Source organism: Pseudomonas sp. SWRI154 (assembly GCF_014268645.1).
GTDB lineage: Bacteria > Pseudomonadota > Gammaproteobacteria > Pseudomonadales > Pseudomonadaceae > Aquipseudomonas > Aquipseudomonas marvdashtae.
In genome coordinates this window covers 115,344-173,014 of record NZ_JABWQW010000005.1, presented here as the reverse complement: position 1 = coordinate 173,014, position 57,671 = coordinate 115,344, and the positions used below count along the sequence as shown (strand labels likewise).

Sequence of the window (57,671 nt, the reverse complement as noted above, 5' to 3'; positions counted from 1 at the left end):
ACAGGTTGCGGATGCCCACCAGGTTGCGGTCCACCTCGCGAGCCACCAGCGCTTGCTGCTCCGTGGCGCTGGCGATCATCAAGTTGCGTTCGTTGATCTGCCCGATCGACAGGGCAATTTCATCCAGCGCATCTCCGGAGCGCTGGGCGACTAATAGGGTGATCCGCACCCGTTCGCTGTTGCCTTGCATCGCGGTGACGGCCTGTTCGCTGTCCTGGCGGATGTTGCCGATCATGTCTTCGATTTCCCGCGTCGAATCCTGTGTGCGATGGGCCAAGGCCCGCACCTCGTCGGCCACCACCGCGAACCCACGTCCGGCGTCGCCGGCCCGGGCGGCTTCGATGGCCGCATTCAATGCCAGCAGGTTGGTTTGGTCGGCAATGCTGCGGATCACCTCCAGCACCGAACTGATGTCCTGCACGCGTCCGGCCAGTTGCTGGATTCGGCCCGAGGTGTCTGTGACCCCGTCAGCCAGTGCGTGAATCGATGCGACGGTTTCCTGCACCTGATCACGGCCACGCTGGGCAGTTTGCTCGGACAACCGCGAGGCTTCGCTGGCACTCACGGCGTTGCGCGCCACTTCATCCACCGCCGCCGTCATCTGGTTCACCGCCGCCGCTGCCTGTTCGATTTCCTGCCCTTGCAACTGCAGGGTGCTGTTGGTCTGGCTGCTGACGGCGCTCAGTTCTTCGGAAGAACTGGCGACCCGATCCACCGAAGCCGCAATCTGCCGGACCATGGTGTTGAGGCTCTGCTGCATCTCGTGCATGTTGCCCATGACACTGTCGTTCGCACCGACGCCAATCGGCACACGGATGGTCAGGTCCCCCCGGGCGATGTGACTCAGCACCCGCGCCGCGTCGTTGGGCTCGCCGCCCAGCGGACGGGTCACGCTGCGGGTCACCAGCAACGCGACGGTGCTCACCACCGCCAGGCAAGCGAGTACCAACGCGAGCATGTTGCGTCGCGCGTCGCTGTAGCGTGTCTGGGCCAGTTGTTCGCGCTCGACAAAAATCCTGCCCTGCAAGGCCATCATCGTTTCGAGGCTCTTGTACACCTCAAGCTCCGCCGGAATCACGCCTTGCTTGAGCTGCGTCATCGCCTCATCCGTCGCGCCCTGGCGGATCAACGCCTGGACCTGGACAAACGCCGCCACGTAGGCTTCTCGACGCTTCTTCAGCTCAGCGTAGGCGGCCTTGCCTTCCGGCTGGTCGAACAGCGGTTCGAGCGTTGCGAAGGCCTGGGTGATGCGTTGCCGGGTGGTGTCGATGGATTGCTGGACCTGCGTATTGTTCTTGTCGATCAACAGGTCGCGGGTGTTTCTGGCGTTGTCGCGCACGCCCGTGGCGATGACCATGATCGGATCGATCCTGGGCCAATCCTGCTGGACGATCTGCACCGCCTGGTCACGCAGCATTGCCAAATCGTTCAGGGCATACAGCGCCAAGGCAATCAATGCCAAAGGCGCGATGGCAAAGCCCATCACGATACGTTGGGCAGTGGTGAATCTGGTCATGTCAAATGCTCCCTGTTCAACTACCTGCCGACTGGCAGCGCATTTGAAAACCATAAAAAAGTGTGGCCCGGTGATGCCGGGCCGCTGTCGATGGTAGGTCCCCGCGGTCGGTCAACTGCGCAACACGAACGAAGGGAACAACTCGCGCATCGCGGCCCACAGCTCTGGCTGCAAGGCCTGTGCCGAAACGCTGGAAAGATGGGGGTCGAGCATCCGGGCGGTGCGCACCAGTTGCACGGCAAAACGCTTGACGCCCCGCTCGCTCAGGCGTCGGGCCAGGGTCAACAGTCGGTCGGGGTCGAACAGGTGCCAATGGACGGTGGTACGGCATTCGTAGTCCACGCCGCTGTCCAGTAGATGGTCGAGGCTGCGCCAGTTCGCTGCGCCACTGCCTTCGACGCGGGTCACCTCCAGGGCATCTTCGGGCAAAGCCTTGACGTCGAAGCCGACCCAATCGGCCTGTCCGACCACTTTGGCGAAGGCCGCCGGCTTGATACCGGCGCTGTGCAGGCCGATGCGAAAACCCATCTGCCGCACTTCCTCCATGGCTGGTGCCAGGCCGTCCTGCAAGGTCGGTTCGCCGCCGCTGAACACCACGGCGTCGAGCAGATCCTGGCGGCGTTGCAGGAACGCCAGTACCCGGCACCAATCCACTTCCTCGCTGCCGCGCGGCGGGATCAGTTGCGGGTTATGGCAGTAACGGCAACGCCAGGCACAGCCTTGGCAAAACAGCACACAGGCCAGTTGGCCTGGATAATCAAGGGTGGTCAGGGGCACCATGCCCCCGACCCGTAGCACTCGACTCATGGACGCCCGGCCGCGCGTTCGGTGAAGTGCACCCGCTCGCGGTGCTCGGACTGCTTGCCAGGGTTGAAAGCCGCCACCGGACGGTGATAGCCCATCACTCGGGTCCAGACTTCGCAACGTTGACGCTGTGCGGGGGGAAGGCTTTGCGATGCATTCATGGGTGAAGCTCCTTGCGGTCGATGGATCGGATCAGTGAACGTTGCCTGCCGTTTGCTGTTGCAGCAGCAAGGCCTCGTCGCATTTCGGGCAGAACTCGTGTTCGCCAGCCAGGTAGCCGTGCACCGGGCAGATCGAGAATGTCGGCGTAATGGTCAGGTACGGCAGGCGGAAGCGCCCCAGGGCCTTGCGCACCAGTTGCTTGCAGGCCTGTGTCGAGGAAATCTGTTCAGCCATGTACAGGTGCAGCACCGTGCCGCCGGTGTACTTGCATTGCAGTTCGTCCTGCAGCTCCAGGGCTTCGAACGGATCGTCAGTGAAGCCCACCGGCAGTTGCGACGAGTTGGTGTAGTACGGCGCGATCGGACTGCCGGCCTGGAGGATGTCGGGGTAACGCTTGAGGTCTTCCTTGGCGAAGCGGTACGTGGTGCCTTCGGCGGGTGTGGCTTCGAGGTTGTAGAGGTGGCCGGTTTCCTCCTGGAAACGCAGCAATGTCGCCCGCACGTGGTCCAGCAGCTTCAGGGCGAATGACCGGCCCTGCTCGGTATGCAAGCCCTCCTTGTCAGCCGTGAAATTGCGCAGCATCTCGTGCAGGCCGTTCACGCCGATGGTGGAAAAGTGATTGCGCAAGGTGCCAAGGTAACGCTTGGTGTAAGGGTACAAACCGGCGTCCATGTGATGCTGGATCACCTTGCGCTTGACCTCCAGGCTTTCCATCGCCAGTTCCATCAAGGCGTCGAGGCGTTGCAGCAACGCGCTGGTATCGCCCTTGTACAAGTAGCCCAGGCGCGCGCAGTTGATCGTCACCACGCCCAGGGAGCCGGTTTGCTCCGCCGAGCCGAACAGGCCACCACCACGCTTGAGCAGTTCGCGCACGTCCAGTTGCAGGCGGCAGCACATCGAGCGCACCTGGTTGGGTTGCATGTCCGAATTGAGGAAGTTCTGGAAATACGGCAAGCCATAGCGGGCGGTCATTTCGAACAGGCGGTCGGCGTTCTCGCTGTCCCACGGGAAGTCATGGGTGATGTTGTAGGTCGGGATCGGGAAGGTGAACACCCGGCCTTTCGCGTCGCCGGCCTGCATCACTTCGATGTAGGCACGGTTGATCAGCTCCATCTCCACTTGCAGGTCACCGTAGGCGAACGGCATTTCTTCGCCGCCAATCACCGGAATCTGTTCACGCAAATCCTCGGGGCAGACCCAGTCGAAGGTCAGGTTGGTGAACGGCGTTTGCGTGCCCCAGCGCGACGGTACGTTGAGGTTGTAGATGAACTCCTGCAACGACTGGCGGACCTCGTCGTAGCTGAGATTGTCCTTGCGTACGTAGGGTGCCAGGTAGGTGTCGAACGAGCTGAACGCCTGGGCGCCGGCCCATTCGTTTTGCAGGGTGCCGAGGAAATTCACCATCTGGCCCAGGGCACTGCTCAGGTGCTTGGGCGGCCCGGCCTCGACCCGCCCGGGCACGCCGTTAAGGCCTTCGTGCAGCAGCGTGCGCAGGGACCAGCCGGCACAGTAGCCGGCGAGCATGTCCAGGTCGTGGATATGCAGGTCAGCCTCGCGGTGTGCCTGGCCGATGGCCTGGCTGTAGACCTCGTCGAGCCAGTAGTTGGCGGTGACCTTGCCGGACACGTTGAGGATCAGCCCACCGAGGGAGTAACCCTGGTTGGCGTTGGCCTGCACGCGCCAGTCCTCGCGATCGAGGTATTCGTTCATCGACGTGGCGACTTCCACGAGCGTGCGGCGATCCCGGCGCAGGCGTCCGTGTTGCTCGCGGTAGACGATGTAGGCACGCATGGACAGGAAATACCCGGCGTCCATCAACACCCGCTCGACCCGGTCCTGGATCTGCTCGACGTTCAACCGCGCCTGCCCTTCCAACCGCGCCAGCACCGCCTCAAGCAACACCTCGGCCTCGGCTTCGGCGTACTCGCCGGTGGCCTTGCCAGCGGCAATCAGCGCCTGGCGGATCTTGTCCGCATCAAAGGCAACCACACTGCCGTCGCGCTTGTGCAAGCGGTTACAGCCTACTGAGATCAACGTGCTCTGCATTTTGGCTCCAGACACTACATATAGGTGTTTTTTTTCTTTCACACACAACATGCAGTAGAGAATACGTCCCAAGAGATTGCTTGAAATTGACTGATGTCAAGAAAGGACGATGACCTGGAAAGCTATTTCACCAACGCTGAAATCCCGGGGCGAGGGAACTTGCTCCCGCTGGCCTGCAAAGCAGGCCCAAAAAGGCAGGCGACTGCTGCGCAGCCGAGCGGGAGCAAGCTCCCTCGCCACAAAATCCTCTACTTTCAGCCGCCGCTCATGTTCATGAACCGCACGATCTGCACTTCCCCACCGGGGCTGAAGTCATGCTGCAAAGGCTTGCCTTTGAGTGCCTGTCTCACCGTTTGAATAATCGGTTGATCATCCAGCGGATACCGCCGCAGCAAGCCACGTAAATCGAGGGAACTCTCCTGGCCCAGGCACAGCAGCAAGCGCCCTTCGACGGTCATGCGCACGCGGTTGCAACTGGCGCAGAAGTTGTGGGTGTTGGGCGAAATAAAACCGATCCGGGTGTCAGGATGACGCTCCAGGCGCACGTAGCGCGCCGGCCCGCCACTGTTTTCAGTGCTGTCGAGCAGGCGATGGTGGCGAGAGATCTCGGCCCGGACCTCATCGCTGGAACAGAACGATTCGCCTCGGGACCGTCCAACCTCGCCCAAGGGCATTTCCTCAATGAAACTGATATCGATACGCTGATCGATGGCGTATTGCACCAGCGCCGGGACTTCATCGAAGTTGCGCTCCTTCATCACCACGCAGTTGAGCTTGATCCGCTCGAACCCGGCGACCTTCGCCGCCTCGATACCGGCCAGCACCCGGTCCAGATCGCCGTTGCGGGTGATCGCCCGAAAGCGCTCGCCGTCCAGGCTGTCAAGGCTGATGTTCATGCGCTTGACCCCGGCATCCACCAATGGCCGGGCCAGTCGGCCCAACTGCGAGCCATTGCTGGTCATCACCAATTCCCGCAGGCCGGGCAATGCCGCGATGTCGCGACACAGCCCGACGATGCCCGGACGAATCAGCGGCTCGCCACCGGTCAGGCGAATCTTCCTCACGCCCAAGCCGACGAACAGCCGCGCCAGGCGCTGCAACTCCTCCAGGGTCAACACTTGCTGACGCGGCAGGAAAGTCATGTTTTTCGCCATGCAATACACACAGCGAAAATCACAACGATCGGTCACCGACATCCGCAAATAATCGATCTGGCGCCCAAATCCGTCCTGCAATACCGCGCTCATGAAGATCTCCCGATTGAGCCATGCTCACTGCACCAGTGGCGAGTCGGCGCCCTGAAGATGAATGCCACGGATGTCCGCCGCACCGATCAGGGTTTGCAGGTATTGCACCAGCGCCTTTTGCCAAACGCCCTGCTGCAACTGGGTGCGAATCGCCGTCGCCACGGCCTCGTAAGGCAACGCCTGGCCTTCGATGCGCTGGTCGATGCTGATCACGTGCCAGCCATAGCGACTTTCCAGCGGTTTGCTGGCCAGCCCCGCCGGCAAGGTGAACAACTGGCGCTCCAGCTCCGGCACGGTCTGGCCCTTGCTGATCTGTCCCAGCGAACCACCCTGCTCCTTGGACGGGCACGCCGAATACTTCTGCGCCAGCTCGGCGAAACTCCCCGGAAACTGATCCAGCCGTTCCAGCAGCAACTCGGCCTGGACATGGGCCAGGCTGCGGGCCTCGGCATCGTCCGGCGCGCATTCGAGCAGGATGTGCCGAACCGCCAGCAACGGCGCGCTGTGGAAGCGCGCGCGGTTGCTTTGGTAATAACGCAGGCAGGTGGCCTCGTCACACTGCGGCACCTGCACCTCGCGTTCGAGCAACAGCCGCGTAGCCGCTTCTTCTTCGTTTTCCCCGGCACCGACCTGCAACGCCAGACCCAGCTCGGCGATACGCTGCTGGAGCAATTGGCGAATCACCAAAGCCCGGGCCGCTTGGTAGACCGCCTCCTCGCGGCTGTCAGCCGGGTGATACTGCAACTCCTGAGCCATCGCCTGCGGGGTGATCGACACCCCATTGACGCTGATGATCGGCCATTCCTGCTCACTGCTGGCAATCAATGGAGGGGCTTCTTCGCTCATCACGGGCTCGGCCTGGACGGGCTCGAATGCCACCGCCCCGACCGGTTCTACCTCGACTGCCGGCGCGGCTTTCGCCGAGGAACCGCAACCACCGCCACCACTACCGCCACCACATCCGCATCCACTCGCCATGATCTTCTCCTCAGAACTTCTGCCGAACGATTTGATAACGACGTCCCAGGTACCAGACCGGCGCACTGACGATGTGGACGAGACGGGTGAAGGGGAACAACACGAACAGGGTCAGGCCCAGCAGCACATGAAGCTTGTAGACCAGGCCCACCGGTGCCATCGCCGTGGCGGCTTCCACCGGTTTCAACAGCACGGTGTTCTGCGCCCAGTCGGCTAGCATCACCATCACCGAACCGTCCATGTGCGCGGTCGAGGCGACAATGGTCATCAATCCCAGCACCAGCTGCACCAGCAGCACCACCAGCACCAGGATGTCCGACGCATTGGAGGTAGCACGAACCCGTGGGTCGGTCAGGCGCCGGTTGAGCAGCATCAGCAAACCGACCAGGCCGAGCACGCCGAAGAAGCCACCGGAAACCATCGCCAGCAACTGCTTGTTCTCGGTGCTCAGAAAGTGGTGGTAAACCGCCGAAGGCGTCAGCAGCCCGACGAAATGCCCGGCCAGCACAAACAGCACACCGATGTGAAACAGGTTGCTGGCCACGCGCATGCCGCGCTTGTTCAGCATCTGGCTGGAACCGGCCTTCCAGGTGTACTGGGACAGGTCGAACCGCGCCCAGCTACCGATCAGGCAGATTGCCAGGGCCACATAGGGGTAGACCCCGAACAACAACAGATCCCATTTAGACATTGCCCACCTCCCCGGCGGGCGCTGCGGCCCGCCCTTCATGCTGAAAATCCACCCAGTGCAGCGGCACCGCACTTTCGTCCCGTGCCTTGCCCGGCGCGCTTGGCAGCGAACTGCAACGGTCTTGCTGCTCGGCCTTCATGAAGTCCACCGCCTCTTCCTCCCAGACCTTGTCCAGGGCTTCGAGAGAGTCATCCCGCGGTTCGGCCTTCACTTGCTCACGCAGCTCGGCTACCGCCACCTGGGGCTCGGCCCCGGCGATTTGCAGCAAGGCCCGGAAGCAACTGGCGTAGGCGCTTTCACGCTCTTCCAGGCGCGCCGCGAGCAAGGCCAGCAGGTGCGCGACATCGGCCAGGCCCTCGCGGGCCTCGAGGTCTTCGCGGGTAGACAAGAACTCCAGGTACAGCGGGATGTAGTCGGGCAGCTCCTTGACGCCGATGGCGAAACCGGCCTCCTCGTACTGGGCCATCATGTCGACCATGGCCTGGCCGCGGTCACGGGATTCGCCGTGGACGTGTTCGAACAGCAGCAGCGACAGCGAACGGCCTCGACCGAACAACGCGCCGTAGTGCTCCTGGCCGTCCATCAGGTCCTGGCCGCAGATCAGTTCCAGCAACTCGAACAACCCGGCGCGTTGGGCGGGACTGATTTCCCGCGCCTGGACAATCGCCTGTTCCAGCTCGTCGCGGCCGGCCACCAGGTTTTCGGTCGGATAGTCCAGCAGCAACGAAATCACTTTGAGAATGCGCATGCTCATTCCTCCCACAACTGCACGGTTTTGATCACGTCGCGGCGGTTGGCTTTCTTGCCACCGAACATGTTGGTGTCGGAGCTGCCACTGCAACCGCTGCCGAAGCTGAAGCCGCAACCGGAGCGTTCGGCGAACGCATCGCTCATGGCGTCTTCACGGTGGGCGCTCGGCACCACGAAACGGTCTTCGTAGTTGGCGATGGCCAGGTAGCGGTACATCTCTTCCACCTGGTTCACGCTCAAGCCGACGTCGGCCAGTACTTGCAGGTCCTGCACGCCGTCGACTTGCTCGGAACGCTTGTAGGCGCGCATCGCCAGCAAGCGTTTCAGCGCAAGCTTGACCGGTTTTTCATCGCCGGCGGTGAGCATGTTGGCCAGGTAGCGCAGCGGGATACGCAGGCTGTCGACATCCGGGATCACCCCGTTCATGCCCACGGTGCCGGCGGCCGCAGCGTTCTGGATCGGCGACAATGGCGGCACGTACCAGACCATCGGCAAGGTGCGGTATTCCGGGTGCAGCGGCAGGGCGAGTTTCCAGTCCACGGCCATTTTGTAGACCGGCGAGCGCTGCGCCGAATCGATCACCGACTGCGGCACGCCATCGGCCAGGGCCTGGCGAATCACCGCCGGGTCGTTCGGGTCGAGGAAGATTTCCAGTTGCTTCTCGTACAGGTCCTGTTCATTGGCGGTGCTCGCCACTTCGCTGATGCGGTCGGCGTCATACAACAACACGCCGAGGTAACGAATCCGGCCAACGCAGGTTTCAGCACAGACGGTCGGCATCCCGGCTTCGATGCGCGGGTAGCAGAAGATGCATTTTTCCGACTTGCCGCTCTTCCAGTTGAAGTAGATCTTCTTGTACGGGCAGCCGCTGATGCACATGCGCCAGCCGCGGCACTTTTCCTGGTCGATGAGGACGATGCCGTCCTCCTCGCGCTTGTAGATCGCACCGCTCGGGCACGATGCCGCGCACGCTGGGTTCAGGCAGTGCTCGCACAGGCGCGGCAGGTACATCATGAAAGTGTTTTCGTACTCGCCGTAGATGTCCGCCTGGATCTTGTCGAAGTTCTTGTCCTTGCGTCGCTTGGCGAATTCAGTGCCAAGAATTTCCTCCCAGTTAGGGCCCCACTCGATCTTCTCCATGCGCTTGCCGGACACCACCGAACGTGGTCGCGCGGTAGGCTGGTGCTCGCCCAGCGGCGCGGTGTGCAGGTGCTGGTAGTCGAAGTCGAACGGTTCGTAGTAATCGTCCAGGCTCGGCAGGTCCGGGTTGGCGAAGATGTTCGCCAACACGCGGAACTTGCCGCCGATGCGTGGGTTGATCGAGCCGTCGGCGTTGCGGACCCAGCCGCCCTTCCACTTGTCCTGGTTCTCCCACTCCTTGGGATAGCCGATGCCTGGCTTGGATTCGACGTTGTTGAACCAGGCGTATTCCATGCCTTCACGGCTGGTCCAGACGTTCTTGCAGGTAATCGAGCAGGTGTGGCAGCCGATGCATTTGTCCAGGTTCAGGACCATGCCGATTTGTGAGCGAATCTTCATCTCAGTTCTCCTCGATATCAGTCGGCAGTGGACGCGGCAAATCATCGCCACTGGAACCGTCGAGCCAATCGACCTTGACCATCTTGCGCACCACGACGAATTCGTCGCGGTTGCAACCGACCGTGCCGTAATAGTTGAAGCCGTAGGCCTGTTGGGCGTAGCCACCGATCATGTGGGTGGGCTTGAGCACCACGCGGGTCACCGAGTTATGGTGGCCGCCACGGGTCTTGGTGGTTTCCGAACCGGGCACGTTCACGATCCGTTCCTGGGCGTGGTACATCATCACCATGCCTTCCTTGACCCGTTGGCTGACCACCGCCCGGGCGGTCAGCGCGCCGTTGGCGTTGAAGCATTCGATCCAGTCGTTGTCCTCGATCCCGGCGCGCTTGGCGTCGATTTCCGAGAGCCAGACAATCGGTCCGCCACGGCTCAAGGTGAGCATCAGCAGGTTGTCGCTGTAGGTGCTGTGGATGCCCCATTTCTGGTGCGGGGTGATCCAGTTCAGGACGATCTCGGTCTCGCCATTGCTGCGCTTGCCCTTCACGCCTTCGATGGTGCGGGTGTTGACCGGTGGCCGGTAGCTCATCAATTGCTCGCCGAACGCCTGCATCCACGGGTGATCCTGGTAGAACTGCTGGCGACCGGTGATGGTGCGCCATGGGATCGACTCATGGACGTTGGTGTAGCCGGCGTTGTAGCTCACATGATCGTCTTCCAGGCCGGACCAGGTCGGGCTGGAAATGATCTTGCGCGGCTGGGCCTGGATGTCACGGAAGCGAATCGCCTCGTGCTCCTTCGAAACGGCCAGGTGGCTGTGGTCGATGCCGGTGAATTCCGACAGCGCCGCCCAGGCTTTCACCGCGACATGGCCGTTGGTTTCCGGGGCCAGGGACAGGATCACTTCGGCGGCGTCGATGGCGCTGTCGATTTTTGGCCGGCCTTGGCTGATGCCCGCGTCGACTTCCTTGTGGTTCAGCTCACCGAGGAATTTCACTTCGGTGTCGGTGTTCCAGTTGATGCCCTTGCCGCCGTTGCCGAGTTTTTCCAGCATCGGGCCCAGGGAGGTGAACTGCTTGTAGATGTTCGGGTAGTCGCGCTCCACCACGTGCAGGTTCGGCGCGTTCTTGCCCGGTTGCGGGGCCACCCCGGCGCTCTTCCAGTCAGTGCCGCCAAACGGCTGGGCCAGCTCGCCGACGCTGTCGTGCAGCAACGGTACGGTGACCAGGTCTTTTTCCACGCCCAGGTGACCGACCGACATGGCCGAAAACGCCTTGGCGATGCCTTTGTAGATTTCCCAGTCCGAACGCGATTCCCAGGCAGGATCAATGGCGGCCGACAGTGGGTGAATGAACGGGTGCATGTCCGAGGTGTTCATGTCGTCTTTTTCGTACCAGGTGGCGGTCGGCAAGACGATGTCGGAATACACGCAGGTCGAGGACATGCGGAAGTCCAGGGTGGTCACCAGGTCGAGCTTGCCAATGGCGCCCTCGTCGACCCATTCGGCTTCGGTGGGCTTGCACTCGGTGCTATGGCCGATGTCTTCGTTCATCACGCCGTTCCTGGTACCGAGCAAGTACTTGAGCATGTACTCGTGGCCCTTGCCCGAAGACCCGAGCAGGTTGGAACGCCAGATGAACATGTTGCGCGGGAAGTTCACCGGGCTGTCCGGTTGCTCGCAGGCAAAGCGCAGCGAACCGTCCTGCAGCGACTTGACCACGTAGTCCTTCGGCTCAAGACCCGCCGCCGCGGCGTCACGGCAGATATTCAGCGGGTTGGTGTTGAGCTGCGGTGCGCTCGGCAACCAACCGGCGCGTTCGGCGCGGATGTTGTAGTCCAGGGCGTGCTCGGGGAACTGCGACTTGTCCGCCAAGGGCGAGAGCACATCGTGCATGCTCATCTTCTCGTGGCGCCATTGCGAACTGTGGCCGTAGAAGAAGCTGGTGCCGTTCATCTGCCGTGGCGGACGGTTCCAGTCCAGGCCAAAGGCCAGGGGCAGCCAGCCGCATTGCGGACGGAGTTTTTCCTGGCCGACGTAGTGGGCCCAGCCGCCGCCGGTCTGGCCGACGCAACCGCAGAGCATGAGCATGTTGATCAGCCCGCGGTAGTTCATGTCCATGTGGTACCAGTGGTTCATCGCCGCACCGACGATGATCATCGAGCGTCCACGGGTCTTGTCGGCGTTGTCGGCAAATTCACGGGCGATCTGGATGGCCTTCTCGCGGCTCACACCGGTGATGTGTTCCTGCCAGGCCGGGGTGCCGGGCACCGAGGCGTCGTCATAGTCCTTGGCAACGTTGGCGCCGCCCAGGCCACGGTCGATCGCCAGGTTGGCCGCCGACAGGTCGAACACGGTGGCGACTTTTGCCACGCTGCCATCGGCCAGCACCACACTGTGCACCGGCACCCGGCGGAACTGCACCGCGTCACCGGCCACATGCTGGAAGTATTCCTGGGCTTCTCCGGCGAAGTACGGGAACGCTACCTCGGCGACGTCGCCGCCGATCAGGCTCAGCTTGAGGTCGATCTCGCGCCCCTCGCCGCCTTCACGGGGCAGGATGTTCCACTTGCCCTTCTCGCCCCAGCGATAGCCGATGGAGCCTTGGGGCGAAACCAGCTCGCCGTTGGCGTCCAGGGCGATGGTTTTCCATTCCGGGTTGTTGTCCTGGCCGAGGTTGTCGGTCAGGTCGCTGGCCCGCAGGAAACGGTCCGGCTGGTAACCCGCGCCCGGCGCCGCGCCGAGCATCGGCTTGAGCATCACCAGCACCGGCAGGTCGGTGTAGCGCTTGGCGTATTCGGTGAAATAGGCGCTCGGTTTGTCCAGGTGGAATTCTTTGAAGATCACATGGTTGAAGGCCTGGGCCAGCGCGGCGTCGGTGCCCTGCTTGGGGTTGAGCCACAGGTCGGTGAGCTTGGCGACTTCCGAATAGTCCGGGGTAATCGCCACGGTCTTGGTGCCCTTGTAGCGCACCTCGGTGAAGAAGTGCGCGTCGGGGGTACGGGTCTGCGGGACGTTGGAGCCCCAGGCAATGATGTAGTTGGAGTTGTACCAGTCGGCCGATTCCGGCACATCGGTCTGCTCGCCCCAGACCATCGGCGAGGCTGGCGGCAAGTCGCAATACCAGTCATAGAAGCTCAGGCACACGCCACCGATCAGCGACAGGTAGCGTGAGCCGGCCGCATAGCTGACCATCGACATGGCCGGGATCGGCGAGAAACCCACCACCCGGTCCGGGCCGTGTTCCTTGATGGTGTAGACGTTGGCCGCGGCGATGATCTCGTTGACTTCTTCCCAGTTGGAACGGATGAAGCCACCCATGCCGCGCTTGCTCTTGTACGAGTCGGCCTTGGCCTTGTTCTCGACGATGCTGGCCCAGGCTTCCACAGGCGGCAGGGTCTGCCGGGCTTCGCGCCAGAGTTTGAGCAACGGCTTGCGGATTTTCGGGTACTTGAGCCGGTTGGCGCTGTAGATGTACCAGCTGTAGCTCGCGCCACGCGGGCAGCCGCGTGGTTCGTGGTTGGGCAGGTCGTTGCGGGTGCGCGGGTAGTCGGTCTGCTGGGTTTCCCAGGTGATCAGGCCGTTCTTGACGTAGATTTTCCACGAGCACGAACCGGTGCAGTTCACCCCATGGGTGGAACGCACGATCTTGTCGTACTGCCAGCGCGAACGGTAGACATTCTCCCAGTCGCGGGACTCCTTGCGGGTCTCGCCGTGGCCATCGGAAAACTCGCCTTGCTTGCGGTTGAAGTACCGCAGTTGATCCAGTAAATGACTCACAGTGTCTTCCTCTCAGGCTTGCTCCGCGGGGTCTGCGCCCCGCCCGCAATAGTTGAATTCGTCTTAGCAGGGTGTCGCCGCGCCTTTGCGGGCGTACCACCACCAGGTCACCACGATGCAGCTCAGGTAGAAGCCGACGAACATGTAGAAGGCCATCTCCGGGCCGCCGGTCAGGGCCATCGAAGTGCCGAAGGATTTAGGGATGAAGAAGGCTCCGAAGGCGCCCATGGCCGAGCTGAAACCGAGCACGGCGGCCGATTCCTTACCGGCGTTCTTGAGCGCTTGCTCACGCACCTCGGGCTTTGTCCCAAGGGCGGCTTTTTCGTGCAGGGTGCGGAAGATCACCGGGATCATGCGGAACGTCGAACCGTTGCCCACGCCAGTGGTGATGAACAGCAACATGAACATGCCAAGGAAGCCGTAGAAGCTGCCGCCCTCACCGCCTTTGGGCAGAAAGTGCAAGACGCCGAACACCATCACGATCATCAACACGAAGTTCCACAGGGTGACTTTCGCGCCACCGAGCTTGTCCGCCAGCCAACCGCCCAACGGCCGTACCAACGCGCCCACCAGCGGGCCGAGGAAGGCGAATTTAAGCGCGATGACTTCCGGGAACGAGGTCTTGATCAGCAGCGGGAACGCGGCGGAGAAACCGATGAACGAACCGAAGGTCGCCAGGTACAGCCAGCACATCAGCCAGTTGTGCTTACGCTTGAAGATCACCGCCTGCTCGCTGAACGATGCGCGGGCGCTGGACAGGTCATTCATGCCGAACCAGGCAATCAGGGTCACGGCGAGGATGAACGGCACCCAGATGAAACCGGCGTTCTGCAACCACAGCGAGCTGCCGTCCGCCAGCACTTGGGGCTGGCCGCCCATGAAGCCGAACACACCGAAGGAGATCACCAGCGGCACGCAGAACTGCATCACCGACACGCCCAGGTTACCCAGCCCGGCATTCAGGCCCAGGGCAGTGCCCTGTTGGGATTTCGGGTAGAAGAAGCTGATGTTGGACATGCTCGAGGCGAAGTTGCCGCCACCGAAACCGCAGAGCAATGCGATCAGCACGAACACGCTATAGGGCGTGGACGGATCCTGCACCGCGAAGCCCATCCACAGCGCCGGTGCCAGCAAGGAGGCGGTGCTCAGGGCCGTCCAGCGACGGCCGCCGAAGATCGGCACCATGAACGAATAGAAGATACGCAACGTGGCGCCCGACAGCCCCGGCAACGCCGCCAGCCAGAACAACTGGTCGGTGGTGAAACTGAAGCCGATGGCGTTCAGGCGCACGATTACCGTGCTCCAGACCATCCACACGGCGAAGGCCAACAGCAGCGCCGGGATCGAAATCCACAGGTTGCGCCGGGCCGTCAGTTTGCCGCTGCGCCCCCAGAATGCAGGGTCTTCCGGGCGCCAGTCATGAATGACCGGGCCCTTTTCAGGCGTTTGCAGAACGGACATGTTCTTCTCCTTGGGCAATGCTGGAAAACGGGGATTGGCTGGCGGGTGGTTGTTTGCCCAGCAACGGGCGCTTGCGCACCTCGCTGAGGTACATCCAGATCAACGAGACCCAGACCACGCCGTAGAGCAACATGAAGCAGGACGAGCGCACGCCGGTGAGGTCCACCAGAGCGCCGAACATGATCGGCAGCACGAAGCCACCCAGGCCGCCGGCCAGGCCGACGATGCCGGACACCGCGCCCATGTTCTTCGGGTAGTCATTGGCGATGTATTTGAAGACCGAGGCCTTGCCGAACGCGAAGGCGATGCCCATCACGAACAGCAGCACGGTGAACAGCGTAGCGTTGAGGCCGATGTGGAAATCGACGACGCCGTTGACGGTCTGCACTTGCAGTTGCGTCTGCGGATACGACAGCAGGAACAGGCAAATCCAGCTCACCCATAGCACCCACCAAGTCACGCTCTGGGCGCCCCAACGGTCGGACATCCAGCCGCCAACGGCCCGCAACACGCCACCGGGCAGGGAGAAACACGCCGCCAGCAGCGCCGCGCTTTGCAGGCTGAAGCCGTATTCCTGCACGTAGTATTTGGTCATCCACAAGGCCAGGGCCACGTAGCCACCGAAGACGATCGAGTAGTACTGGCAGTAGCGCCACACGGCCGGGTCCTTCAATGCCTTGAGTTGCTCGCGCAGACTGGCGCCCCCGGCGCTGCGGTGTTCTTTCTTCTCGGCGGTGAGGAACCAGAACAGCAAAGCCGTGATGAACAGGATGGCGCTGAACACCTTCGGTACCAAGTGCCAGGTGCCCAGCGCGATCAGGGCTGGGGCGAGGAACTTGGTCACGGCGGCACCGGCGTTGCCCGCGCCAAACACGCCCATGGCGAAGCCCTGGTTATGCTGGTCGAACCACTTGGCGACGTAGGCAATGCCCACCGAGAACGAGCCGCCGGCCAGGCCGACGAACAGGCCCAGCACGAGGAACTGCCAATAGGCCGTGGCGAGGGTGATCAGGTAAAGCGGCAACACGCAGGACAGCATCAGCAGGAAGAACACGATGCGCCCGCCGAAGCGGTCGGTGAGCAGGCCCAGGGGCAGGCGCACCAGCGAACCAGTGAGCACCGGCGTCGCGGCCAACAGGCCGAACTGGGTTTCGTTGAGGGCCAGCAGCTCCTTGATCGGAACGCCGAGCACAGCAAACATCATCCAGACCATGAAGCACACGGTGAAGGCCAAGGTACTCATCCCCAGTACCAGCCCTTGTTGCACTTGCGCTCGCATCACGCTGCACCCCAGTCAATTCGTTGAGGGCAGACTAGTGATGCCTACCCCGCGAAAACTTGACCTGGGTCAACGTGGCCCAGGGGGCCATTGGCCTATGCTTGGCCCGCCTACCTCCAAGGAGGTAGACCCTGACATCGATAAAAACCTTTGTTTATCAATGCCTTGAGATAGTCAGCCAAAGCTTTCATGGAAACGGAACGGCCGACAACTCTTTAGAGGTAGTGCGCCCAGGATCGGCGGCTACACCCCAGATCCAGGCGTCGCTCATGTTCGAGTTGCAGATTTTCATGCGCAGTCAGCCTCAATGATGAGCTGGCTGCGCAGCTCCCTGCCCGCTCGCGCCGGGCTGGCGGTGATCCTGATCGCCATCCTGGCCCTGGCCAGTTCCTTGAGCGCTGGATTGATCGCCTGGTTCAGCCAGGGCGACGCGGCAGCTATCAACACCGCCGGCTCGGTGCGCATGGAGACCTACCACCTGAGCTGGAAACTGGCGGCGGGAGCCAACGACGATATCCCGGTGATTATCGACAGCCTGCAGCAGCGCCTCGACAGTCCATCGCTGCGGGCAGTGCTTGAAGACGGACCGCAAACGTCCCTGCACAAGAGCTATCGCGACCTGCTGCAACGCTGGAACCAGACTTTGCGTCCGGCCATCGAACGCGGCGACTCGGCATTCTTCCAGACCAGCGCCAGCTCGTTCGTCGAGCAGCTGGACCAGTTCGTCACCCTGCTGCAACGCCAGAGTGAACATAAACAAGGCTGGCAACAGGCAATCCAGGGCATCGCACTGTTCAGCACCATGATCATCCTGCTGATCGGCCTGTACGAATTGCAATACGGGGTGGTCACGCCGTTGCAGGAACTGGTGGACGCCACCCAGCGTTTTCGCCGTGGCGAATTCCAGGTGCGGGTCAACCATCAGTCCGAAGATGAGCTGGGCCAGTTGGCGACGAGTTTCAACACCATGGCCGAGACGATCGAGCAATCCCACCGCACCCTGCAAAACCAGGTGCAGCAGAAAACGTTGAACCTGCAACAAGCCAACGGCGCGCTCGAATTGCTCTACCAGAGCAGTCGCAGCCTGGCGACGCGCCAGGCCAATGCCGAGGGCCTGGATGAGCTGATCCGACGGTTCCAGCAGCGCTTGCCCGGCCTGCGCCTGACGCTATGCCTGCAAGGGCAATTGCAGGCACCGGCCAGGCACCTGTTGGCCCTGCATGGCGCCGCCAGCCGCCAGGTCTGTGCCAGCAGCGATTGCGCCAGTTGCCACAAACACAACGCCGCGCGTCCGCAAGCTTTCAGCATCAGCAACCAGGGCAATGAACTGGGTGAACTCAAGGCGCATTTTGTCGATGGCCATGCGGCCCAACCGTGGGAAACCGCGTTGATCCAGGCCTTGGCCAATCTCATCGGCACCACGTTGTCACTCAAGCGCCAGCGTGAACAGGACCATCGCCTGTTGCTGCTCGACGAGCGCACGATCATCGCCCGGGAACTGCACGACTCCCTCGCCCAGGCCCTGTCGTATATGAAGCTGCAAGTCAGCCGCATGCAGACGCTGATGCGTCGCGGCGAACCGGTGCAGACCTTGGAGGCTGTCACTGGCGAGCTGCGTGAGGGACTCAACAATGCCTATCGCCAACTGCGCGAATTACTGACCACCTTTCGCTTGCAGATACGCGACGACGGGCTGGTCGAGGAGCTCCAGGACACCGCCGAGGAATTCTCCAACCGGGGCGACTTCAAGGTGCACCTGTTCATCGATACCCTGGCCTTCGAGCTGACGGCCAGCGAGCAAATCCACATTCTGCAAATCACCCGTGAGGCGCTGTCCAACTGCCTGCGCCACGCCCACGCAGAAAACGCCTGGCTGGAACTGCGCCAGGATGGCGAGACCGTGCGCCTGTCCATCGAAGACGACGGCCGGGGTTTCAGCGGTGAGGTGGACCAGCGCGAGCACCACGGCCTGAACATCATGAACGAACGCGCCCGCAGCCTGCGCGGCGAACTGCAGATTCTCTCCCGAACGCCCCAGGGCACCCGTATCCAGGTGTGCTTCCAACCGGAATTCCTGGGGCACCACCCCGAAGGCATCGCAACATGAACGCCCCCCTGCGTCACACCCTGCTGCTGGTCGACGACCACCCGATGATGCGTCGCGGAATTCGCCAGATGCTCGAACTCGAAGACGATCTGCAGATCGTCGGCGAGGCCAGCCACGGCGAAGAAGCCTTGGCACTGATCGAACCGCTCAAGCCCGACCTGGTGCTGCTGGACAACAACATGCCGCAGATGAATGGCATCGAGACCCTGCGCCGCCTGCGGGCCATGAACTACACCGGCAAGGTGCTGCTGTTCACGGTATCGGACGCCGAGGACGATATCCGCGATGCCCTGCGCCTGGACGCCAACGGTTACCTGCTCAAGGACATGGAACCGGAGCTGTTGATCCAGTACATCCGCGACGCGCTCGGCGGCGCCCTGGTGATCAGTCCCGGCCTGACCCGCGTCATGGCCCAGGCCCTGCGCTCGCCGCCACGCCAAGCCGACGTGGAACTGACCGAACGCGAGCGCCAAGTCCTCAGGACCATCGCCGGCGGCTACAGCAACAAGGTCATCGGCCACAAGCTGGGCATCACCGAAGGCACGGTCAAGGTCCACGTCAAGAACCTGCTGCACAAGCTCGGCCTGCGCTCAAGGGTCGAAGCGGCGGTGTGGGCGATGGAGCATTTGCGCGGGGCGGGCTGAACCCTCTGGAGCCCATGAATTAATACTACCCGTGGCGAGGGAGCTTGCTCCCGCTGGACCGCAAAGCGGTCCTAAAACCTGTAGCCACGGCATGTCAGTCAGAACGCACTTGCTTTTATTCTTTTTTTTAAATCAGCTCAACCGATACCGCAAATCTAATCTTGCCTGAGACAACGAGCCAAGAAACTAAAAGATTTCGGAAACTACTTACAGAAACTCCCGAGACCCATCCTAAGATCCATCCTTAGATAGCACTATACCTTTCCTAAGAACCTGTAAGCCAATTCCCACAATCAGCCCAACTAATTTCAGAAAGCTCGCAACGTCTCCGCGACGACATAAAGTCGCAACATCCTGAAATTAGTTTTAGTTGGCGCAATCTCAAATACCTGCAAATCTCATTGGTGTTGCGCAACAAATTTTCTCAACGCAATATTACGGACAGGATAAATGAAATGGGCTCTATAGTTAACGATGCAAACTTCGAGCTTGAACTGGACACAGAAACCGCGGAGAAGTTTTCCGTCATTCTGAACGATGAAAGCCTGATGCACGCCGGTTTTGTGGCACATCAGTCGAATAACAACGTCTTGACGCTGGCTCTGGCTGAAGACGTTAAAGTCGCAGCCTGAATAAACGGGAGGGAAGTCATTCCCTCCCGCTTCCTATTGTGTCGAACATAATGCTTGCTTATACCTTTCATCAGTCAAAGGTGACCAATTATGCACAGACTTAGTTCGAGCCTTCGACGCCGCAGCGCCGAAGAAACATTAAAAATTATCGCCAGCAATATAGCCCCGCGCTTGGGCATTACCCGAGTAACCGACACAACCTGGCTGGACCGTATTGGAATTCCGGTATTTGCCAGTATACGACCCGATGCATTGAAGGGTTCGCTGTGCGTAAATGCTGGTAAAGGCCTCAGATCAGCGGAAGCCAAGATAGGCGCGTACATGGAAGCCATCGAGTTCAGCCTTGCGCAATACAACACGGCGCAACTGAAGCTGTTAAAGACCACGCCGAGGCAACTCATTGAAAGCCACGAAGGACGAATAGTTTTCAATCAGTTCTGCATGTTGTATGGCTTCTCTGCCGATGCTGATTCGCTCGTCATGGCCATCGAAGTTGAGGATGTATTGCGCAAGCAAATGGTGCTTGCACCCGCCGAACTGGTGTTCATTCCCTACCCCGAAAACCCCGGGCAACAACTCTTCGGGGAAAGCTCCAGTGGCTTGGCTTCAGGCAATGACCTGGTGGAAGCCTCGGTACACGCTGTTTGCGAACTCATGGAGCGCGATGTTCAAGCCTTTAATCACCTGCATGACCGCTCCTGCCTCGTCAATCTGGACCGCTACTGCGCAGAAACCGACTCCCTCATCAATAAAATCAATGACGCGGGATTAAGCCTGTCGGTTCGTTACACAGAGAACTGTTTTGGCCTGGCCTACTTTCAGGCTTTTATCATGGAAGAGTCCTCCCAGGCGCCCATCTCTGTGGCCACCGGTTCAGGGTTACATCCCATCAAGGAAATCGCCTTGATCCGGGCTATCTGCGAGGCGGCCCAAAGCCGTTTAAGCCACATCCACGGGGGCCGGGACGACATCATCGAGCGCGTCAAATACTTCGAGAAGAAGGGCCGTTCGGTCGAACTTCAGGCCATCTCACGGTTGCGTACCGTGGCCACTTCCCGGGATCAGATGATCGATTACTCCTCCATCGACTGCCAGGAAGCCGCGATCCCCACGATCGAATCGGCCTGGGAGTTGCTCATTGAGCGGTTGCAAAGTATCGGGCTCAGTACCGTGCTAAGGGTTGTGCTCAGTAAAGCGACGGACGACATCGCTGTGGTCAGAATCATTATTCCGGGGCTTGAAGCCTTTGAACCCGGTTTGAAAAGGGTCGGTCCGAGGTTACTTACGTATGTCAAACAAAGCGCTTGAGGCATGCACGCTGTTTGCGGGCCCCTCCCTTCAAGGAATAGACAGTCAATTACTGTGCGGTGATGGCCTGGTGTTACGCCCGCCCGTCAAGCGCGGCGATATCGAACGCCTGGTGGCGCAATCGCCCCCTTCGAACCTCGCCATTGTCGATGGCGTGTTCCATGCTCACCCTGCCGTCGGCCATGCCGAGATACTTGATGCCCTGGGCGCGGGTTGGCGCATCTGGGGATTGTCGTCCATGGGTGCCATTCGCGCCTGTGAAATGGATACGCTGGGAATGACAGGCTTTGGTGAAGTGTATCGACAATTCGCCAGCGATCCCGAGATGTCCGACGACGAAGTGACCCTGATACATCAAGCACAAGAGCCCTTTCTTTCACTCAGCGAACCACTTATTCATATCAGGCAGTTTTTAGGACAGTGGACGACTGAACAGATCATTACGTCAGCACAAGAACAGCACCTACTTCACTACCTGAAAAACATGTGGTACGGACATCGAACACTAAACTGTTTGAAAGAAGCCTTGCTGGCGCTCCCTGTCGCGGAGAAACAAATAGACAACGCCCTGGCCAACTTTTCTGCCTACAGAATAAAGAGCCTGGACTTGATCGATTTTCTCAAACTACAACCATGGACGAGAACGGTGAAACAGAATGTCGCCATCAGAGATACTGTGTGAAATAAATGGCTTGCCCTTTGTGCACCCCATGTTCAATAGCACAAAACTTTTAACGCTCGTCGCCGTTGTACGTAAAAATATCGAGGGAGGCGAGTTACCTTTAACCACCTATTTGCAACCAGACTTTGCCACTACACTGTATATTCGGCACGTCGAAGGTGCGCCCGTGTTTCCACCCCATCAAGCGCTGGGTAACGCCGAGCAGATCATGTTGGCCGAAGCGAAGAGCAACCTCAAAGCCTTGCTGCCGGAATGGCCCAGATTACTGGACCTGCCGGTTAATATACATAAGTTGCTAACTCAACAAGTCAGCCTGACCAATCCTGTGTTGCCGCAACAAATGTTTCTGGGCGAAGCCGCGTTTACCAGCATGACGGACCTTGAAGAGTTACTGGTGCACGAACTGTCCCATATCTGGTCCAGTTTGATCGCTGAGATTTACGACTTCCAGCTCAAGGACAGTTCGAACGACTACATACTGCCATCAGGAACCGGAGGCAAGAACCCTAGGGGTGTCTTGCTGGCTTGCCTGTTTGCGGTCAGCGCCGTGAACTACCACCAGCGGTTGCTGATCAGCGGTTCCGTGCGAGCTCGTCCCGAACGACTCGACTACTTGCATCAGTACTTCCTCAAAAGTCTGGCCACTCTCCAGGCCTCGGCCGAACTGTCCGAAATCGGAAAACTGATCACCTCCAGGCTGGATGCGTTTTCCAGCGACCTGACAACTGACACCATTCAAGGATGACCCATGGCCGTCGTACACTTTCCCCGGCAGTTCATGCACTACACCGAACAGCATAAAACACACGTTACGGAGGGCTTGTGTGTCAGCGATGTGCTGAACAACCTAACCGCACGATTTCCCGATCTGATTGGCCCGGTCTTCTCTGAGGATCTGTACCCGCTGCCGTTCGTGGGGTTGTTCGTCGACGGCATGCTCGTGACTAGTGAGCATGACCGCCGTTGTCCCTTGGACAGTAACGCGCAATTGATTCTGATCAACGCAGTGGCAGGTGGCTGACATGCAATGCAACCTGAAGACGGACACCTCCCGTTACGCCCGCCAAATCATCCTCAGTGAGGTCGGCGCCCAGGGGCAGCAGCGCCTCAAAGACAGCAAGGTGCTGGTGGTCGGCGCCGGGGGGTTGGGCTGCCCGGTACTCCTGTACCTGGCAGGTGCTGGCGTCGGGACGATCGGCGTCGTTGATAACGACATCGTCGACGTGAGCAATCTGCACCGACAAATTCTTTATACGATTGCCGATGTAGGCGACCTGAAAGTGTTGGCAGCCAAGCGCCGCATCAACCAGTTGAACCCCGACATCGTCGTCCACACCGTTGCCACGACGCTGAACCCGGACAACGTGCTGTCGCTGCTGGCGGAATACGACATCATCGTCGACGCCACTGATAACTTCGCCGCCAAATACCTCATGAGTGACGCCTGTATCGAGTGTGAAAAACCGATGATCTATGCCTCAATCAGTCAGTTCGAGGGACAGGTGTCGGTATTTAATTATTACAACCGGCACACTCAACAATGGGGGCCGTGCTTCCGGGATCTGTTCGAAACACCGCCGCCACCGCACTTGACACAAAACTGTTCGGAAGCGGGCATTCTGGGCGTCATACCTGGCTTGCTCGGTTGCTTTCAGGCCAATGAAGTACTCAAGCTCATCCTCCGTGTCGGGGAGCCATTGAGCGGGCAATTGTTGTCTATCGACTGCCTGGACAACACCTTCCACCTGTTGAATATCAACAAAAAAAAACGGGACCGGCCCCCTGCGAGAACACTTGGTGCTACGACCACGCCTGCGTGGCGCGACAGCGACTGGCTATCACCCGACACCCTGCATGACTGGATAGCGACACAAGAGCCATTTCAACTGGTCGATGTGCGCGATGTCAGCGAGCACCAGCAAGGTTCGCTAGGTGGCAGACTGATTCCGCTCAAAGACATCATCAAGCGCCAGGAAGAACTCGAAACCGCCCGCCGTATCGTTTTCTATTGCAAATCCGGCATCAGGAGCAAGGCGGCCCTTCTGGCAGTTCGTACCATCAACCAGGAAGCAGAACTCTATAGCCTTGAGGGTGGCATCGAGCGATATCTGGAGATTTACCCTGATGAACGTTACCCCGTCGTTTTTTGAACGCCCCTGATTGCGCAGCCACCTTATCCGGATCAAAGGTACGTCAATGAGTGCAAATTTTTCTGGCATTACGTGGGGCTTTCCCGGCATCGACCGGCGTCTTCTGAAAGTGCAATTCAGCTTTTTGTTGATGGTTCTGGGGGGACGGTGCAATCAACTGGCGGTGGCCTGGTGGGCCTTGCAGGAAACAGGCTCTGCGCTCTACTTCGCCAACATGATTGCCTGCTCCATCGCGGCGGAGGTGTTAGCCAAACCCCTGCTGGGGTGGCTGGGGGACAAGTACAACAAAATCCTGATCATCAAGGTGGCCTCATGGATCAGCCTGCTGACAGCGCTGTTGATGGTGGTGCTGTCCGCCACGGGGTCGTTCAACCCCTGGACGGTGGGCGCGCTGATGATGATCAGCAGTGCGATCGTCGGCGTACGCGACCCTCTCCAGGCGTCGATCATTCCTTTGTTTGCAGACGACGATAAAGTCTCCCTGGCCTTCCGGACCAAAAGCGTGATGTCGTCCTTTTCCATTCTGCTGGGGCCGGTACTGGCCAGCGGGTTGATTTACGGGTTCGGGATCACGTTAGCCTTTGCCGCCGATTTTTTTGCGATTCTCATCGCCGGGGCGTTGATCGCAACCATCCCAAGCCCCATCGGTGCCACTGACCAAGGCGAAAAAGCCCCGGGTGCCAGCGGCTTCAGCATGATCTATTCCGGCTTCAAAGTGGTTTACGGAGTGAAAGTCGAATTTTACCTGGCCATCATTGCAATGCTGATCAACTTTGCCCTCTTTCCGTTCTTCACCATCCTGATCCCACTGTATGTAAAGGACGTCATCCAGTACCCGGTCACTTACATCGGTCTTCTGGATTCGTGCTTCGGGCTGGGCATTCTGGCGGGCAGTTACAAGATCATCGGCTGGTTATCCGACCGGGTCCCCCGTGACATGTGTGTGTCCGCAGGTTTTGCATTACTGGGGTGCAACCTGGTGGTGGTCGGGACCGTTTCATCGTCGTTCATGGTGCCCGTGGCCTTTTTCTGCGGCGGCGTCGGCCTGATGTTGATTAACATCCCCACCTGCGCTGTGAGGTTGCTGGCAACGCCAAAGCTCCATCGCAACCGGATTTTTGCCACGGTTTCATTTCTGTCTGCGGCGGCCAGCCCCTTGGGCAGTTTCGCGATGAACACCCTGATCGCCTATCTGGGGGTCGCACTGACAATCACGCTGCTGGGCGTCATGGTGCTGCTGTTGTCTCTGCTGGTTTTTCTGGTACCCGACTTCAAATCTTTCATGCGTTCCCAGGATACGCAGCTCGATGATGCCTATCTGGACAAATACCCTAAAGCGTTTGCGTACTGACGTACCTCGCCGTACCCCGCCTCTTACAAACGGAGTTGCCTTTCACCATGCGTCGGCGCCGCAGGCCATCAAGGCGTTGTAATCGGCCAGCAGGTTCGTCACCTCGCCAAGCCGACGTGGAACTGACCGAACGCGAGCGCCAAGTCCTCAGGACCATCGCCGGCGGCTACAGCAACAAGGTCATCGGCCACAAGCTGGGCATCACCGAGGGTACGGTCAAGGTCCACGTCAAGAACCTGCTGCACAAGCTCGGCCTGCGCTCAAGGGTCGAAGCGGCGGTGTGGGCGATGGAGCATTTGCGCGGGGCGGGCTGAACCGAGGTTGATGGATAGGCACCTACCCCGTGGCGAGGGAGCTTGCTCCCGCTGGGCTGCGCAGCGGCCCCTGGTTCAGCCGCTGAGGTGGGTCAGGTCGATCGCATTGAACCTTTTTGGGGTTGCTACGCAACCCAGCGGGAGCAAGCTCCCTCGCCACGAAAATTGCGTCGGCAGTGACGCCTCATCCCTCTTCCGAGGTAGGCCTGCCGAGGCATAGGCCGACTGCGAGTTGGGCCCTACCATGACGGCACGCGGAGGTACGCCATGCTGACCCACCCTTCCATCGTTCTACTGTTGCGTCGTCATCACCTGTTCAGCCAATTGCCGGAACGGGTTTTCGAAGACGTGTGCAACCTGGCCGTACTCAAGCGGCTGCCCTGCAACAGCACCCTCATGCATCAGGGCGACCCGGCCAGGCGGTTCTTCCTGCTGGTCAGCGGCCAGGTCAAATTGTTCCGTGTCACGGGCGAAGGCCAGGAAAACCTGGTGGAAATCATCCAGCCCGGCCAGACCTTTGCCGAGGCCCTGCTGTTCAGCCAGGCCCGTTGTTACCCGGTCAGCGCGGCGGCGATCAAGGACAGCGTGCTGGTGAGCATCGAAGGTACCCATTACCGCAAGGCCCTGGAAGACCAGCCCAAGGTCTGCCTGGCGATCCTGGCCAGCATGAGCATCCACCTGCACCAACGCCTCAAGGACATCGACAACCTGACCCTGGCCAGCGCCAGCCGACGGGTCATCAATTTCCTGTTGCAGGAGCGCGACCCCCGTGACGGCCAGTTGGTGCTGCAAGTATCCAAGCGCTTGGTGGCCTCCAAGCTGGGCATCCAGCCGGAGACCTTTTCACGGATCCTCCATCGTCTGGTCGATGGCGGGTTGATTGCCATGGAGCGACGTAACATTCGCATCCTGGCTGAGGATGAACTGGTGGATTACCAGCAATAACTCGGCAGCCGGCCCTTTAGGGGCCTAGACCCACGCCAATAGATGCCCACCCAAGAACAACTGGTCGAGCCAGAATCCCTGGTGCAGCAACACAATGAACCAGAACACCACCTGGAACGACACCTTGCGGGTCTTGTGGCGAAACAGCTGCTGGGCGAGCAGCGCGCCGGGCCAGCCGCCCGCCAGTTCCACGGCGTGCAGCACGTTCTCCGGGGTGCGCCAGGCGTCGGAACGCGCCTTGCGCTTGTCGCTCCAGTACAACAAAAATGCCACCACACTGACGATGCCATAAGCGACCATCGGCACCCACGACTCGCCTTGCAGCCCGAGCAAGAGCGAGCCGGACAATGGCAAGGCGCAGAGCAACGCAAACACAGCCAGTTTCAATCGCAGGTTCTGCACGGGCCCGCCGGCTTGATGCCCGGCGCGCCTGCCTGAATCGTTCATGGCTTGACCGCTGTCCAGTCCACCCAGCCAAATTGCCAGGTTGCCAGGATCAACAGGCCGAACGCGATCCGATACCAGGCGAACACCGCGTAGCTGTGGCTGGCGATGAAGCGAAGCAACCCCTTGACCGCGATCATGGCAAAGATGAACGCCGTGACGAAGCCAATGGCGAACACCGGGAAGTCCGCCGGGACGAACAGTTCGCGGTATTTGTAGCCCGAATAAACCGCGGCACCGACCATGGTCGGCATCGCCAGGAAGAACGAAAACTCGGTAGCCGTCTTGCGCGACAGGCCGAACAGCAGGCCGCCGATGATGGTTGCCCCGGAGCGGGAAGTGCCGGGAATCATCGCGATGCACTGGGCCAGGCCGACTTTCAGGGCGTCCTTCCACGTCATGTCGTCCACGGTCTCGGCGTGCACGCGGTGTTGGCGCTTCTCGGCCCAAAGCATCACGAAGCCACCCACCACCAGCGCCGCGGCGACGGTGATCGGGTTGAACAGGTAGTGGTGGATCCAGTCGGCAAGCAGTACGCCAAGTATCACGGCGGGGAAAAACGCAATCAGCAGGTTAACGGTAAACCGACGGGCGCTGGGCTGAGTCGGCAAGCCCAGCACCACCTCGAAGATCTTGCGCCGGAATTCCCAGACCACCGCCAGGATCGCCCCGAGCTGGATGATGATATTGAACGCCATCGAACGCTCGCCACCGAACCCCAGCAAGTCAGCGACAACGATCTGGTGCCCCGTGCTGGAAATCGGCAAGAACTCCGTCAGGCCCTCGACCACGCCAAGAATCAGTGCCGAAAAGGCAGTCCACAAATCCATTCATCCCCCAAAAAAGGCCCGTTCGTTCGGGCCTTATCAATATTAAAGCGGTACGCAGGTGCACGCAGCGGCTGCACGATAACCGCGACCTTTCAAAAAAAACCAATGAAAAATCAGAACGGGCTCAGGTTTTGCGCTGCGGGGCCGAAATCCTATCAGACAAGCCCTGATAACGCTGCCGCGTCATGACTCAGGTCAACCACGCCCAGGCGCCGAGCGTTAGAGTGCCGTCGTCGATAATGACAAGAATAAGAAACCGGAGTGACAGCGTATGAATAGCTTGCGCAATGTATCGATCAGCCGACGCTTGTGGCTCATCCTGATCGTGTCCATCGTGATGTTGTTCACGCTGGGGGCGTTCATGCTCAAGCAGATCCACACGGATCTGTATCAGGCCAAAGTGCAGAAGACCCAGCACGTGGTCCAGACCGCCAGTGGCGTGTTGACCTATTACCATGGGCTGGAAACCGCCGGCACTCTGACCCGCGAGGCGGCACAGAAGCAAGCCCTCAGCGCGGTGCGCGGCCTGCGTTATGACCAGAGCGACTACTTCTGGATCAACGACCTGACGCCAGTCATGGTCATGCACCCAACCAATCCGAAACTCGAAGGCCAGAACCTCTCGGCGATCCGTGACCCGAACGGTTATGCGTTGTTCAACGAGATGGTTGCCATCGCCAAGGCCAAGGGCGCCGGCATGATCAACTACCTCTGGCCGAAACCGGGTGCAGAAGCGCCGGTCGGCAAGACTTCCTACGTCAAGTTGTTCGAGCCCTGGGGCTGGATCATCGGCTCGGGTGTCTACGTGGATGACGTGCAAGCCGAATTCCAGTCCCAGTTGATCAAGGCTTCGTTGATCGGGCTGGCAATCACGCTGATCATGAGCCTGTTCTTGACCTTGATCGTACGCAGCATCGTCCGGCCGCTACAGGAAACCGTAAACGCCATGGCCAACATCGCCAGCGGCGAGAGCGACCTGACCCGCACCCTCGATACCCACGGCCAGGACGAAGTCACCCAACTGGCGCGGCACTTCAATGCCTTTACCGCCAAGTTGCGCCAAGTGGTGAGCCAGTTGCAGGTTTCGGCCAGTGAATTGGGACAATCGTCCAACGAACTGGGCAACGATGCCGCGCAAGCCCAGCAGCGCAGCCAACAACAGTCGCAACAAATGGAACTGGTGGCGACCGCCATCAACGAAGTGACCTACGGCGTGCAGGACGTGGCGAAAAACGCCGAACACGCCGCCAGCGAAATGCGCGACGCCGAATCCCAGGCCCAGCAAGGCCAGGTCAATATCGATGGCAGCTTGCAGCAGATCGACCGCCTCTCCCAGACCATCGATCAGGCCGTGGAAGTGATTCGCACCCTGGCCAGCGAAAGCACCCAGATCGGCAGCGTGCTGGAAGTGATCCGCTCGATTGCCGAGCAGACCAACCTGTTGGCGCTCAACGCGGCCATCGAAGCCGCTCGTGCCGGTGAACAGGGCCGCGGGTTTGCCGTGGTGGCCGATGAAGTGCGCCTGCTGGCCCAGCGCACACAAAAATCCACCGCAGAAATCCAGGCCATGATCGAGCGCCTGCAAAATCACTCCGAAGCCGCCGTGAAAGTCATCAGTGACAGCAGCCGCGCCTCGCAACTGACCATCGAGCAGGCCGGCCTCGCGGGCGCGAGCCTCAACGCCATCGGCCAGGCCCTGCGCAACCTCAACAGCCTGAACGCCTCCATCGCCAGCGCCACCCTGCAACAGGCCCACGTCGTGGAAGACATCAACCAGAACGTCACCCAAGCCGCCGGCCTGTCCCACAGCACCGCGGTGGCGGCGGAACAGTCAAGCCTGGCCAGCGCGCGCCTCAAAGGGCTGAGCGAACAGCTCAACGGGCTGCTCAAGCAGTTTCGGGTCTAAGGACTATTTGGGCCCGTATTGATCGTTCCCACGCAGGAGCGTGGGAACGATCGTAATCCCTTGCTCGCCATAGCGGCAGCCCATTCAACATTGGTATTGGAGCTGCCCGCGCCATTACGTTTACAATCCCCGCCCTCTCCGACTTCCCCAAGGAACAACCATGTCCGGGCTTGAACTGTTTGCCGCAGCCCTCGGCGTGATCGCTGTCTGGTTGACCGTCAAGCAGAATCCCTGGTGCTGGCCGATCGGCCTGGTCATGGTGCTGCTGTACAGCTGGATTTTCTTCGAGGTGAAGTTGTACTCCGACATGCTGTTGCAAGGGGTCTATGCCGTGCTGCAACTGTACGGCTGGTGGCAGTGGACCCGCGCTGGCGGCAACCATCACGGACGGCAGGTGACGCGCCTCGGCGGACCCTCGGTGTTGCTCGGCCTGGCCATCGGTGCGGCGGGCAGCTTGCTGTTGGGGGGCGCCATGGCGCAGTGGACCGATGCCGCCCAACCCTGGCTCGACGCGGCGCTCACCGGTTTCAGCCTGGTCGCCCAATGGTGGATGGCGCAGAAACGCGTGCAGTGCTGGCCGCTGTGGATCGTCCTGGATGTGATTTTCGTTGGCCTGTTCATCTACAAGGGCCTGCACCTTACCGCCGCGCTCTATGCCCTGTTCACCCTGCTGGCCGTGCAAGGCTGGCGGGAATGGCGCGCCGACCCGGCGCTGCGCACATGAAAGTGGTGGTGCTGACCGGCCCGGAATCCAGCGGCAAGAGTTGGTTGGCGGGGCAGTTGCAGGCGCACTTCGGTGGCGTGCGGGTAGATGAGTACGTGCGCTATTTCATGCAACGAACCCAGCGTGATACCTGCCTGGCCGACATCCCCGACATCGCCACCGGGCAACTGGCCTGGGAAGATGCGGCCCGCGCCAGGCAGCCAGCATTGCTGATCCTCGACACTCACCTGCTGAGCAATATTCTCTGGAGCCGGACCCTCTTTGGCGATTGCCCGGACTGGCTCGAACCGGCCTTGCTGGCACGCCACTACGACCTGCACCTGCTGCTCAGCCCCGAGCAGGTCGAATGGATCGGCGATGGTCAGCGCTGCCAGCCAGCGCTGACGGAACGGCTGGCGTTTTTCGAGGCAATCGAGCACTGGCTGATGCGCCATCGGCAAGCGTTCCTCAAAGTCGAGGGCGACTGGGCGCAGCGTCGCGAGCAGGTGTTTGCAGCGGTTTCCCACCTCCTCCAGGCTTGAGATGTTTCATCCCTGAAACATCACGACGGCCTCAAACCCGGATCCAGCGCCACCTCCCGGCGTTCCGGCCCTGACTGTCAAGTCACTGAAACACCCTGCCCCGTGGCTGGAATCATAGCCAAACGACAGCAGATGGCCCTTTGCAGCCCATGAGGCTGTCTCAACGATGAAACAGGTTTCGCCATGGAAACCTTCCTCATCAGCCAAGCCATTGAAACCATTGATTTTCCAGAATCCGGCACAACACCTGCTCTTCCCCTTCGCAACGCTGACTAGGGCCAGCGTCCAGTGAAGAAGGAAATGATGTCATGGGGACTTTCAACAGAAGCTTGACCTGTCTGTTGGTGATTGGCTGCGCCGCCGGCGCGACGCTCAGCCTACCGGTGCAGGCCGAGGGCAACGGCATCATCGTACTCGACCGCGACGTGCAACCGGTTCATATCGGGCGTAACGGTGGCAAAGATCCCTACCCGACCACCGTCAATGCCAATCCATCCGATCGAATCAACCAGGCGACTGCCAGTACCGAGCTGAGCGACGGCGATTTCGCCGGGGTCGCCAGCGGTTCGACGATCCGCAACACCGTCAATCCGAATACCGGCGTGCAAGGTCTCAATGTCGTGACCAACCCTAACGGCATGCCCGGCATGAACGCCGGTCATGGTGGCGGAAGCGGCGGCGCGATCTCGGGCACCATCAATCGCTCGCTGAGTTCCGGCCTGGCCCCTTTGGGTCGGCTGGCGGGAGGCCAGTGAGATGAATCCGACCTGGCTCGCTCTCGCCCTGCTCGGCTCATCCACCGTGCTCGCCGATCCCGGCGTGGCGGTCACCAGCCATGCCGACCTGCAGAATTCCGGTGGCCGCTACACCGGCAATTTCAACGTCAACCAGGCCGCTGGTGACCAGATCCAGCAGACCAATACCCGCGCCATCGCCATCGGCACCAGCGCCCGGGCCACCACGGTCGTGCGCCAACGCCTCGACACGGCGGCCAGCCAGTCAATGAACGCGAGCGCGCGCATTGGCGGCAGCTCCTTCAGCAACGGTAACGGTGTGCTGGGCGTCAACCAGTCCGCCGGGGCCAACAATCAGATGGCCAATGTCATGCGGGTAGGCATCAGTGCCGCTCCGCAAAGCATGGACGACAGCGCCCTTTCCCAACAGAACGTGGCGCTGATACCGAACTCAGGAGCAACTGACACCCCAACCGGCAGTCGCCAGGTCGCCATCGGCGACCAGGCCTTCACCGGCAGCCGAGGGGTGATCCAGGTGAACCAGAGTGCCGGGGTGGGCAACCGCATGGCTAACACCCTGAGCATCCGGGTCGCTGACTGACCCGGCGCAGCACATAAGAAAGTACCGACACTTAACCAACGACACGCAAGGAGAAACACCATGAAACCTACAATGGCGCTCAAACCATTGGTTTTCGCTCTCGCCGCTGTCATGGCAATGGCTGCACAGGCCGGAGGAAACGGCAACGGGCATGGCAATGGCCATGGCAACCAGGGTCCCAAGGGGCCGACGCTGGAACAATTGCTCTCTATCAGTGCCGGCGCTGGGGCTACGGTGCTGGATGAGCAAAACAGCGACGGCAACGTCGTGACCAACCAGGCAACCCGCAACACCGCCGAAGCCACTGACTCGCTCAATGGCAGCAACGGCAACATGGGTGCCAACATCGCCGCCGGGGACGGCAACCAGCAAGACAACGCCGCCGCATTGGCCACCGCCGATGAAAGCTTCATCTTTGGCTCGGCAGTCGCGGCTTCCAGCGCCACGCAGGTCAATAACAACAACTACGTGAAGAACAACTCCACGCAAAACAACGCGTCTCTCACCAATGCAGGCAACAACGGCTCCGGCAACATCGGCATCAACGTGACCGCCGGCAATTTCAACCAGCAGAAAAACAACCTGGCCATCGCTGTATCGGGCGGCCGTGTCGCCCAGGCTTCTGCCGCGGCTGACCAGTCCTCCACCGGCCTGGTTGTCGACAACAAAGGCGTGAAGACCGATAAGGTCGTTACGCTTACCAACAGCTACGAGGCTTCCGGCACTTTCAAGGCCAAAGGCAACGGTACCGTCGAAGACGACGGTGGCTGGGGCAACAAAGGCGGCTACGGTGGCGGTCACGATGACGACAAGTTCAAGTTCTCCGCCGTGGGGACGTTCGAACTGGCCGGTAGCAATACCCAGCAAGTGCTGACTCGCGACGGCTGGAAAAACCCTGTCTACAACAACGCCACCATGACCAACTCCATGAATGGCTTCTCCGGCAACGGCGGCGCCAACGTGTCGGCGGGCGTGGGCAACCAGCAGAGCAATTCGCTGTCCATTGCGGCCGGCTGCAAGGCCTGCATGTAAGCGCGCACGAAACGAAGCCCCGGCAACGGGGCTTCACTTCCTGGGTTTCTCCAAGGCGTATCGATCATGCGTGCGAAAGCCCTTTGCCTGTGCATTTGTTTTGCCTGCGCGACCGAAGCCGCGCAGATGCCTGTCGCTGCCCTGCCTGGCGGCATGCTGGTCTACAAACCGGTGCAAAGCGTGCGCGAACGCAAGTTCAGCGACATCGTCGAGCAAAAAACCGATTTCAGTTGCGGTGCCGCCGCGCTGGCCACCGTATTGCGCCAGGCCTACTGGCTTGACGTCGATGAAGAGCACGTCATCAAGGGCATGCTGGTGAATGCCGACCAGGACCTGGTCCGCACCCAGGGTTTTTCCATGCTGGACATGAAGCGCTACGTGGAAACCATCGGCATGCGCGCTCGAGGCTATCGGATACCGCCGGAAAAACTCGCCGCGGTGACGATCCCCGTCGTGGTCCTGATGGAGATACGCGGCTACAAGCATTTCGTGGTGCTGCAGCGGGCCGACAAGCAATGGGTCTACATCGCCGACCCGGTGCTGGGGCACAAACGCTACGCCCATGATGAGTTCATCAAGGGCTGGAACGGCATCGTCTTTGCCATCGTCGGCCCCGGTTACGACAAGACCAACGCCTTGCGCAGCCCACCGCAACCGCTGACGGCGCGTAACAAGCTGGACGGTTTCAACCCGGTCAAGGACGCGGAACTGATGGATTTCGGCTTCATCCAGAGCGACTTTTTCTAATCGCCGTACAACTGCCAATAAAAATACAAAAGGAGCAGGATGCTCCGGGAGCAACACATGAAAAGCTCATACTGGCTCACGCTGGCCTGCCTGGCCGCAACGACGTCGGGTCTTGCCCACGCCGGTTTCAAACCCATCGAAGTCAAGGACCAGGAGCTCGCCGAGCTGCGCGGTCGTTACGTCATGCCCGGACGGGTGATCAGCTTTGGCATCGTCATGACCAGCACTTGGCGCAACGCCAGTGGCGACCTGATCGGCGCCTCCAGTGCCATGCAGATCCAGGCCTCTACGGTCAAACCCGAGTTCTACGTCTCCACCATCAAGCAGACCGGTAACGGCAGCGCCCCGCAGCAGGGCAGTGGCACGATTACCGGCGGCGCCGGCCTTGGCTCAGGCCAGGGTGTGACCCAGAGCGTGCGCGCCGCGGGTGACGGTAATACCGCTTACAACAACGTCAGCATCAACGTGAAGGAAAGCAACCAGGCACCTGCGTTGGCGCCCACCCAAGGCCAACTGCTTACCAAAGGCCAGACCATCAGCGGCAGCAACGCCGCCGGCAGTGTCGCGGTCACGGCCACAGGCAGCGGCGTGCAGATGGCGATCCAGGCCAGCCACAACCAGGGCGGCACACTGCAACAGGTGGCCCGAGGCGGCTTGCTGCAAAACACCCGCCTGCTGGGCAACAGCAACCTGGTCAACAACATGACTCAGCTCAACGTGGTGCTGAACAGCAACGGCCCCAGCGCCGGAGCGTTGGACTGCAACCTCACGCAACTGCGCGGGCTTCGCAACCTCGGGTATTGAACTACGCTGATCTCCGAACATTGGGCTAACTAGGGACGGCATATTTCATGTATCGATCCGTATCGTTGCGCGCTGTGATGTGTTTGACCTCGATGTTCCCGGCAACCCTGCTGCATGCGGCACCGGACGCCGACATCGAGGCGCTGAAACAGGAACTTCTCGAGCTCAAGCAACGCTACGAGGTCCAGCAAAAAGCCCTGGCGGTACTCGAACAACGCGTCCGCCAGGTAGAGGATCAACCCGCCGCCCCACCGCCCAAACGCCTGGCCAAATCCCCGGCCGACATGAAAGGCAACCAGGGCATGGCCAGCAGCGGCACCGCAACGGCCGGCGGCAGCGGCTACGGGCAATCGCTCGCCGACGACTCGCAACCGGCGCAGAGCGTCTCCAACCTCTACGACGAGGCCAGCGGCTTTTTCGGCGGCGGCAAGTTCAGCTTCGAAACGGGCGTGACTTACTCACGCTATGACACCCGGCAGTTGATCCTCAACGGCTTCCTGGCGCTGGATTCGATTTTCCTGGGCAATATCAATCTCGACCGGATCAAGGCGGACACCTGGACGCTGGACCTGACCGGTCGCTACAACTTCGACAACCGCTGGCAGTTCGACCTCAACGTGCCGGTGATCTACCGCGAATCCACGTACCAGTCCGGTGGCGCGAACAACGGCGCGGCCGGCGTCACCAGCGAAGAAACCGTGACCCGCGATCCCACCATCGGCGACGTCAATTTCGGCATCGCCTACAAGTTCATGGATGAATCGATCAACTCCCCCGATGCGGTGTTGACCCTGCGGGTCAAGGCGCCCACCGGCAAGGACCCGTTCGGCATCAAGCTGCGCCAGTCCCAGGCCAATACCAACTTGTTCGTGCCTGAAGACCTGCCCACCGGCAACGGCGTCTGGTCGATCACACCCGGGATTTCCCTGGTCAAGACCTTTGATCCGGCGGTGCTGTTCGGCAGCCTTTCCTACACCCATAACCTGGAAGAATCCTTCGACGACATCAGCTCCACGGTCAACCAGGAAGTGCCGGGCAAGGTGCGGATCGGCGACAGCTTCCAGATCGGCGCGGGCATTGCGTTTGCCTTGAACGAGAAGATGAGCATGTCGTTCTCGGTCTCTGACCTGATCCAGAAGAAAAGCAAGCTCAAGCAGGACGGTGGGGATTGGGAGTCGGTGGTGTCCAGCGACGCCAATGCCGGCTATTTCAACATCGGCATGACCGTGGCCGCCAGTGACAACCTGACCATCGTGCCCAACCTGTCCATCGGGCTGACCGACGATGCGCCGGACTTCACCTTCAGCCTGAAATTTCCGTATTACTTCTAACGCGCAGGATGATCTTGCAATAAAACCTTCTAGGGCAGGCAAGTGCGCTGCCACAAGGTCTGATCGTAAGTTCTAGCGAATCTGATGCTTGTGCAACAACCGATAGAAAGTCGGTCGTGATACGCCTAGCACCCTGGCCGCCACACTCAGGTTGTCGCTGTGGCGGTTGAGCACATCGCTCAGCGCCTGGCGCTCGGCGCGGGTCTTGTAGTCTTCCAGTGTGCCCATCGGCGCAGTCACGCCTTGACGGCTGGCCAGGCCCAGGTCACGGGCTTCGATCTGCCGCCCCTCCGCCAGCACCAGGCCGCGTCGAACCCGATTGGCCAGCTCCCGCACATTACCGGGCCAGTCGTGCATGCCCATCGCCACCAGCGCATCTTCGCTGAAGCTGCGAGAACGACGACCGGTTTCATGGCTGTAGAAATGCGAAAAATGGCTGGCAAGCATCGCCAGGTCGCCATGGCGTTCACGCAATGGCGCCATGGCCACTTGCAGGACGTTCAAGCGATAGTACAAATCCTCGCGAAAACGCCTTTGCTCGATCGCAGCTTCCAGATCCACATGAGTCGCGGCCAGTATGCGCACGTCGACCGGAATTGGCTGGCTGCCGCCCACTCGCTCAATGTGTTTTTCCTGAAGGAAACGCAGCAGGTTGGCTTGCAGCTCCAGCGGCAGATCGCCGACTTCGTCGAGAAACAGCGTGCCGCCATGAGCCGCTTCGATTCGCCCGATCTTGCGCTGGTGGGCGCCGGTGAAAGCACCCTTCTCGTGGCCAAACAATTCAGACTGGATCAGGTGTTCGGGGATCGCTCCGCAATTGATCGCAATGAACGGTTTGTTACGCCGATGAGACTGGCGATGCAACGTGTGGGCGACCAGTTCCTTGCCGGTGCCGCTTTCACCACGAATCAATACCGGTGATTCGGCGGGCGCCAGCTTGGCCAATAACTTTCGCAGTTCGCGGATGGGTTTGCTGTCGCCCAGCAGCTCGTGTTCAGGCTCATCAATGTGAATCGAGCCCTGTCCCCGCAGGCGCGCCATGCCGAATGCGCGCCCCAGGGTCACCTGGACCCGGGACACGTCGAACGGCAGGGTATGGAAATCGAAAAACCACTCGCAGACAAAATCGCCGACATTCTTCAGGCGCAGCACTTCCTGGTTGAGCACGGCGATCCATTCGGTGCCGCTGCGGCTGATCAGTTCCTTGACCGCTTCGGGGCGCTCCAGATGTGCCGGTTGCAAGCGCAACAGACCGACGTCGCATGTCCGGTCCCCGGCATGCTCAAGGGAGCAACTCTCGACGTCCCAGCCCACCGTCCGCAGACCGGGCAACAAGCGATGGCAATCATCGCAGGGATCAACCACGAGCAGACGACGTGACGTACTGGCTTCGATCATGACTGATCCTTGGCGCCAAAAATAAGAAATATGAGTAGAAACAGGCGTTTGGCGAACCTGCCTGTAACAGTAGCAAGAAGTTGACGGCTGCTTGTATCAATTGATTATTGAAGCGCGCTGAAAGTGGTTATAAGGCGGCGTTTCGTTAGTTGCCGCTTACTTGAATCTTTCAGGAAGCTTTCAAACAAAAGCGCAAAACCCGGGTCTGAAAGAAAATCGAAATTTATTTGTAGATTGTGTGACCTGTGCCCCGGTTCGGGGCATCAGTACAAGTAACCAGCCGCACGGTAAGCCCAACCGACGGCACATCATTTGAATGGGCACTTTTGAGAGATAACGCCATGAACGCCCCGCTCCGTATCAACGAAGCTCTTTTGATTGCCGACCGCGCATTCCGTCCTTTCCAATGCGTGGCCTGGGCTCCACAAGACGGTAACGGCGAACTGAGCCTGACCGTCATCGACCGCACCAATACGCACATTGGTCGCACTCAGATTCCAAGCAGCGCCTACACCGACCCGGCCCAACTGGCCGACCTGTTGAAACAGGCGCGCGCTGAATTGAGCCAGGAAGGTTACAAACTGCAATCCTGGTCCATGCCTGAATAAACACTTCCTGCCAGCCGGTAATGATTTGCCGGCTTGGTACTGGATTGAAAAGCCACTGTTTTGGCACGAATTGTCCTCACAACTGTAAGACCTGACAGTTGTGCATTATCAGATTCGCGGATTGAATGTCTGGCGTCATGCAATCACCTCCCTCTTCGGGACGGTCGATGCGCAAGGAGAGGCCTGCATGTTCGATCAATCCGCACTCGTGCTTGCGACACCCGCGACTTATCCCGGTCAACTCGATTCAGGCTTTGCCGACGCCGGCAAAGCCTGGGTTCGTTTCGCCGACGACACTTCAAGCCACACCACCGGACTGACCATTGACCAGGCTGGCCGGATCTTGCTCGCAGCCCGAGTCAATACGCCCCAGGGTTGCCGCTTCGGCCTGACGCGACTCACTGCGCACGGCTCGATCGACAAGAGCTTTGCGGCCCAAGGCTACATCGTCGGGTCGTTTGAAAAGGGTTGCGAAGCCACAGCGGGCAAAGTCGTTGAACTGCCCGACGGAAATATCCTGTTGTCAGGCCTGCACTACGAAGAGACCAACCATACCCTTCCCGCCCTGGCATTGTTCGACCCGCATGGCCGTCCCGTCCCAGGCTTCGGCGAGGCCGGGAAACAGGTCGTCCGGCTGTGCGGCAATCTTTCCCAAGGGTTGCGTGATCCCTGGCTGCCGCCCGGCGTGCCTGGGATGGAGGCTTGCGACATCCGAGTGCAGGCCGATGGCGGGATACTCCTGCTGGCCAACCATCATTTCCAGATGTCCGATCATGTCGGGGTGCTGATCCGCCTATTGCCCGACGGCTCGCTGGACAGCTCGTTCAACAGTCGCGGTTTCGTGATGGTCCGGCGGCTGCTGAAAAATACCTGGTTGGGCTGCCTGAGCCTGCAGGCAGACGGCAGCGTCATCGCAGGGGGTGTCATCGACTTGCCCCAGCGCGGATTGGTGGTGCGCTACGATTCCACCGGCAAGCTCGATGACAGCTTTGCTGAGGACGGCTTCCTGTCCATCGGGGCCCAGGGCCGCAGCGTAATGATCAGCCAAGTCGTCCAGCACGGGAACGGTGATTTGCAGGCGTTCGGCAGCAGCCGAGACCCGATGCATTGCCTGTCGCTGAAGATTCGACAGGATGGCCAACCGGCCCATGGGGCCAACGAGGACCCGTGCCGCCTCTTGGCGTTTGGCAACACTGCCAGTCAATGGATGGCAGCCCAGATCCAGCCGGACGCAAAGGTACTGACCGCCGGTGCAACCATCGGGGGTATCGAGGCCGATTTCGTCCTGGCCCGACATCTGTCGGACGGCCATCTCGACCCGAATTTTGGCCAGGGCCAGGGCTGGGTCCGCACTCGGCTCGGCTACAGTCTCGATACCGCTACGTCCGTGGCCGCACAAGCCGATGGGAAAATACTGGTAGGCGGTTACTCGTTGCATGGCAGCCCAAAGGCCGTCGTGATGCGATATTGGGCCTAAGCACCGCCTCCAATTTCCGGCCCGCCATCAGGCGGGCATTACTCATGCCTTCGAAGAGGCAAAGAAACGCAGCACCAGGATGCCTGCGAGTGCAGCCAGGGTAGAACCGGCCAATACGCCAACCTTGACCTCATCAATGAGCAGCTGGGAGCCTGGGAACGCCAGGTTTCCTATAAACAAGCTCATCGTGAACCCGATCCCGCACAACAACGCCACCCCATACACCTGCCGCCACGAACTGTGGGTCGGCATTTGCGCCAGCCCGCTCTTGATCGCCACCAGCGCGAAGGTGAAGACACCTATCTGCTTACCCAGCAACAGTCCTGCAGCGACGCCCAATGGCACGGGATCAAGCAGGCTGCTCAAAGACACGCCGGCCAGAGAAACGCCCGCATTGGCAAAGCCAAAAATGGGCATCACGACGAAAGCAACCCACGGCGATAACCGCCGCTCAAGCCTGAGCGACGGAGACTTCGCTTCATCGGCGTCTTTGTTCAGCGGGATGCAAAAGGCAAGTGCGACACCCGCCAGCGTGGCGTGTACGCCAGATTTGAGCACCAGCACCCACAGCACCGCCCCTAGCACCAGATAGGGCAACAGCCGGATGACCCCGGCCTTGTTCATGATCAGCAGCACGGCGATCACCGCGGCGGATGCCGCAAGCATGGTCACATCCAGGCCGGCGCTATAGAAGACGGCGATGATGGCGACCGCGCCCAAGTCATCCAGAATGGCGAGGGCGGAGAGAAAGACCTTCAGGGACATTGGCACTCGGTTGCCCAACAGCGAGAGCACGCCTAGCGCAAACGCGATGTCGGTGGCGGCCGGGATGGCCCAACCCGCCAACGTTTCAGCAGAACTCCTGTTGACCCAGGCGTAAATAAGGGCAGGCACAATCATGCCCCCCAGCGCTGCGAAACCCGGCAGCGCTCTCTGGCTCCATTTGGCCAGCTCCCCAACCTGCATCTCGCGCTTGATTTCGAGGCCTACCAGAAGAAAGAACACTGCCATCAACGCATCATTGACCCAATGCTCGACGGACATGCCCAGAAAAGAAGCATGCAGCGCTTTGGTATAACTTGCGAACAGCGGGCTGTTAGCCACGATCAGCGCGGCGAGCGCCGAAAGCATGAGCACGATGCCGCCTGAGGATTCCGATTGCATGAAGCGTTCGAGTGGCGTGGCCGCGCGCGAATCACCGCCCTGAGTTGAGCTATTCCCCATTGTTTCCTCCTGTTGTCCGATCAGCACCGGATTCTACCCAATACTCAGGCGTGCCGGGCAGTTGTCTTACAACTTCATGGAAACAAAATCGGGGCAGGTAAAAACGGGCGTGGCGGCTGGAGTGAGGTCCCATGGGTGGAACGAGCCTGCACGCTCCTCCCAGGAGACCTGTGACGTTATTTGGGCAGGATGTACCGCTCGATCGCCAATGCCGCGCCATCCTCGGTGTTGGCTGCGGTAATCACGTCAGCCTGGCGCTTGATCGCCTCCTCCGCCTGACCCATCGCAATCGAGAAGCCCGCCCGGTGGAACATCGCCGGGTCGTTGCCGCCGTCCCCCATCGCAGCCGTCTGTTCCAGCGGCACGCCCAGGAAGTCAGCCAGGGTCGACAAGGCTTGCCCTTTGTTGGCCTTCATGGCTGTCACGTCGAGATAGATCGGTTGTGAACGGGACACTTGGGCCTGGCCCTTGAGCAGCGGATGCAGCCGCGCCTCGAGTTCCACCAGCAGATCGGTGTTGGCGCTGGTCGCGACGATCTTGTCGATGCGCTCCAGGTAAGGCTCGAAGCTCTGCACTTCCACGGGCGGATAACCTAGCCCACGCGTTTCCACTGGCACCATGGGGCCGTTGGCATCGCGTACCAACCAATCGCCGTCGGCAAATACCCATACCTCGATATCCGGCTGATCGGCGTACAGGGCCAGCGTGCTCAGTGCCGCCTCGGGTGGCAGATAGTGCACGGAGAGAAAACTGCCGTCCGGATGCACCAGCGTGCCGCCGTTGAAGGCTGCGGTCGGCAAATCGACGCCCAGGGCTTCGATCTGCTGCAACATGGCCCGGGGCGGACGCCCGGTGGCCAGGCTGAACAGCACACCAGCCTCGCGTAATGAGCGAACCGCTTCGATGGTGCGCTGGTTCAGGCTGTGGTCGGGCAGCAGCAGCGTGCCGTCCATGTCGCTGAGCAAAAAACGGATGGGGTGTTTCGGCTGGCCACTCATCCGAGGCCGTGCCAGACGCGACCGTCGCGAGTCAGCAGATCGTGGGCGGCGGTCGGACCGTCTTCCCCGGCCTGGTACGGCTGGACAGCGGCGTCCTCACGCCAGGCATCGAGGAACGGCTGCACCGCACGCCAGCCGTTCTCAATATTGTCGGCACGCTGGAACAGCGTCTGGTCGCCCGTCAGGCAATCGTAGATCAAGGTCTCGTAACCCGTTGACGGCTGCATTTCAAAGAAGTCCTTATAGGCAAAGCCCAACTCGATATTGGCCATGTCGAGTGCCGGCCCTGGCCGTTTGGCCAGCAGGTCGAACCACATGCCTTCGTTGGGCTGAATCTGGATTCTCAAGTACGTGGGTTGCAATTCGTCGACTTCGGTGTCGCGAAACTGCGCATAAGGCGCCGGCTTGAAGCAGATGACGATTTCGGTGTCGCGCACGCTCATGCGCTTGCCGGTGCGCAGGTAGAACGGCACGCCTACCCAGCGCCAGTTATCGATCATGACCTTAAGGGCGACGTAGGTTTCGGTGTTGCTATCGGGCGCTACGTTGGTTTCCTCCCGGTAACCACTGACAGACTGGCCATTTACCTGGCCTGCGGTGTACTGGCCACGCACCGAGTTGGCCCGGGCCTGCTCCACCGACCAGGGCCGGATCGCCCCCACCACCTTGGCCTTCTCGCCACGCACGGCATCGGCGCCGAACGCGGCCGGCGGCTCCATCGCCACCATCGCCAGCAACTGGAACAAATGGTTAGGGACCATGTCCCGCAGCGCGCCGGTGTGCTCGTAGAAACTGCCCCGGGTCTCCACGCCGACCGTTTCGGCAGCGGTAATCTGTACGTGGTCGATGTAGTGGTTGTTCCAGAACGCCTCGAACAGGCTGTTGGAGAAGCGGCTGACGAGAATGTTCTGTACCGTCTCCTTGCCCAGGTAATGGTCGATCCGATAGATCTGTTTCTCGCTCATGACCTTGAGCAGGCAGGCATTGAGCGCCTCGGCGGTTTGCAGGTCGGAGCCGAACGGCTTCTCGATCACCACACGCCGGAACGCCTCATCCTGCTCCTGAAGCAGCCCGGCCGCGCCGAGGCGACGAACCACTTCACTGAAAAAACGTGGCGCGGTCGCCAGGTAGAAGACCGCATTGCCGGTGCCGCTGGCGGCGATTTTCGCCGCCAGCGCTTGGTAGGTGCTGTCATCGAGAAAATCACCCTGGACATAACTGATGCCCCGGGCCAGCTTGGTCCACAGCGCCGGATCGAGTGCGCGGTCGGCATCGCCGCCCTTGCTCGCCGCTTCGTTACGGATGAAATCCTCGAGTTTTTTTGCAAAGTCCACATCGCTGATAGCGTTGTGGTCGACACCGACGATCTGCAGGCCATCACCCAACAGCCCGTCACGACTGAGGTGGTAAAGCGCCGGCATCAGCAGACGCTTGACCAAGTCGCCGTGGGCACCGAACAGGAACAACGTGGTCGGTGGCGCGGGTTCTGCCTTGGATTTCCTGCCGATCGAGGTCATTTTTTCGGCGTCTCCACATGGCCGCCGAAGCCGAAACGCATGGCTGAGAGCATCTTGTCGCCATAGGTGGCTTGCTGACGGGAGCGGAAACGCGCGAACAGCGAACTGGACAGTACCGGCACCGGCACCGCTTGCTCGATGGCGGCTTCGATGGTCCAACGCCCTTCACCGCTGTCGGCGACTTCACCGGAAAACCCGTCCAGCTTCGGATCGCTGGCCAATGCGTCGGCGGTCAGGTCCAGCAGCCAGGACGACACCACGCTGCCACGGCGCCAGACTTCGGCGATATCAGCCAGGTTCAGGTCGAAACGCTGCTCTGGCGGCAGGCTCTCGCTGGATTTGGTCTTGAGGATATCGAAGCCTTCGGCAAAGGCCTGCATCATTCCGTATTCGATGCCGTTGTGGATCATCTTGACGAAATGACCGGAGCCGGCCGGGCCCGCATGGATGTAGCCACGTTCGGCGCGGTCGTCGTCGGACTTGCGGTCGCGGGTGCGTGGGATATCGCCCATGCCCGGCGCCAGGCTGGCGAACAACGGGTCCAGGCGCTTCACGACTTCGACGTCACCGCCGATCATCATGCAATAGCCGCGCTCAAGGCCCCAGACGCCGCCGGAGGTGCCGACGTCGATGTAGCCCAAGCCTTGTTCCGAGAGCGCCTGGGCGCGACGGATGTCGTCCTTGTAGTACGTGTTGCCGCCATCGATGATGACGTCGCCCGGCTCCAGCAACCCGCTCAGCGCGGTGATGGTGTCTTCGGTGGGTGCGCCAGCGGGCAGCATGACCCAGACCGCTCGCGGTTTTTCCAGGGCGGCGACCAGCGCCGGCAAATCCGCGACGCCCGTTGCGCCTTCCTGGCTCAGGTTTTCGACAAAAGCGGCATTGCGGTCATACACGACGGTGGTGTGCCCATTGAGCATCAGGCGCCGCGCAATATTGCCGCCCATGCGGCCCAGTCCAATGATCCCGAGTTGCATGTGCTGATGCTCCCTACTACAAATAAAGGTGTGTCAAAGATGAAACGCAATCGACTAGTGGAGGTTAGTCCAGAGCATTGCCGCATAGTTTCCGGGTTAAATCGCCCGATCACAAAGGATAACGTTCAAAAACCGGCGGAAGACACGCCGACCATGAAAAATAAAAAAGTTCCATCAACGGGCAAAAGTATTCAGAATTGGTGCCGATAAAGAATTGTCGCCAAGAAACTGACGACATCTCTCTAGTTGATGTAGCCATTTGCGAGGTGAGCAATGGGCCCTGTCGTTACCGCACGTCCTCCTCAGACCCTTTACGTGACCATTCGTCGCGACGAATTACGCCTGCTGAAAGAAGAGCGTGATCTGCTGCTCGATGAAGTGGCGCAGCTGCGCATGCAGTTGCAACACGCACAACTCTCCTACCAGGGCCAGGCGTTGGCTCGCTGATCCAACGCCAGAGAGTTTTGGTACTTGAAGTGACGCCGGGCAAGCCGGTGTCACTGCCACGACGGCGTTCGGCCTGAAGATTTTTTGTAACCGGAAAACTCACAAAGTTTTCACACCCTCCCCGCAATACTCCCGCCCTTACAAATAGTTACGACGCTTGCCTGTGAGCATCAATCCGGTGCCAGCAGCTTCGTCGGTGAAGGCTGGAGCGCTTGATGAGTGTGTTCAAACGCAGCAAAACGACTGCGAAAGGTTTCGACTGGGCCGGGTTCGGCTGGCTGTTTTTGTTCTTCTGGTATTTTTCCGGCATCACCCAACTGCTTATCCTGTTAAGCGACACCTCCGGCTTCACCGGGTTTCGCCAAGCCTTCGTCATGAGTGCGGTGTGGCTGGCACCCTTGCTGCTGCTCCCCGCCCGCACCCGCCTGCTTGCCGCAGTGATCGGTGTCGTGCTGTGGGCCTGCTCCATGGCCAGCCTGGGCTATTTCTTCATTTACCAGCAGGAATTTTCCCAAAGCGTCATCTTCATCATGTTCGAGTCGAACGTGTCCGAAGCGGGCGAATACATGACCCAGTATTTTGCCTGGTGGATGGTGCCGGCGTTCCTGGCGCATACCCTGGTTGGCTATTTCCTCTGGACGCGCCTGCGCCCGGTGTACCTGCCTCGGGGCCAGGCGATGGTCGCCGCCGCCCTGATCCTGGTCGCCGTGGTCGGTTATCCCCTGGTCAAGCAGACCCTGCGCACCGGCACGCTCGCCGGCGGCCTGGAGAAATTCGAGGACCGCATCGAGCCGGCCGTGCCATGGCAAATGCTGGTGGCGTATCGTCGTTACGGTGAACAGCTGGAAAACATGCAAGGCATGCTTCACAGCACCAGCAAGATCGCCCCGTTGCGCAACCTCAAGGACACCATGGCCGACCAGCCCGCAACCTTGGTGCTGGTCATCGGCGAGTCCACCAACCGCCAGCGCATGAGCGTGTACGGTTATCCGAGAGAAACCACGCCGGAGCTGGACAAGCTCAAGGACCAGTTATCGGTCTTCGACAACGTCATCACCCCGCGCCCCTACACCATTGAAGCGCTGCAGCAGGTGCTGACCTTCGCCGACGAGGAAAATCCGGACCTCTACCTGAGCACGCCGTCGCTGGTGAGCATGATGAAACAGGCTGGCTACAAGACCTTCTGGATCACCAACCAGCAGACCATGACCAAGCGCAACACCATGCTCACGACGTTTTCTCAACAAGCAGATGAGCAGGTCTACCTGAACAACAATCGCAACCAGAACGCCGCGCAATACGATGGCGACGTGATCGAGCCGTTCAACAAGGCCCTGGCCGACACCGCGCCGCGCAAGCTGATCGTGGTGCACCTGCTCGGCACCCACATGAGCTATCAGTACCGCTATCCGCCGACGTTCAACAAATTCACCGACCGCCAGGGCGTACCCGCCGGGGTGCGCGACGATCAGGTCCCGACCTACAACAGCTATGACAACGCCGTGCTGTACAACGACTTCGTCGTGTCCAGCCTGATCAAGGACTACGCCAAGACCGACCCCAACGGCTTCCTGCTGTACCTGTCGGATCACGGCGAGGACGTTTTCGACTCGCCAGGGCATGGCACACTGGGGCGCAACGAAGGCAAGCCGACGGCGCCGATGTACACCATCCCGTTCATGGCCTGGGCCTCGCCCAAGTGGCGCGAAACCCATGACTGGAATTTCGCGGGCGATCTGTCACGCCCCTACAGCAGCTCGCACCTGATTCACACCTGGGCGGACATGGCAGGCTTGAACTTTGATGAGCTCGACCGCAGCAAAAGCCTGGTCAGCGATGCCTTCAAGCCCCGGCCGTTGCTGATCGGCAACCCTTACCAGAGCCAGCACAAGGCGCTGATCGATTTCAGCCTGATGCAGCCCAAGGGGCCGGCGGGCCAGGTCGTACAGAAATGAGCGAAAGCTCGTTCGTCCGCTATAAAGGCTTTATCCAGAACAGCATGCGGCCGTGGGCGGGGTCGAACATGCCCGCGGCGAAGCCGAACTTGGCGTAACTGGCCTGGGCCACGGCGTTGCCTTCCAGTACTTCCAGGGTGATCTTGCAGCACCCGCGCTGGCGGGCAATGTCTTCGACTTTCTGCAACATCTTCTGGCTCAACCCCAGCCCGCGAAACGCTGGCATCACGGCAACGTCATGGACGTTCACCAAGGGACGGCAGGCAAAGGTCGAGAACCCTTCGAAGCAGTTGACCAACCCCGCCGGTTCGCCGTTGACGAATGCCAGCACGCTGAAGGCGTGCGGCCGCTTGGCCAATTCTTCAGGCAGATGCGACAGCACCTCGGCCGGCAGCGAATGGCCGCCCCCCATCGGATCCTCGGCATAACCATTGAGCACATGGCAGATCGCTTCCGCGTGGATCGGGTTGGTGTAGCTGGCTTGCAATACAAGGATGTCGTTGGCTTCTTCCATGATCTTGGATCTCGTTCGATAAGGCCGGCGGCTTGCCGTCGGCAGGGTTGAATTCAGGCGGGCTGGCCGAAACGCTGCAATTGCATTTCCTGGAGGCGACTGAGAGTACGGCGAAACGGAAATTGCAGATAGCCCTCGGTGTACAACTGGTCCATCGGCACCTGTGCCGACAGATACAACGGCACCTTGCGGTCGTAACACTCATCGACCAGGGCAATGAAACGCCGGACGCCATCGTCGTGAATCGACAGCTGCGGCAGTTCACGATCACCGGCCTCGACCCGCTCGACCCCGTCTTCGGTGCCGCGGGCAATACGCCCTTCCCGTTGCTCGGCGCTCAGGGCAGGCACATCACTGAGGAGGATGGCCCTGAAACGGTCGCACAGGGCCATGAAATCCACGGCTGAAAACGGTTGATCGCAAAGGTCCGGGTAACGACTCCAGAGCACCGTGTCGCTGGCCTGGACTGGAACGACCTGTCGATGACCGACCTCGATCGCTTGGTTGCCGGACGTCTGCCCCGCGCTCAACTGGCCGAAGACATTGGCCAGCGGATCGGGTTGGCCCGGCTCGCGCACCCAATAGCGCTGCTGCAGGGTGCCGGGGTGCTGGCGGTGATCTTGCCAGCCGTTCACCGGCACCACCTGCATGTGCTGCTTGATGGCCGTGATGGTCGGCAGGAATCGCTCACGATTGTGCCCGCTGGCATAGAGTTCGTCCGGCGGCAGGTTGGACGTGCTGACCACCACCATGCCCAGCTCGAACATCACTTGGAAAAGACGGCCAAGGATAATCGCATCGCCGATGTCCGTGACGAACAGTTCGTCAAAGCACAGTACCCGAACTTCCTGGCTCAATTCACGGGCCAAGGCTTGCAGCGGGTCCGGGGTGCCGGTGAGCTGGAACGAGCGTTGGTGCACCCAGGCCATGAAGTGATGGAAGTGCTGTCTGCGAGCCGGAACCTTGAGGCTTTCGTAGAAACGATCCATGAGCCACGTCTTGCCCCGCCCGACCGGCCCCCACAGATAGACGCCTTTGATCGACTTGCCGCCTTCATGCAACGCCTTGTGACATTGCTCCAGCGCCATGATCGCCAGTTCCTGGGCTTCGTCCTGGACGAAACCATGATGTTCGATGGCATGCTGCCAAGCGCTCAAGGGGGAATTGAAAGTCATGCAGGCCAGGTCCGTAAAGCGAAGGTGGGGAGTATGCCATGGCCAGGATCCCGGAATATCCCCCAAAAACAGCGCTGCTCGCTACACAGAGATATCCAACCGACTGATTTTCCCCTGCTCATCGAGCCGGAAGGTATAGCGCAGCTCCAGCGGGCTGCCGGGAAAGGTGCCAGAGATCAGATTCTGCACCAGCACCTTCCCGGTCCGTTGCTGCACGTTGAGGACTTCGACCCGTGGCTGGAAACGTTGCGCGGTGTCTTCCATCCATTGGGCGATGGCCTGTGTACCGACCTGATGGTTGCCTTCATCGAACACGCTGGCATTCTCCGCGAAAAAACGCGTCGCCGCCGAGCTGTCGCGGGCATTCGCGGCGGCAAGATAACCGGCGATGGCCGGGGCTAGGGAAGAGACGGAATGGGACATGTCATGGCTCCTTGTTGTATCGATCCGAAGCCATGCTAAAACAGCGTTGTGTCAGTTTTTGTCAGGAGTGAAGCGCCCGGTTTCATCGAGGTTCATCAGCGCAAGCCAGGCGCGCAACAAGTCGCTGCGCCTGCCGGGATAGCGCTCGCCCTGGGCAGTGGCGCAGGCAATCCGGTCAGTGCGAAAGGTCCGATAGGCACCGCGCAACTCACACCAGGCCACCACCACCCGAGCCTCGTTGAAAAAACCCAGCGCCAGGGGCCAGATCAACCGTTGGCTCGGGGTCTTGTTGACGTCGGCGTAATCAATATGCAGCTTGGCTTGAGTGCGAATGGCCTGGCGGTAGACATTCAGTTCCACCGTGTTGCTCGGGTAGCCATAGCCCGGCGGACCGGGCAACACGGTGGGGTTGTGCAAGGCGTCGCGCAAGCCCGGAGCCAGCACCGCCTCGACTTTCGCCAAGGCATCGGCGGCGGCCTTGCCGAGCACTTCGTCGCCGCGTTGGTCGACGTAGCGCAAGCCCAGCACAATGGCCTCGATTTCGTCGGCGGTGAACATCAAGGGTGGCAGGAACAGGCCGCTGCGCAACACATAACCGATGCCCGCCTCGCCCTGGATCGGTGCGCCCAAGGCCGTGAGTTCGGCGATATCGCGATAGAGCGTGCGTTCGGACACCTTCAGCTCGGCCGCCAATGTCGCGGCAGTAACCGGGCATCGCTTGCCCCGCAAGACTTGCAGCAAAGTGAGCAGCCGAGTGGTTCGCGACACAATAAAAGGGTCCGCAGGGGAAAGTTGCAGCAGATTAGCAGACGCTGGTGTCAGAAACTGTCAGTAGAAAATGCAAAGACCTACGCAGGGTGGCGAGGGGATTTATCCCCGCTCGGTTGCGTAGCGACCGCAAAATGACAGGGACGCTGCGCGTCCAGCGGGGATAAATCCCCTCGCCACAGAATGTGCAAGTTTCAAGGATATGCCTTGAGTTATGGTGCCAACACGTTTCTTACATGAGAGAGCATATTCATGCGCAGCATCCTCGGCTTTTCCCTCATCCTGATGCTGCTCGGCCTCAGCGCCTGCGCGCTCTTCCCGCACCGTGACCCGCTGAATATCAATGTGGTCGGGATCGAGCCGCTGCCCAGCCAGGGCTTGGAAATGCGCTTTGCCGTAAAGCTGCGCCTGCAGAACCCCAACGAAACCCCCATCGACTATAACGGCGTGGCGCTGGACCTGGAGGTCAACAGCCATACGCTGGCGACAGGGGTCAGCGACCAGGCCGGCTCGATACCCCGCTTCTCGGAAGGCCTGTTGAGCGTACCCGTGAGCATCTCGGCCTTTTCAGTCCTGCGTCAGACGCTGGGCCTGAGCCAGACCCAGAGCCTGGACAACTTGCCCTACGTATTGAAGGGCAAACTCGCTGGCGGATTGTTCGGCACGATGCGTTTCGTCGACCGCGGAACCCTCGATCTACCGGGGTCCTCGGCCACTTGGTGAATCACGCCATGAAGCGCACGCCCGGTTTCGCCCGCTCGTCCACCACCAGTTCGAAAACATCCGGCCGGGCGTAGTGCCCAACCACGTCATAATCGTAGCGCGCCCGCACCAACTCGTCGGTATCGATTTCGGCGGTCAACAGCCCGGCGGAGCCTTTCAACGGTCCGGCGAGCACATCGCCCATGGGCCCGACGATCACGCTGCCACCGGCAATCAACGGGCGCTCCGCCGGCCAGTTCGCGACTTCGATGCCCAACTCCGCCGGCGACGCCTGGACCTGGCAGGCGCTGACCACAAAGCATCGCCCTTCATGAGCGATATGGCGCATGCTCACCTGCCACATGTCCCGCTCATCCACCGTCGGCGCGCACCAGACGTCAACGCCTTTGGCATACATCGCCGTACGCAGCAGCGGCATCATGTTTTCCCAACACACCGCCGCTCCCACACGACCGACCTGGCTTTCAATCACCGGCAGCGTCGAGCCGTCGCCCTTGCCCCAGATCAGGCGCTCGGTGCCGGTAGGCATCAATTTACGATGCTTGGCCACGAGGCCCGCATCAGGCTCGAAATACAGGGCGGTGCAGTACAAGGTGTTGCCGGCGCGCTCGATGACACCCAGCACCAGGCTCGCCCCGGTCCGCGCCGAAAGACCCGCCAGCGCCTCGGTTTCCGCGCCGGGCACATCGATGGCGTTGGCAAAATAGCGAGCAAACGCTTCGCGTCCTTCCGGCAATCGATACCCCAACTGCGTGCCAAACGTCTCGCCCTTGGGATAACCCCCCAGCAGCGCCTCGGGCATCACCACCAAGCGAGCTCCCGCTTGGCGGATGACGTCTTCGTAGCAAAGGATCTGCGCCAGGGTTTCGCCTTTGCCGGAGGGCAGCGAGCCAATCTGCAAGGCAGCGACGATGGATTTTGGCATGATCTTCAACTCCGTGATTTCAGGTGTTGCCGATTCTCCAGTGCAAGCCGATCATGAATAAAGCCCTGATCACTGCTAAAAGATATGAATCAGATGAATATCGCCGATGTCGACCTGAACCTGCTCAAAGCCTTCGAAGCCTTGCACGATGAATCCAGCGCCAGCCGCGCCGCGCTGCGCCTGGGCGTAACCCAGTCGGCTATCAGTGCAGCCCTGCGCAGGCTTCGCGGTTTGTATGACGACCCATTGTTCGTGCGCACCGGCCGTGGCCTGGCGCCGACGTTGCGGGCCAATCAACTGAAGCCGGTGATCAGCGATGCCTTGGACAAATGTCGCCAGAGCCTGGCAATGGTTGATCCGGGCGCGAACAACTACGAAGGCCGCTCAGTCATCGTCGGGTTGTCCGATGATTTTGAAATCGCCCATGGACGGCGCTTGATCGAGGAAGTGGCGCGGCGGGCACCAGGGCTGCGCTTGATTTTTCGCCAGACCCACAGCCAGATCGTTGGTCGGGCCTTGATGGAACGCAGCCTGGACCTGGCGATAACAGCGGGAGGATTTACCGAGCGGCTGTTGAGCCGCCAGGTCTTGGGCGAAGGCGACTATGCCTGCCTCGTCGACCCGGCCAGCCTGACAGAGGGCCCATATAGCCTGACCTTGCAAGCCTTCGTCGCGCGCGAACATCTGCTGGTGTCGTCCGGCGGCTTCATCGGCATCACCGATGAAGGACTGGCCGGGCTGGGCCTGCGTCGCAAGGTGTGCGCCTCGACCACCCACTTTGCCGCGCTGCCGTTCCTGCTCAAGGGCAGCCAGGCCGTGGCGACTATTCCCGAGCATGCCGCCAAGGCCATCGCGGCGCTCAGCGGCCTGGCATTGCTGCCCTGCCCGCTGGCACTGCCCCGCTACCCTATCGAGCTGGGCTGGCGGACCCACGCGCAAATGGACCCGGCAGTGGGCAAGGTACGCGAAGCTATCGTCGCAACCTTCACCTGAAGTTTATTTATTGGCGGCCATCAGGCGATTGACTTCGCTGCGCACCATGTTGGCGTATTCCGGTGGCGACATGCCGTCCAGCTCGGCGCGCACCCACTCTGACCACTTGCCCTTGCGCTTGGAACGTTCACCGAACAGCCGGGCAGCGTCGCCCTTGGCCTTGCCCAAATTGTTCTGCCACAGCTCGAAGAGCCGGGATTTTTCATCTTCCAGCGCCGCGCGCTCGGCCAGGGGCTTATCAGCGAGATTGAAGCTCATGGGGAATTTCCTGTCGCGTAAATAGGCGTCATCTTACACCTTGCGCTGAAACGTCTTAACCATGATTTTAGATGTCCTGCCCGGCCCCATCGTAGATGCTGCAACTTTCAAGCAAGCGAAGCACTCCACTGATCATTGCCATCATCCTCAAGGAGCACCTCAATGGCCCGTAAAAGCGCCGCACAATCCAACGGAGAACAAATCAAGGATCAAGCCTTCAGTGAACTGAAAGCGCTGATCGAAGAGTCGGAGAAACTACTCAAGAGCGGTGCATCCCTGGTTGGCGAAGATGCCGAAAACCTTCGGGGCCAAATCGCGCAGAAGCTGCAACAAGCATTGGATGCGGTCGCCAACGCCCGGGAGCGCACCCGTCCGATGGTCGATGCCACTGAGGTCTATATCGGCGGGCATCCGTGGCAGACCGTGGCGATTTCCGCGGGTTTCGGGCTGGTGGTGGGATTGCTGCTCGGACGGCGCTGAACACCGGCCGATGGCGATGAAGCGAACTTCCTCGCCATATAAACGCTCTTGTAATCCTTAAGCACTCACTGTCCCGCCAACGCCCGCAGCTGCGCGATCGTCTGCTCATCCAGCGTAATCCCGCGCTCATTGGACTTGCTCCGCTCACGGTGGCGTCGATCCCCCGGCAATCGCCGCAATCCAACGCCATGCATCTGCCTGACCAGCTCCTGGCTGCGTTCGGCAAAACTTTGCCCGGCGGCCTTGCTCGGATCGATCACGATCAGTAACTGCCCGGTCCACGGCGTCTTCGCACCGGGATGATTGCTCCAGTCGAACTCGAACGAAAAATTTCCGCCCGTCAGGGCTGCGGCCAGCAACTCGACCATCATCGACAACGCCGAGCCCTTGTGCCCGCCAAATGGCAGGAGCGCTCCACCTTCGAGGATGGCTTTGGGATCACGGGTCGGCTGGCCGAGGCTGTCCACGCCCATGCCTGGCGGCAGCAGCTCGCCTTTGCCCGCGGCAATCTGGACATCGCCATGGGCGATGGCGCTGGTGGCCAGGTCGAAGACAATCGGCTCGCCATTGGCCCGGGGCGCGGCGAAGGCAATCGGGTTGGTGCCAAACAGAGGCCGGTCCGCGCCGTGGGGCACTACGCAGGTCATGCTGTTCACCACGCTCAGGGCTACCAGACCCTCATAGGCAAACGGTTCGACATCCGGCCACAGGGCCGCAAAGTGATGGGAGTTGCGTATCGCCAGCACCGCAATCCCGGCGCTGCGGGCCTTCTCCACCAGCAATGGACGCGCGGCGGCCAGGGCTGGCTGGGCAAAGCCGTTACCGGCATCCACCGCGACAAAGCCTGACGCCACGTCTTCGACCACCGGCACGGCCTTGCCGTTGACCCAGCCGCTGTTCAGCGTCGAGACGTAACCGGGAAGGCGAAACACTCCATGACTGTGGGCTCCATCGCGCTCGGCCCCGGCGCAGTTTTGCGCCAGGCACCAGGCGACTTCGGTCGACGTGCCATGACGCAGGAAAATCTGCTCCAGCAAGCTCACCAGAGCATCGAAAGACAAGGTGCAAGAAGCGGCATGATCGGATGGCGCAGACATCTGAAGCTCCGGAATGATTGTTGGAGGTAGCAACAGCGTAAAGGACCCGCCGGGTGATTAAACACTGTTTCAGGCGCGCACTGCCAATCCTTCCCCTGCCGCAGACCAAAGAAGCCCGGCGTGCAATAACTATGTACCCCCTTCTCCCATCCATCGTTGCCTAGTCTGGGCGCTTGTGTCCCATTCGCGCCGTCTTGCGGCGCCTTGATCGAGAAGCAACGATGACCACAGAAACCACGCCACTGCTATTTCCCGAGGTATTGAACGCCACTCGCCTGGACGAGTTGACCGCTCCCCGTGGGTTGACGCAGGCCGACCTCGACTGGCTGCACCATGTCTCCTTGCCCAGCCATACGCAACGTACGGCGCAGACGCCGCCGATGTTCGCCGAAACGATTCTGTTGCAAGCGGAGGAAAAGTCGCCCATTGCACTGGCCGGCTGCTTCACCCTCAGCGCCTCGTCGAACAACAGCCAAACCAGCACCGCCCCGGCGTTCCTCTATACGCCCAGTCGTGGAATCGAAAAGTTCGACAACCTGGCATCCCTCGAAGAAAAGATTGAGCAGATGCGCCAGGACACGGCGCAACACGACGATCTCTTTCGCCTCCTGTCGATCTCCCAGCGTAGCGAATTGAACAGCACCACCGACATCAGTCAAACCAGGCAAATCGTCGTCGGGGATGTTTTCAAGGCCCAGCTCGAATCCATCGAGAACGCGCAGAGCATCAATGCTCTGGCCATGGTGAATGAACTTATCCAGATGCCCTCGTTAAGGTCGATGCTTGACCAAGTATTGAACGAGGCGGCGCCAGGCCTGGACCATCGACAGATTCGAGTGGCATTCATCAAGGGGACTCACTTGGGAGATCCGAAGGCAATCCCGGTGACTGAAAGCATCCCACTGAGCGATGCAGTCCTGGACTACTTTCATAATCAGGGCTGGCCTGCCGGCCATCACATCGATCTGACTCATCCCGGGACGCCTGAATCCTCCTACACCGCGCAGCAATGGGAAGACTTCATAAGGGACACGGCCAAAACACTGATCGCGACACTGATCAACGCTATCGATGCCTTTTGGGAGGGAACGACAACCTCTTTCTATATGTCACGACGCAAACTTCTATCTCGTGTCATTCACGATGGACTATGGGCCTCCATCCTGATCGAACGGGAGAAAAAACAACTGACGGATGAGCAGAGTCGTGAGCTGCTTCGGTTATTCCGCCCCTCAGGCCGAGACGAGCCACTGCTGTTCATCGAAACCATTCGACTCTGGGAATATGAACCGCACTTCGTGGAACTTGCCGGTTCGATGATGATCAGCGCCAAGGGGCATTATCTTTATACGCCCCTCGAAGGCTTTCAAAAGATAAGCAACTATTCAGGTTTCAAAGACAGGCTGTACGGCCAATCCACGAGCAGCGTAGAAAAGGAAAAAATCTATAGCCTCCTGGGCCTGGAAGAGCGTAACCGCTTCCTGCGCTTTGATGAACCGCAGCTCTCGGGAAAAGCACTGGACTTGCCGATAGCCGAAACCCTGGCAAGCGCAATAATCGAAAAACAGAAGAATAACTTCCATTACGCACTGGAAATGTCTCGCCAGGCCGATGTCGACATCCACTCGCTTATCGACAAGGCCCTGGATATACGTGCGTTTATCAACAAAAGCCTTTTGAGTCAGCCAACCGCAGGACATTGGGGGACGCATCCCGCATTTCATGGTGACCTGCGCCCATCCAATTTCATGGCCGACCAATTGGAAAAAAAAATCAACAGCTATGCCGATGTGGAAGAAGCTTTCGACGGCCTCTTTGGTCAGTTACCGACCTCCCCCGACGTTTCGCTGCACAACCAGCTCAGGCCGCTGCTGGCTGAACTGACCAATGTTTTTTCGTTGGGTATCCGCGCCGAGGCCGAACTCAGGGAACTTGATTCAAGCCTGCCGTCGATTGCGAATGATCTGATCAAAACGGTTTTTGCCTACGACTCAGACTTCCCGGACCGCTCACAACGTAAAGCCGTCAGGGGCTTTCGGCCGGATGTCTATTCATTGACACTCGCTTGCAGTGAAGAAGGCCAAACGATTCAGTTACCTCTCGCCAATTGTTTTTTATTAACCGAGCGTGGAGGACTCGATACGCCCTACTCAGGCATGGCGATCCTTTGGACCCCGGCCGAGGGTTTGCAGGGTTTTTCGTCCATTGAGATTGCCACCCAGAAATTGAATCAACATCTGCTCGACTCTCAAAGGCGCTTTGGCTTACTCGAAAATCTCACCGCCGCTCAACGCTTGCCCCATAGACGCTACCAGCTCCATGCGTATGAGCTGATCGAAGACAACGTGCTGGTAAATCGGATGAGTTCGTTTATCAAGCACTTTGAGGCCGAATATGGCTATCTGAGCACGTTGAAAGCCGGCGATTGGCGACTGACCGGGCCGGCACTGGTCAAAACTCTTCAGGCGCTCGTGAACAAAGGAGCGCCCACCAATCTGAAACGCGCCAAATCCATTGCCCAGGCAAATAAACGCCAGCAGAAACTACCCGCCTGGCTTGGCACGGCCCCCCTTGAAGAAAAACGCGTGCACGTAGAAGTGGTCGAGCAATATAAAAACAGCGTGTCCGATGGCAAGGATTACCTGGATGGCATCGAGCCCCTGCGAACTTATGTGCAGAAAAAACTGCAAACGCTATTGGACGCGCGCTTTCCCCGGAAAAACCTGGACCCGGAAACCATCCAGATCACGCCCAACCTGGCGATCGTGGGGCCAGCCAGTTCGTTGACCGACTTTGCCTTGCATCACGTCGATGTGACCGAGAAGGGTTTCAAGGTTTCGTCAACGTCCACGCAGCCGTTGCCCGGTGGTTTGAACGAGACGGCGGTGCGGCAAATGTTATCGTCGCTAGAGATCCCGAGCACCTATAAAAACCATGTAACCCAAGCACTTTCCGGCAGCGCTGCGGACGCTCAGCCGAGGAAACGGCGCTTTCGCCAACAGCTCCCTTGGCAATTGTTGCAGTACGCTCACGCACGGTATCTACAACAACATCTTTCGCCGACGGCATTCGACCTGGTCCGGCAGGTCATGGACATGCCGGATGCCATCGCTCGTCAAGCGGTCGAAGGCACCAGCGCCTTCTTCCGCCCTTTGGAACTGATCAAGACCGGAGGCGGCGCCGCGATCAAAGCGTTGGGGCTCTACCTGTTCAGTTCGGCTAACGATGCAACCAGCCCTCACGTCCTTTATTCGCCCTATCATGACGGAGATCAGTTACAAGAGTTCGAGAATGAAGAGAGCATCGTCGCTGCACTCAACACACCCGGCGCGCTCCAGGACTTGCTGATTCGCCGGCTTCCCAAGGAGCAGCAAGCCACGTTTAAAAATCTCTTCGCCTCCACGCGTGGGAAACAATCGGAGATGACCCTGGGCTTCAGCCCCATCAATACAAATGTTCTGCATACGCTGTATGACGACAATGCGGCGTTACTGGCAGATATGTTGACCGCGCAAACCCAGCCCCACCGTCAGTCTGATTGGGCCACAGTCCTCCAGCTGTTCAGCACCGGCGTCAGGATGCTGGGCAAACAGTTACCGGCCAAACTGTCCTTTTTGGAAACACTTTGGGAGAGCTACCAGGATTTCAAGGATTCAGCC

At 60.1% G+C, this 57,671-nt stretch carries 53 protein-coding genes and 2 pseudogenes (2 of these 55 cut by a window edge); 28 read left to right on the top strand and 27 right to left on the bottom strand.

The features are described from left to right. From HU806_RS26800 to HU806_RS06820, 13 genes and pseudogenes are all read right to left on the bottom strand, one after another. Positions 1–601: the 5' portion of a methyl-accepting chemotaxis protein gene (locus tag HU806_RS26800; protein ID WP_437179897.1), read on the bottom strand. 104 nt of this gene lie to the left of the window's left edge; only the first 601 of its 705 coding nucleotides appear in the window; its start codon is at positions 599–601; its stop codon lies off the left edge, out of view. Between the two features lie 432 nt (positions 602–1,033). Further along, a pseudogene (locus HU806_RS26795) lies at positions 1,034–1,516 on the bottom strand (MCP four helix bundle domain-containing protein); the annotation flags it as partial. A 111-nt stretch (positions 1,517–1,627) separates the two neighbouring features. Next, positions 1,628–2,323, bottom strand: coding sequence for an anaerobic ribonucleoside-triphosphate reductase activating protein (locus tag HU806_RS06870; protein ID WP_238350128.1), 696 nt, complete (start codon positions 2,321–2,323; stop codon positions 1,628–1,630). Continuing rightward, positions 2,320–2,481 carry an anaerobic ribonucleoside-triphosphate reductase gene (gene nrdD, locus HU806_RS26655; protein WP_092174522.1) on the bottom strand — a complete coding sequence of 54 codons (162 nt, stop codon included), beginning with the start codon at positions 2,479–2,481 and terminating at the stop codon, positions 2,320–2,322. Before nrdD ends, HU806_RS06870 begins: the two co-directional genes overlap by 4 nt. A 31-nt stretch (positions 2,482–2,512) precedes the next feature. Continuing rightward, positions 2,513–4,528, bottom strand: coding sequence for a ribonucleoside triphosphate reductase (locus HU806_RS06860; RefSeq protein WP_186610671.1), 2,016 nt, complete (start codon positions 4,526–4,528; stop codon positions 2,513–2,515). A gap of 254 nt (positions 4,529–4,782) precedes the next feature. Continuing rightward, positions 4,783–5,775 carry a GTP 3',8-cyclase MoaA gene (gene moaA, locus HU806_RS06855; protein WP_186610670.1) on the bottom strand — a complete coding sequence of 331 codons (993 nt, stop codon included), beginning with the start codon at positions 5,773–5,775 and terminating at the stop codon, positions 4,783–4,785. A gap of 24 nt (positions 5,776–5,799) precedes the next feature. Beyond that, positions 5,800–6,753, bottom strand: coding sequence for a peptidylprolyl isomerase (locus HU806_RS06850; protein WP_186610669.1), 954 nt, complete (start codon positions 6,751–6,753; stop codon positions 5,800–5,802). A gap of 10 nt (positions 6,754–6,763) precedes the next feature. Continuing rightward, on the bottom strand, positions 6,764–7,444 hold the full coding sequence (narI, locus tag HU806_RS06845; RefSeq protein ID WP_186610668.1) for a respiratory nitrate reductase subunit gamma: 681 nt from the start codon (positions 7,442–7,444) through the stop codon (positions 6,764–6,766). After that, the gene (narJ, locus tag HU806_RS06840; protein WP_186610667.1) at positions 7,437–8,192 is read right to left on the bottom strand and encodes a nitrate reductase molybdenum cofactor assembly chaperone; all 756 of its coding nucleotides are present in this window, start codon (positions 8,190–8,192) and stop codon (positions 7,437–7,439) included. The genes narI and narJ overlap by 8 nt, the downstream gene beginning before the upstream one ends. Before the next feature lie 2 nt (positions 8,193–8,194). Then, a complete protein-coding gene (narH, locus tag HU806_RS06835; protein ID WP_186610666.1) occupies positions 8,195–9,733 on the bottom strand; it encodes a nitrate reductase subunit beta in 1,539 nt (512 codons plus the stop codon). A gap of 1 nt (position 9,734) precedes the next feature. Beyond that, entirely contained in the window at positions 9,735–13,508 is a 3,774-nt protein-coding gene (locus HU806_RS06830) for a nitrate reductase subunit alpha (protein WP_186610665.1), read from the bottom strand. 63 nt (positions 13,509–13,571) lie between these two features. Next, entirely contained in the window at positions 13,572–14,969 is a 1,398-nt protein-coding gene (locus HU806_RS06825; protein ID WP_186610664.1) for a NarK family nitrate/nitrite MFS transporter, read from the bottom strand. Beyond that, the gene (locus HU806_RS06820; RefSeq protein ID WP_189672395.1) at positions 14,947–16,248 is read right to left on the bottom strand and encodes an MFS transporter; all 1,302 of its coding nucleotides are present in this window, start codon (positions 16,246–16,248) and stop codon (positions 14,947–14,949) included. The genes HU806_RS06825 and HU806_RS06820 overlap by 23 nt, the downstream gene beginning before the upstream one ends. A 307-nt stretch (positions 16,249–16,555) precedes the next feature. Here HU806_RS06820 and HU806_RS06815 point away from each other — a divergent pair, with 307 nt between their 5' ends. The 11 genes and pseudogenes from HU806_RS06815 to HU806_RS06765 all read left to right on the top strand — a co-directional run bounded on the left by HU806_RS06815 (position 16,556) and on the right by HU806_RS06765 (position 26,381). Beyond that, positions 16,556–18,355, top strand: coding sequence for a HAMP domain-containing protein (locus HU806_RS06815; protein ID WP_186610662.1), 1,800 nt, complete (start codon positions 16,556–16,558; stop codon positions 18,353–18,355). Further along, a complete protein-coding gene (gene narL, locus HU806_RS06810) occupies positions 18,352–18,999 on the top strand; it encodes a two-component system response regulator NarL (RefSeq protein WP_186610661.1) in 648 nt (215 codons plus the stop codon). Before HU806_RS06815 ends, narL begins: the two co-directional genes overlap by 4 nt. Before the next feature lie 455 nt (positions 19,000–19,454). Then, the gene (locus HU806_RS06805) at positions 19,455–19,631 is read left to right on the top strand and encodes a hypothetical protein (RefSeq protein ID WP_186610660.1); all 177 of its coding nucleotides are present in this window, start codon (positions 19,455–19,457) and stop codon (positions 19,629–19,631) included. A gap of 90 nt (positions 19,632–19,721) precedes the next feature. Further along, entirely contained in the window at positions 19,722–20,939 is a 1,218-nt protein-coding gene (locus HU806_RS06800) for a YcaO-like family protein (RefSeq protein WP_186610659.1), read from the top strand. Further along, positions 20,920–21,621 (top strand): TfuA-like protein, encoded by a 702-nt coding sequence (locus HU806_RS06795; protein WP_186610658.1) that lies wholly within the window; start codon positions 20,920–20,922, stop codon positions 21,619–21,621. The genes HU806_RS06800 and HU806_RS06795 overlap by 20 nt, the downstream gene beginning before the upstream one ends. Positions 21,622–21,649: 28 nt before the next feature. Further along, positions 21,650–22,366: a hypothetical protein gene (locus HU806_RS06790; RefSeq protein ID WP_186610657.1), complete on the top strand. Its 717-nt coding sequence runs from the start codon at positions 21,650–21,652 to the stop codon at positions 22,364–22,366. 3 nt (positions 22,367–22,369) lie between these two features. Further along, positions 22,370–22,642 (top strand): MoaD/ThiS family protein, encoded by a 273-nt coding sequence (locus tag HU806_RS06785; RefSeq protein WP_186610656.1) that lies wholly within the window; start codon positions 22,370–22,372, stop codon positions 22,640–22,642. Between the two features lies 1 nt (position 22,643). Beyond that, positions 22,644–23,771, top strand: a complete 1,128-nt coding sequence (gene moeB, locus HU806_RS06780; RefSeq protein ID WP_186610655.1) for a HesA/MoeB/ThiF family protein — start codon at positions 22,644–22,646, stop codon at positions 23,769–23,771. Positions 23,772–23,817: 46 nt separating this feature from the next. After that, complete coding sequence (locus tag HU806_RS06775) at positions 23,818–25,122, top strand: MFS transporter (RefSeq protein ID WP_186610654.1); 1,305 nt, start codon at positions 23,818–23,820, stop codon at positions 25,120–25,122. 119 nt (positions 25,123–25,241) lie between these two features. Continuing rightward, positions 25,242–25,436 (top strand): annotated as a pseudogene (locus HU806_RS06770) (response regulator transcription factor); the annotation flags it as partial. Positions 25,437–25,703: 267 nt separating this feature from the next. Then, positions 25,704–26,381: a Crp/Fnr family transcriptional regulator gene (locus tag HU806_RS06765; RefSeq protein ID WP_186610652.1), complete on the top strand. Its 678-nt coding sequence runs from the start codon at positions 25,704–25,706 to the stop codon at positions 26,379–26,381. 24 nt (positions 26,382–26,405) lie between these two features. On the opposite strand, the gene HU806_RS06760 is transcribed toward HU806_RS06765, so the two are convergent. Together HU806_RS06760 and HU806_RS06755 are read right to left on the bottom strand one after the other, a co-directional pair. Beyond that, positions 26,406–26,828 carry a DUF1294 domain-containing protein gene (locus tag HU806_RS06760; protein WP_186610651.1) on the bottom strand — a complete coding sequence of 141 codons (423 nt, stop codon included), beginning with the start codon at positions 26,826–26,828 and terminating at the stop codon, positions 26,406–26,408. Beyond that, positions 26,825–27,655, bottom strand: coding sequence for an undecaprenyl-diphosphate phosphatase (locus tag HU806_RS06755; RefSeq protein WP_186610650.1), 831 nt, complete (start codon positions 27,653–27,655; stop codon positions 26,825–26,827). The genes HU806_RS06760 and HU806_RS06755 overlap by 4 nt, the downstream gene beginning before the upstream one ends. Before the next feature lie 271 nt (positions 27,656–27,926). Here HU806_RS06755 and HU806_RS06750 point away from each other — a divergent pair, with 271 nt between their 5' ends. The 9 genes from HU806_RS06750 (at position 27,927) to fapF (ending at position 36,055) form a co-directional block, all read left to right on the top strand. Beyond that, the gene (locus HU806_RS06750; RefSeq protein WP_186610649.1) at positions 27,927–29,561 is read left to right on the top strand and encodes a methyl-accepting chemotaxis protein; all 1,635 of its coding nucleotides are present in this window, start codon (positions 27,927–27,929) and stop codon (positions 29,559–29,561) included. A 160-nt stretch (positions 29,562–29,721) separates the two neighbouring features. Continuing rightward, positions 29,722–30,285, top strand: coding sequence for a nicotinamide riboside transporter PnuC (pnuC, locus tag HU806_RS06745; RefSeq protein WP_186610648.1), 564 nt, complete (start codon positions 29,722–29,724; stop codon positions 30,283–30,285). Next, the gene (locus HU806_RS06740) at positions 30,282–30,806 is read left to right on the top strand and encodes an ATP/GTP-binding protein (protein WP_186610732.1); all 525 of its coding nucleotides are present in this window, start codon (positions 30,282–30,284) and stop codon (positions 30,804–30,806) included. Before pnuC ends, HU806_RS06740 begins: the two co-directional genes overlap by 4 nt. 308 nt (positions 30,807–31,114) lie before the next feature. Next, on the top strand, positions 31,115–31,561 hold the full coding sequence (gene fapA / locus HU806_RS06735) for a functional amyloid chaperone FapA (protein WP_186610647.1): 447 nt from the start codon (positions 31,115–31,117) through the stop codon (positions 31,559–31,561). Position 31,562: 1 nt separating this feature from the next. After that, entirely contained in the window at positions 31,563–32,141 is a 579-nt protein-coding gene (fapB, locus tag HU806_RS06730) for a fibril amyloid subunit FapB (RefSeq protein ID WP_186610646.1), read from the top strand. A 60-nt stretch (positions 32,142–32,201) separates the two neighbouring features. Next, on the top strand, positions 32,202–33,173 hold the full coding sequence (fapC, locus tag HU806_RS06725; RefSeq protein WP_186610645.1) for an amyloid-like fimbrin subunit FapC: 972 nt from the start codon (positions 32,202–32,204) through the stop codon (positions 33,171–33,173). Positions 33,174–33,239: 66 nt separating this feature from the next. Beyond that, on the top strand, positions 33,240–33,920 hold the full coding sequence (gene fapD / locus HU806_RS06720; protein WP_186610644.1) for a fibril amyloid maturation endopeptidase FapD: 681 nt from the start codon (positions 33,240–33,242) through the stop codon (positions 33,918–33,920). 57 nt (positions 33,921–33,977) lie between these two features. Then, positions 33,978–34,724: a fibril amyloid subunit FapE gene (gene fapE, locus HU806_RS06715; RefSeq protein ID WP_186610643.1), complete on the top strand. Its 747-nt coding sequence runs from the start codon at positions 33,978–33,980 to the stop codon at positions 34,722–34,724. A gap of 47 nt (positions 34,725–34,771) precedes the next feature. Further along, a complete protein-coding gene (fapF, locus tag HU806_RS06710; RefSeq protein ID WP_186610642.1) occupies positions 34,772–36,055 on the top strand; it encodes a fibril amyloid transporter FapF in 1,284 nt (427 codons plus the stop codon). A 72-nt stretch (positions 36,056–36,127) separates the two neighbouring features. Here the strand turns inward: fapF and HU806_RS06705 are convergent, their stop codons facing one another. After that, positions 36,128–37,453, bottom strand: coding sequence for a sigma-54 dependent transcriptional regulator (locus HU806_RS06705; RefSeq protein ID WP_186610641.1), 1,326 nt, complete (start codon positions 37,451–37,453; stop codon positions 36,128–36,130). A 341-nt stretch (positions 37,454–37,794) separates the two neighbouring features. Here HU806_RS06705 and HU806_RS06700 point away from each other — a divergent pair, with 341 nt between their 5' ends. Both HU806_RS06700 and HU806_RS06695 read left to right on the top strand, forming a co-directional pair. Further along, entirely contained in the window at positions 37,795–38,061 is a 267-nt protein-coding gene (locus tag HU806_RS06700) for a hypothetical protein (protein WP_030142711.1), read from the top strand. Between the two features lie 187 nt (positions 38,062–38,248). Next, complete coding sequence (locus HU806_RS06695) at positions 38,249–39,538, top strand: delta-60 repeat-containing protein (RefSeq protein WP_186610640.1); 1,290 nt, start codon at positions 38,249–38,251, stop codon at positions 39,536–39,538. A gap of 42 nt (positions 39,539–39,580) precedes the next feature. On the opposite strand, the gene nhaA is transcribed toward HU806_RS06695, so the two are convergent. The 4 genes from nhaA to gnd all read right to left on the bottom strand — a co-directional run bounded on the left by nhaA (position 39,581) and on the right by gnd (position 44,278). Next, complete coding sequence (nhaA, locus tag HU806_RS06690) at positions 39,581–40,762, bottom strand: Na+/H+ antiporter NhaA (RefSeq protein ID WP_186610639.1); 1,182 nt, start codon at positions 40,760–40,762, stop codon at positions 39,581–39,583. Between the two features lie 176 nt (positions 40,763–40,938). Then, entirely contained in the window at positions 40,939–41,760 is an 822-nt protein-coding gene (locus HU806_RS06685) for an HAD family hydrolase (RefSeq protein WP_186610638.1), read from the bottom strand. Next, a complete protein-coding gene (zwf, locus tag HU806_RS06680) occupies positions 41,757–43,277 on the bottom strand; it encodes a glucose-6-phosphate dehydrogenase (RefSeq protein ID WP_186610637.1) in 1,521 nt (506 codons plus the stop codon). The genes HU806_RS06685 and zwf overlap by 4 nt, the downstream gene beginning before the upstream one ends. Beyond that, positions 43,274–44,278, bottom strand: a complete 1,005-nt coding sequence (gene gnd / locus HU806_RS06675; RefSeq protein ID WP_346657158.1) for a phosphogluconate dehydrogenase (NAD(+)-dependent, decarboxylating) — start codon at positions 44,276–44,278, stop codon at positions 43,274–43,276. Before gnd ends, zwf begins: the two co-directional genes overlap by 4 nt. Before the next feature lie 249 nt (positions 44,279–44,527). Between gnd and HU806_RS06670 the strand changes: the two genes are divergently transcribed. Then, positions 44,528–44,701: a DUF6026 family protein gene (locus HU806_RS06670; RefSeq protein WP_186610635.1), complete on the top strand. Its 174-nt coding sequence runs from the start codon at positions 44,528–44,530 to the stop codon at positions 44,699–44,701. A 215-nt stretch (positions 44,702–44,916) separates the two neighbouring features. Beyond that, entirely contained in the window at positions 44,917–46,656 is a 1,740-nt protein-coding gene (locus tag HU806_RS06665) for a phosphoethanolamine transferase CptA (protein WP_186610634.1), read from the top strand. A 19-nt stretch (positions 46,657–46,675) separates the two neighbouring features. Here HU806_RS06665 and HU806_RS06660 read toward each other — a convergent pair whose 3' ends face one another. The 4 genes from HU806_RS06660 to HU806_RS06645 all read right to left on the bottom strand — a co-directional run bounded on the left by HU806_RS06660 (position 46,676) and on the right by HU806_RS06645 (position 49,536). Then, positions 46,676–47,170 (bottom strand): GNAT family N-acetyltransferase, encoded by a 495-nt coding sequence (locus HU806_RS06660; RefSeq protein ID WP_186610633.1) that lies wholly within the window; start codon positions 47,168–47,170, stop codon positions 46,676–46,678. A 53-nt stretch (positions 47,171–47,223) separates the two neighbouring features. After that, the gene (gene zapE / locus HU806_RS06655) at positions 47,224–48,345 is read right to left on the bottom strand and encodes a cell division protein ZapE (protein ID WP_186610632.1); all 1,122 of its coding nucleotides are present in this window, start codon (positions 48,343–48,345) and stop codon (positions 47,224–47,226) included. Positions 48,346–48,426: 81 nt separating this feature from the next. Further along, positions 48,427–48,768 (bottom strand): nuclear transport factor 2 family protein, encoded by a 342-nt coding sequence (locus HU806_RS06650; protein WP_186610631.1) that lies wholly within the window; start codon positions 48,766–48,768, stop codon positions 48,427–48,429. A 51-nt stretch (positions 48,769–48,819) separates the two neighbouring features. After that, positions 48,820–49,536 (bottom strand): HTH domain-containing protein, encoded by a 717-nt coding sequence (locus HU806_RS06645; RefSeq protein ID WP_186610630.1) that lies wholly within the window; start codon positions 49,534–49,536, stop codon positions 48,820–48,822. Between the two features lie 252 nt (positions 49,537–49,788). On the opposite strand from HU806_RS06645, the gene HU806_RS06640 reads away from it, so the two are divergent. Continuing rightward, positions 49,789–50,259: an LEA/WHy family protein gene (locus HU806_RS06640; protein WP_186610629.1), complete on the top strand. Its 471-nt coding sequence runs from the start codon at positions 49,789–49,791 to the stop codon at positions 50,257–50,259. A 1-nt stretch (position 50,260) separates the two neighbouring features. Here HU806_RS06640 and HU806_RS06635 read toward each other — a convergent pair whose 3' ends face one another. Beyond that, a complete protein-coding gene (locus HU806_RS06635) occupies positions 50,261–51,184 on the bottom strand; it encodes a carbon-nitrogen hydrolase family protein (protein ID WP_186610628.1) in 924 nt (307 codons plus the stop codon). 84 nt (positions 51,185–51,268) lie between these two features. On the opposite strand from HU806_RS06635, the gene HU806_RS06630 reads away from it, so the two are divergent. Next, positions 51,269–52,177, top strand: coding sequence for a LysR family transcriptional regulator (locus HU806_RS06630; protein ID WP_186610627.1), 909 nt, complete (start codon positions 51,269–51,271; stop codon positions 52,175–52,177). A 3-nt stretch (positions 52,178–52,180) separates the two neighbouring features. Here the strand turns inward: HU806_RS06630 and HU806_RS06625 are convergent, their stop codons facing one another. Beyond that, the gene (locus HU806_RS06625) at positions 52,181–52,435 is read right to left on the bottom strand and encodes a hypothetical protein (RefSeq protein WP_076384979.1); all 255 of its coding nucleotides are present in this window, start codon (positions 52,433–52,435) and stop codon (positions 52,181–52,183) included. Between the two features lie 162 nt (positions 52,436–52,597). Here HU806_RS06625 and HU806_RS06620 point away from each other — a divergent pair, with 162 nt between their 5' ends. After that, positions 52,598–52,915 carry an ElaB/YgaM/YqjD family protein gene (locus HU806_RS06620; RefSeq protein WP_186610626.1) on the top strand — a complete coding sequence of 106 codons (318 nt, stop codon included), beginning with the start codon at positions 52,598–52,600 and terminating at the stop codon, positions 52,913–52,915. Between the two features lie 65 nt (positions 52,916–52,980). On the opposite strand, the gene HU806_RS06615 is transcribed toward HU806_RS06620, so the two are convergent. Next, positions 52,981–54,012 (bottom strand): Ldh family oxidoreductase, encoded by a 1,032-nt coding sequence (locus tag HU806_RS06615; protein WP_186610625.1) that lies wholly within the window; start codon positions 54,010–54,012, stop codon positions 52,981–52,983. A 221-nt stretch (positions 54,013–54,233) separates the two neighbouring features. On the opposite strand from HU806_RS06615, the gene HU806_RS06610 reads away from it, so the two are divergent. Then, positions 54,234–57,671 carry the 5' portion of a dermonecrotic toxin domain-containing protein gene (locus tag HU806_RS06610; protein WP_186610624.1) on the top strand. The gene runs 1,395 nt beyond the window's last position, so the window shows 3,438 of its 4,833 coding nt (coding positions 1–3,438); the start codon lies at positions 54,234–54,236; its stop codon lies off the right edge, out of view.

Coding starts and splice junctions, on each gene's coding strand:
- HU806_RS06785 (WP_186610656.1), top strand. CDS start 22,370: ATGGCCGTCGTACACTTTCCCCGGCAGTTCATGCACTACACCGAACAG.
- HU806_RS06630 (WP_186610627.1), top strand. CDS start 51,269: ATGAATCAGATGAATATCGCCGATGTCGACCTGAACCTGCTCAAAGCC.
- HU806_RS06795 (WP_186610658.1), top strand. CDS start 20,920: ATGTCAAACAAAGCGCTTGAGGCATGCACGCTGTTTGCGGGCCCCTCC.
- HU806_RS06665 (WP_186610634.1), top strand. CDS start 44,917: ATGAGTGTGTTCAAACGCAGCAAAACGACTGCGAAAGGTTTCGACTGG.
- HU806_RS06695 (WP_186610640.1), top strand. CDS start 38,249: ATGTTCGATCAATCCGCACTCGTGCTTGCGACACCCGCGACTTATCCC.
- HU806_RS06635 (WP_186610628.1), bottom strand. CDS start 51,184: ATGCCAAAATCCATCGTCGCTGCCTTGCAGATTGGCTCGCTGCCCTCC.
- HU806_RS06750 (WP_186610649.1), top strand. CDS start 27,927: ATGAATAGCTTGCGCAATGTATCGATCAGCCGACGCTTGTGGCTCATC.
- HU806_RS06700 (WP_030142711.1), top strand. CDS start 37,795: ATGAACGCCCCGCTCCGTATCAACGAAGCTCTTTTGATTGCCGACCGC.
- fapB (WP_186610646.1), top strand. CDS start 31,563: ATGAATCCGACCTGGCTCGCTCTCGCCCTGCTCGGCTCATCCACCGTG.
- HU806_RS06740 (WP_186610732.1), top strand. CDS start 30,282: ATGAAAGTGGTGGTGCTGACCGGCCCGGAATCCAGCGGCAAGAGTTGG.
- HU806_RS06640 (WP_186610629.1), top strand. CDS start 49,789: ATGCGCAGCATCCTCGGCTTTTCCCTCATCCTGATGCTGCTCGGCCTC.
- HU806_RS06760 (WP_186610651.1), bottom strand. CDS start 26,828: ATGAACGATTCAGGCAGGCGCGCCGGGCATCAAGCCGGCGGGCCCGTG.
- fapA (WP_186610647.1), top strand. CDS start 31,115: ATGGGGACTTTCAACAGAAGCTTGACCTGTCTGTTGGTGATTGGCTGC.
- fapE (WP_186610643.1), top strand. CDS start 33,978: ATGAAAAGCTCATACTGGCTCACGCTGGCCTGCCTGGCCGCAACGACG.
- HU806_RS06805 (WP_186610660.1), top strand. CDS start 19,455: ATGGGCTCTATAGTTAACGATGCAAACTTCGAGCTTGAACTGGACACA.
- HU806_RS06670 (WP_186610635.1), top strand. CDS start 44,528: ATGGGCCCTGTCGTTACCGCACGTCCTCCTCAGACCCTTTACGTGACC.
- HU806_RS06790 (WP_186610657.1), top strand. CDS start 21,650: ATGTTCAATAGCACAAAACTTTTAACGCTCGTCGCCGTTGTACGTAAA.
- HU806_RS06825 (WP_186610664.1), bottom strand. CDS start 14,969: ATGTCCGTTCTGCAAACGCCTGAAAAGGGCCCGGTCATTCATGACTGG.
- narI (WP_186610668.1), bottom strand. CDS start 7,444: ATGTCTAAATGGGATCTGTTGTTGTTCGGGGTCTACCCCTATGTGGCC.
- zwf (WP_186610637.1), bottom strand. CDS start 43,277: ATGACCTCGATCGGCAGGAAATCCAAGGCAGAACCCGCGCCACCGACC.
- HU806_RS06625 (WP_076384979.1), bottom strand. CDS start 52,435: ATGAGCTTCAATCTCGCTGATAAGCCCCTGGCCGAGCGCGCGGCGCTG.
- HU806_RS06620 (WP_186610626.1), top strand. CDS start 52,598: ATGGCCCGTAAAAGCGCCGCACAATCCAACGGAGAACAAATCAAGGAT.
- HU806_RS06815 (WP_186610662.1), top strand. CDS start 16,556: ATGATGAGCTGGCTGCGCAGCTCCCTGCCCGCTCGCGCCGGGCTGGCG.
- HU806_RS06800 (WP_186610659.1), top strand. CDS start 19,722: ATGCACAGACTTAGTTCGAGCCTTCGACGCCGCAGCGCCGAAGAAACA.
- pnuC (WP_186610648.1), top strand. CDS start 29,722: ATGTCCGGGCTTGAACTGTTTGCCGCAGCCCTCGGCGTGATCGCTGTC.
- fapF (WP_186610642.1), top strand. CDS start 34,772: ATGTATCGATCCGTATCGTTGCGCGCTGTGATGTGTTTGACCTCGATG.
- fapC (WP_186610645.1), top strand. CDS start 32,202: ATGAAACCTACAATGGCGCTCAAACCATTGGTTTTCGCTCTCGCCGCT.
- zapE (WP_186610632.1), bottom strand. CDS start 48,345: ATGACTTTCAATTCCCCCTTGAGCGCTTGGCAGCATGCCATCGAACAT.
- nrdD (WP_092174522.1), bottom strand. CDS start 2,481: ATGAATGCATCGCAAAGCCTTCCCCCCGCACAGCGTCAACGTTGCGAA.
- HU806_RS06755 (WP_186610650.1), bottom strand. CDS start 27,655: ATGGATTTGTGGACTGCCTTTTCGGCACTGATTCTTGGCGTGGTCGAG.
- HU806_RS06615 (WP_186610625.1), bottom strand. CDS start 54,012: ATGTCTGCGCCATCCGATCATGCCGCTTCTTGCACCTTGTCTTTCGAT.
- HU806_RS06650 (WP_186610631.1), bottom strand. CDS start 48,768: ATGTCCCATTCCGTCTCTTCCCTAGCCCCGGCCATCGCCGGTTATCTT.
- HU806_RS06660 (WP_186610633.1), bottom strand. CDS start 47,170: ATGGAAGAAGCCAACGACATCCTTGTATTGCAAGCCAGCTACACCAAC.
- HU806_RS06705 (WP_186610641.1), bottom strand. CDS start 37,453: ATGATCGAAGCCAGTACGTCACGTCGTCTGCTCGTGGTTGATCCCTGC.
- HU806_RS06870 (WP_238350128.1), bottom strand. CDS start 2,323: ATGAGTCGAGTGCTACGGGTCGGGGGCATGGTGCCCCTGACCACCCTT.
- narL (WP_186610661.1), top strand. CDS start 18,352: ATGAACGCCCCCCTGCGTCACACCCTGCTGCTGGTCGACGACCACCCG.
- HU806_RS06765 (WP_186610652.1), top strand. CDS start 25,704: ATGCTGACCCACCCTTCCATCGTTCTACTGTTGCGTCGTCATCACCTG.
- nhaA (WP_186610639.1), bottom strand. CDS start 40,762: ATGGGGAATAGCTCAACTCAGGGCGGTGATTCGCGCGCGGCCACGCCA.
- HU806_RS06860 (WP_186610671.1), bottom strand. CDS start 4,528: ATGCAGAGCACGTTGATCTCAGTAGGCTGTAACCGCTTGCACAAGCGC.
- HU806_RS06775 (WP_186610654.1), top strand. CDS start 23,818: ATGAGTGCAAATTTTTCTGGCATTACGTGGGGCTTTCCCGGCATCGAC.
- narH (WP_186610666.1), bottom strand. CDS start 9,733: ATGAAGATTCGCTCACAAATCGGCATGGTCCTGAACCTGGACAAATGC.
- moeB (WP_186610655.1), top strand. CDS start 22,644: ATGCAATGCAACCTGAAGACGGACACCTCCCGTTACGCCCGCCAAATC.
- HU806_RS06850 (WP_186610669.1), bottom strand. CDS start 6,753: ATGGCGAGTGGATGCGGATGTGGTGGCGGTAGTGGTGGCGGTGGTTGC.
- moaA (WP_186610670.1), bottom strand. CDS start 5,775: ATGAGCGCGGTATTGCAGGACGGATTTGGGCGCCAGATCGATTATTTG.
- narJ (WP_186610667.1), bottom strand. CDS start 8,192: ATGCGCATTCTCAAAGTGATTTCGTTGCTGCTGGACTATCCGACCGAA.
- fapD (WP_186610644.1), top strand. CDS start 33,240: ATGCGTGCGAAAGCCCTTTGCCTGTGCATTTGTTTTGCCTGCGCGACC.
- HU806_RS06685 (WP_186610638.1), bottom strand. CDS start 41,760: ATGAGTGGCCAGCCGAAACACCCCATCCGTTTTTTGCTCAGCGACATG.
- HU806_RS06820 (WP_189672395.1), bottom strand. CDS start 16,248: ATGCGAGCGCAAGTGCAACAAGGGCTGGTACTGGGGATGAGTACCTTG.